Below are 57,004 nucleotides of genomic sequence, written 5' to 3'. Positions count from 1 at the left end.
TTCATCCGCTATCAGGTCAAACCGGATCAGACGGTCGCCTTCTCGACCGATTTGTTCTCCCTTCCGGCCTATACGCGCTTGATGCCGCAGATCACGTACGCATGCGCGATCAATCAAGGCATCGAATTCGTTACTGACCGGCACTGACGGCATAGATCGATTTCCCTATCAATAGAACTTCATAAGCGTATCCATAAAATCGTCGATCTATATTCCAAATCCTCATTTCGCTCGCTTCCAGCGCAATTCGTTCGCTGAACCGAGCGGCACGGCGATCGAGCTTATGGTTGGGCCATGACGCGTCGGGCACGGCATCCGCGTTTTTCCAGCGGGCCGCTCGACGCACGCCCCATCCATCCCTCGCCCATCGCCCCTATGAAAAGCGGAACGATTTCCACCGGTAACCCGGTCGCGTCGACGTCGACTTCGACGTCGACCGATCCGCAGACGGCTTCCGTTCGCGATACGTCCGAGCGGCTGCGCCGCGAAACGCCTGCTGTCAACGCGCAGTTCTCCGACTTGCGACCATGGCGTCGGACTTCGGCCCACATCGAGGAGAGAACCGATTCGGACATGAGCGGAGCTTCGTTTCACAGCACGGTTTCCGGTCCGTTCGACGCTCTCTTCGATACGATCTCCGATACGGTCACGCCAACGAATGCCGTCGTACCCCCGAACACCACCGCGTTCACGGGTCCGCTCGTGCACGAGGCGCAGACGAACGAAGCGCCGCCGCTTGCGCACACGCGGCGCGAACGGCTACTCGAGGACTACTTGGACGCGACGCGGCGGCCGCTCGATCGCGAACGCGCACTGACCGCGATCAAGCTGCGTTGCGCCGCGGAAGTTCACTGCGAGAAAAACGAATGGGCCCGCTTCATGCCCCGTCTGCACCGAAAGGGCGCCGCGCAGCGACGCTTCGAGGAGTTACTCGACGTACCGGTGGACGAGTTGCTCGCCGACGTGCAAGCGCACCCCAAGCACTATTCGCGCACACTGTTGACGGACCTGGCTCAGCATCATTTGCTCGCTTCGCTGAACATCGATGTCGCGCTATACAAGCAAGGTATCCACAACGCAGGCCTATACGAAGGGCTCCACAGCGTCGCGGGCCGACTGACCTCGGTCGCGGCCGCCGGCATCAGCGGCGGACTCTCGCTCGTTCCCGGTACCGAGCACGCATTGAAAGTGACGCAGAAGGTCGCCAAGATCGTTGCGCACGAATTGCCGCCCAATATCGTCAACCCGGCGCTCACGGGCACGCTTCGCTCGATCACGGACGTGAAGGAATCGTTCAAACGCGTGGGCGGACAGCCCGTCGTTGCGCCGCAAATCGAACGAAGCCCCGACATGGGGGCGATCGTCAGATCGCTCAAGGATCAGCGTCGCGAACTGGCCACGGCGGTTGCGCAGTTTCGGCAGGCGGCGCAATCGGACGAAGGCGCGCAAGCCGCCGTCGGCCCTCTGACCGATGCGTTCCTCGCGTTGCACGACACCGCGGATCGGCAGTACAGGCGCCGCATCGGCCTGAATCGCACGCAGACCTACAGCAAGGGCTGGGGAATGGCCGTGAACGGCGTAGCCGCAGCGGGCGCCGTGGTAACCGCTACCGTGCCCGTCGCCGGGCAGATTGCCGGCCCCGCGATATTGGCCGCCACGGTACCGCTGCAATGGGGGGCGGGCTACCTCGACGAACGGCGCAACAAGCATCGCTACAACCTGCGAGCGAACACCAAGTGGGGCGACTTCCTGACGGAAGGCGCCGCGCGCATCCATTTCAAGGATTTGAGGCCCGAGCATGTCTCGGAAGCGGCCCTTAGGCGGTCGTTCACGACGCAGCCCGAAGTGCAGATCGCGGCGGTTCGAGAGGTCTACGAAGATGCGCTCGGCGAATGGATCCACGAGCATGCCGAGCTCGAGCGAAAAATCCGCGCGCTGCAAGCGGGCGGGACGACGCCAGAGCGTACGCTGGCGCCGCATCGCACGCGGCTTGCGGAGTTGACGGAACGCATCGAGCTCGCCAAGCAGCACGCGGGCGATTTCGAGTCGCTGGATCCGGCACGCTGGGCCGCGATTCCCGCCGACAGCCTGATCGGCCGTTGCCTCGACGACTTGAAGCAACTCGAAAAAGCGAATCGCCGCGCGCGGCTTCGCAAGCCCGGAGAAAGCGCCCAGATCGTTCAGCGCTACGTCCAGGCCTTTCACGCGGGCGTGTCGACCGGTACGGCCCTGCCGATCATGGATGGCATCACGGCAACGGATTCGTCCTACACCACGGACGCGCACGGCCATCGCACCGGCCTCGATCCCTCCGCCGAAGCGGGCGCATTGAGTGCGGGCATTGCAGGCGGCGCAGTCTTCACTGCAGCCACGGGCGAGGTTCGCATGAGCAAGGCCGACAACAAGAAGCTGCTCTCGCAAACGCGCGTGAGCCCGCTGCAATCGCGGTTGCACGAAGCGCGCTGGGTGTTTCAGGCGGCCGGGCGGCGCGTCGACTTGCGTACGACGGCGGGCTATCGCCGGCATGTCCATTCGACGTGGGACGAACTGAGGCTCGTCGGCCGCGCCGTCGGCCATGGCCTCGTCAGCGGACCGGTCGGTCTGGCCAACCTCGTGCGCGCGAAGTGGTGGCCCCGCGGACAACTGCGCCAAGCCAAAACCCAGCTGCGCGACGCGCTCGACGCCATGACGCAGGCCGGAGTGCCGCGCAACGAAGCGGTGCCGCGAGCCAACACGCTGTCGGCCATGAAAGACGAGTTATACGACTACCCCGCGGTGCGCCGCCATCTAGGCGTCGATGGCACGGACAGGCCCGCTGCATAAGGCTCCGGCGGGTATCTATTTTTCTTATACGGTGGATTTATTTTTCTGCCTGGACTGACCGGGTTGGCTCCTTCGACAATCCACCCGACAAACAATGGCCGGCGATGCGCCCACACCCAGCAACCGGCGGCCATCCATCGTGGACGGAGAGTCGAGGTCATGGAAGTGAAATCGCAAGCAAACCAAGAGAACGCGGCAACCGGCGTCGGCGCCGCGCGAGAGACCACCCCAAGCGACGGCCGGTGGCAATTCTGGGTCGATCGGGGAGGCACGTTCACCGATATCGTCGCGCGCCAACCGAACGGCGAGCTCATCACACACAAGCTGCTTTCGGAAAATCCCGATCGCTATCGCGATGCGGTCGTCCAGGGCATCCGCGATTTGCTCGGCATCGAAGCGGGTGCCCCGCTGCCGCAGGACAAGATCGAAGTCGTCAAGATGGGCACGACGGTGGCGACCAATGCATTGCTCGAACGCAAAGGCGCTCGCACGCTGCTCGCGATCACGCGCGGCTTTGCGGACCAATTGCGCATCGGCTATCAGGAACGCCCCGACATCTTCGCGCGGCATATCGAGCTGCCGGCGCAAATGTACGAACGCGTGGTGGAGATCGACGAGCGGATCGATGCGCAAGGCACGGTGCTGCGCCAGCTCGACGAAGTGGCCACGCGTGCGGCGTTGAGCGCCGCGCGCGAAGCCGGCATCAGCTCGATTGCCATCGTATTGATGCACGGCTACCGCTTCCACAAGCATGAACTTCGCGTCGCCGCCATCGCCAGCGAATGCGGCTTTACGCAAATCTCCGTCAGCCATCAAGTCAGCCCGCTCATGAAGCTCGTCGGCCGTGGCGACACCACGGTCGTCGATGCCTATTTGTCGCCCGTGCTGCGCGATTACGTCGATCGCGTCACGCAGCATACGGGCTCCGTGCGGCTCATGTTCATGCAGTCGAGCGGCGGCCTCGTCGACGCTTCGCGCTTTCGCGGCAAGGACGCGATCCTGTCCGGCCCCGCGGGCGGCATCGTCGGCGCGGTCAAGACTTGCGAAGCCGTGGGCGAACAGAAGGTCATCGGCTTCGACATGGGCGGCACCTCGACCGACGTCGCGCACTACGACGGCGCGTACGAGCGCGTATTCGAAACGCAGGTTGCCGGCGTTCGCGTGCGCGCGCCGATGATGGACATCCATACGGTCGCGGCCGGCGGCGGCTCGATCTGCAGCTTCGAGAACGGACGCTTCAAGGTCGGCCCCGAATCGGCCGGCGCTTATCCGGGTCCGGCGAGCTACCGCAACGGCGGCCCGCTGACGGTGACCGATTGCAACGTCATGCTCGGCCGCGTGCAGGCGGAGCATTTCCCGCACGTGTTCGGACCGGACGGCGATTTGCCGCTCGACGTCGAAGTCGTGCGCCGGAAGTTCGCCGATCTCGCGCAACAAGTCGAACGCGAAACGGGCCGCTCGATGAGCCCGCAAGCCGTCGCCGAGGGGTTCCTCACGGTGGCCGTCGACAACATGGCGCAGGCGATCAAGACCATCTCCGTCGAACGCGGGCATGACGTATCCGACTACGCGCTGTGCGCGTTCGGCGGCGCGGGCGGCCAGCACGCCTGCGAGGTGGCCGACGCGCTCGGCATGAAACGCATCGTGCTGCATCCGTTCGCGGGCGTGCTGTCCGCATTCGGCATGGGCCTCGCGGACCTGCGCGTGCTGCGCGAACGTGCCGTCGAAACGGTACTCGAAGAAGCCGCGCTGCCCGAGTTGCGCGGGTTCTACAACGCGCTCGAAACCGAAGCGCTCGAAGAACTGGTGGCACAGCGCATCCCGAGCGATCGCACACGCGTGACGCGGGCCGTGCGGCTCAAGTACCAGAACACCGATTCCACGCTCGAAGTGCCGTTCGGCCACGAAGCCGAGATGGTGCTGGCGTTCGAAACGCTGCATCGCAAGCGCTACGGCTTCGTCATGCAGGCCAAGGCGCTCGTCGTGGAATCGGTCGTCGTCGAGGCCGTCGGCCTGACGGAGACCGATACCAACGCGCTGACCATGGTCTCGCGCCGCGCCGCGAGCGCTCCGCAAACCGATGCGCGCGCAACGATGTTCGTCGGCGGGCGCGAACTGCAGGTTCCGCTTCACGCGCGCAAGGCAATCGCGTTGGGCGACCGGCTCGAAGGCCCTGCCCTCATCACCGAGGACATTTCGACGATCGTGCTGCAACCGGGCTGGTCGGCGAGCCTGCTCGAAGACGGCACGCTGCGTCTCGAGCGCAACGATCAGGCGCAGGCCGGCGCCGCGGCAGCGACGACCGCGATCACGACCGCGCGGCATCCCGTTCATCTCGAGATCTTCAACAACATCTTCATGTCGATCGCCCAGCAAATGGGCGTGACGCTCGAGAAAACGTCGTACTCGGTCAACATGAAAGAGCGGCTCGACTTCTCGTGCGCCATCTTCGACCGGGCGGGCGGCCTCATCGCGAACGCGCCGCATATCCCGGTTCACCTCGGGTCGATGAGCGACAGCGTGCTCAGCGTCATTCGCGAGCACGGCGCGACGATGAAGCGCGGCGACGTCTTCATGCTCAACGTCCCGTACAACGGCGGCACGCACTTGCCTGACATCACCGTCGTCATGCCCGTTTATGGCGAGCGTGCCGAGCTGCTCTTTTACGTGGCCGCACGCGGGCACCACGGCGATGTCGGCGGTATCACGCCGGGTTCGATGCCGCCGAACAGCACGCGCATCGAAGAAGAAGGCGTCCTGCTCGATAACGTCAAGATCGTCGACGAGGGTACCTTCCTCGAGGGACCGGTGCGTGGGCTCTTCAACGAGGGCCCCTACCCGAGCCGCAACGTCGATCAGAACATCGCCGACCTGACCGCGCAAATCGCCGCCTGCGAGTGCGGTGCGGCCGAGCTGCTGCGTGCGGTCAAGCGCTATGGTGCCGATGTCGTGCTCGCCTACATGGGGCACGTGCAGGACAACGCCGAAGAAGCGGTCCGCAACGCCATCGCAACGCTCCATGACGGCGAATTCGCCTATGAGATGGACGACGGGGCCGCGATCCGCGTCAAGGTGACGATCGATCACGAGCGGCGTCAGGCCCGCGTGGATTTCACCGGCACGAGCGAGCAGCGCAAGACGAACTTCAACGCGCCCTGCTCGGTCTGCAAGGCCGCCGTACTCTACGTGTTCCGCACCTTGCTGACCGACGATATCCCGATGAACGAAGGCGTCTTGCGTCCGATCGAAATCGTGATTCCACAAGGGTCGATGCTGAACCCGGTGTACCCTGCCGCTGTCGTGGCCGGCAACGTGGAGGTGTCGCAATCGATCACCGATGCGCTTTACGGTGCGCTCGAGGTCATGGCTGCCTCGCAAGGCACGATGAACAACTTCACGTTCGGCGACGAATCTCATCAGTACTATGAGACGATCGCTGGCGGCTCGGGCGCGGGGCGGGCTCATCCGGGCACCTCGGTGGTGCAAACGCACATGACGAACTCGCGGATGACCGATCCGGAAGTGATCGAGTGGCGCTTCCCCGTCATCGTCGAGCAGCATGCGATTCGGTTGGGCAGCGGTGGCGCCGGGCTGCAATCGGGCGGCGACGGCGCGGTGCGCAGAATCCGCTTCCGGCGTGCGATGACGGCGAACATCCTCGCGAACCGCCGTCGCGTCCCGCCGTTCGGTCTGGCGGGTGGAGAAGCCGGTGGCGTCGGCCGCAACTGGATCGAACGCGCCAACGGCGAAATCGATCACTTCGGCGCAACGCATACGGCAACGGTCAATCCTGGCGACGTGTTCGTCATCGAAACGCCGGGAGGTGGCGGCTTCGGCCGCGCTGCATAATTCCAACAATACAAGCGCGAGTCGGGGCCTGTTCGGAGGGCGGCATTAAACGAACAGGCCCCGGTCAACGCGCCATACCGGGGCCCCGCGTGAGAACGCGCGGGACCTTGTCCATTCGCTGCTACGGAGGAGCACCCCATGCAACATGCAGTCAATCTATACCCACTTGTCGGTGTGGCTGTAATCGTTATCGGCTTTCTATTGCGTTTCAATCCCATGTTGATCGTGGCGGCATCGGCCATCGTCACCGGGCTTGCCGCGCACTTCCCCATCGACCATATCCTCGCCGCGATCGGTAGCGGCTTCGTCAAGACACGCGTGATTTCGCTGATCATTTTGCTGCCGCTCGCGGTGGTCGGTCTGCTGGAACGGCACGGGCTGCGCGAACGCGCGCAGATCTGGATCTCGGGTATTCGCGCCGCAACGCCCGGCCGTTTGCTGATCGCCTACCTGTTCGTGCGCGAAATCACGGCGGCGCTCGGGTTGACCGGGCTCGGCGGTCATGCGCAGATGGTGCGCCCGCTCATCGCACCGATGACGGAAGGCGCGGCGGAGGCTCGCCACGGCAAGCTGAGCGATGCGGTTCGCTACCGGCTGCGCGCGTTCGCAGCGGCGTGCGACAACGTCGGTCTGTTCTTCGGCGAGGACGTGTTCGTGGCCTTCGGCGCCATCGTGCTGATGGTGACGTTCCTGAAGGAGGCCGGCATCGTCGTCGAGCCGATGCACGTCGCCGTTTGGGGCATGCCGACCGCGCTGTCTGCGTTCCTGATTCAAAGTTTCCGCCTGTACCGGCTGGATCGTTGGCTCGCTCGCAATCTCGGTAGCAAGCAGCCCACCGACGCTCGTCAAGGCACCGGTTCCGAAGAAGTCGCCGCGAAGGCCCAAGGAGAAAACGCATGATCGTCTCGCTCAACGTATTCTTCTGGCTCGTCGGGATCGTGCTGTTCGTCATCGGCGGCATCATCGTCAGCGACCGCTCACATCCGAAGCGCTTCCTCGCAGGCGGCTTCTGGATCGTCTGCGGCGTGATTTTTCTGGCCGGCGACCGCTTGCCCGCCGATGTCGTCGGCGTACTCGTGATTCTGATGGCGATCGTCGCCGGTATCGGCGGCGTCACACGTGCCAAACCCCAGATGCGCCCCGAGGAAGCGCGCCGCGCCAGTGCGATCCGGCTCGGCAACAAGCTCTTCATGCCGGCGCTCACGATTCCGCTCGTCACCGTCATCGGCACGCTGCTCGCGCCGAAGCTCGTCTTCGGCGGTGTCGCGCTGATCGACCCCAAGAATGCGACGCTCGCATCGTTCGGAATCGGTTGCGTCATCGCGTTGATCTTTGCCTGTGCGCTGACGCGCGATTCGGTCGGACAGTCGGTGAAGGAAGCGCGCCGCCTCGTCGACGCCCTTTCCTGGGCCGTCGTGCTTCCGCAATTGCTCGGCATGCTGGGGCTGGTGTTTGCCGATGCCGGGATGGGCAAGGCCGTCGCGCATCTGATCACCGCCTACGTGAACCTCGATTACCGCCTGGTTGCCGTGGCCGTCTACTGCGTGGGCATGGCGCTGTTCACGGTCATCATGGGCAACGGCTTCGCGGCGTTCCCCGTCATGACCGGCGGCGTCGCCCTGCCGGTGCTGATCGGCGTTTTCCATGGCAATCCCGCACCGATTGCGGCGATCGGGATGTTCTCGGGTTATTGCGGAACGCTCTTGACGCCGATGGCGGCAAACTACAACATCGTGCCGGCCGCGCTGCTCGAGCTGCCCGATAAATACGGCGTCATTCGAGCACAGGTACCGACGGCGATCGCATTGTTGATCGTCAATATCGTGCTTTTGAATGCGTTCATGTGATGTCTGAAGCTCTATATCGAGATTGACAGCGCGCAAGGGCCGGATTGCCGAGGCAATTCCGGCCCTTCGCTCATTCGGTTTGATGGCGGAGTGCAAAGTGAATCTCAAGTTCCTCGAAACGTTCATCTGGGTCGCGAAGCTGCACAGCTTCAGCCTCGCGGCGGACAAGCTCCATTCGACGCAGGCCGCCATTTCGAGCCGCATATCGGTTCTCGAACAGGAACTCGGCTCCAAGCTCTTCAAGCGGGATCCGAAAGGTGTCACGCTCACGCGCGCCGGCGAGCGCGTGCTGCAACATGCCGAGCAGGTGAGCCGATCCATGGCCGAGCTCTATGCCTCGTTGCAAGACGAGAACCTCGCTGCCGGCACGATCCGGATTGGCGCGATGGATAGCGCGATTCATTCGTGGTTCGTCGATTTCGTCGCCGACGCGATGCACCACTACCCCAACCTCGATATCGAAGTCACGTCGGACACTGCGCTCAACCTGAACGAACAGCTGCGCCGCGGAACATTGGACCTCGTGATTCAGACCGACATGATCCGCGACGAGACGATCCGCAGTGTGGAGCTGCTCGAACTGCCGGTGTCGTGGATTGCGGCGGCCGGATCGAACATGCAGCCCATGCAAGCGGACGAAACGATGACCGCCGCGTTGCGCCGGCTCGGCGCCGAGCGTCTCATCACGTACTCACGCCACTCGCGTCCGCACCAGGATTTGCTGCGGCTCATGCAGTCATATGGCGTCGCCGAGGCGCGCGTGAGTTGCGTAAACTCCCTGGCCGCGATGATTCAATTGACGCGCACCGGGTTCGGTGTGGCGGCGATGCCCCCGGCACTCGTGGCCGACCTGCTGGAAAAAGGCGTGCTTCGCCGGCTCGATGGGCTCGAAACCCCGCCGCCGCTACCGTTCGTGATTGCCTGGCGTACGGGCACGAATCGCGCTGAAAATCTCGTCGACATCGCCGCGCAAACGGTTCGCAAGTTTGCCGAGCGAGTAGGCGAAGGTGCGGCGCGTCTCATCGTTTGATCGGCATTGCCATCGGCTCACGACGTTTCGAGGTAGTGCTCCGAGAAGAAGTGCGCGATGACTCGGAACTCGTCGAACTGCGTGGCCAGCTCGAAGCTCAGTAAGAACGCCAACGCGAAAAACGGTCCGGGCCATCGTCGTGCCATCGCAAGCACGGGTTTCGCGGCGATCGAGCGTACCGGCCGCACACTCATGACGCCGGCGAGCAGGACCCCAAGCAGCCCACCCACGATCACATCGCTCGGATAATGCAGCCCGAGATAGATGCGCGGCAACCCGATCAGCACGGCGGTATGAATGAACGCATAGATGCCGAGCCATCTCGACGCCAAAAAGATGCCCATTGAAATCGCGCACCAAAGCATCGCATGGTCGCTTGGAAATGCGCTCCATGTGCGCGGCAACAACTGATCGACTTTCGTGACGGGATACAAGCCCTGCAAAGCCGGCTCGTAGACCGGACGCAGCCGAAACGGCAGGTAATGCGCGAGCAGCCGTCCCGCGAGGAATGCAACGAAACCGCTCACGATCGCGATGACTACCAGTTCGCGGTCGCGCCGCCGAATGGCGATCTCGTCCCGCGATGTCGCGCGGTAATGTCTGAACCAGATCCACCAGAGCAACGCCACGAGCAGCGTGCCCTTGAACAAGTACATCTTCGAGATCGCGTCGACGATATGAGCGACCGATTGCGAATGCACCGTGTAATGGCTCATCGCTTCGATCAACGGACGATCGAATGCGTTCATACCTCTCCCTTTTCAAGCACGCCCTTTCCTGCCGGGTCTGGCGCAACGTCGCTAGGCTAGCGCACACATCGCGGTCGAACCGCGCGCTACCGATCATAAAATCGTCATAGGAGTCGCATGCGAGGAACATGGCTTGCTGCCGCGGGCGGCTGCTCGCGCCGGCAAACGCGGTCCTTGCGCACGCAATCGAATGCAATATGAAAGAAACGGGAAGGATAAATGAATGCGCCCGGACCATTGGGCGAGAAGCATGCTTGCCGAGGCGATCGGCTCGCTCGCTTCGGTATGCGAGCGACGGGAGAAAAATCTGAGAATGCCGCGGAAGGCGGTAATTCGGTCCTAGACCACCCCGCATAGTCGATGATTCAGCGCGGCTGGCGCGTAGTTTGAAGCACTCATTCCCAATTGCATTGGAGGCACAAATTGAAATGGAACGATGTGGCTATCCTTCTACTGGATCCGGCCGATGGAACGATCCGCGAATGCGCAAATGCCTGGAAAAAGCGCTACGGAATTTCGCGCGACCGAAGCTTCAGCGTCCCCTTTGCGCGCACTCACCGCCGCGCGGGCGAGATACTCCCGGGATACAAGCGTCTTGAAGCGGGTTCGTTGTCTTTCAGCAATCTCACGACCAAGCTGATCGTGGTCAGCCACGGCTGCCCCCAAGGGTTGTTCCTCGGCAGAACGTTGCTGGGCGCCCCGGACGTTGCGTACCAGCTGGCCGGGTGGGGTTTGACGAGCGCCGGTCTGCTGGCATTTCGCGGGTGCCTGCTCGGAAAGGCCAACTTTCTCGACAGGCTCGTCCCGTCGCTCTCGCATGCAAACATCGAAGCCGGCTGGCTCCTCGGTTACAAACGCGAAGCCATCTCCCTCGGGATCGATCCGGGTTGGCTCGAGACCCCGCGCCTGCTTATCGATACGCAGCTCAACGGGAAGCACGAAGGATGTCACCATCCGATGGCCACTGAACGCCGAGCGCCGCCACGCGTCGCGGCGCACGAGGGAATCGGCTTCTTCGACCGGCTGCTTCGTGAAGCCACCGGGGGCCGCTCCAAGCTGCCTGACGAGCAGCGCGTCAAAGTCGTTCAAGGCAACCGGGTCGTGGTGCCGCCCAACGGGTCGAGTCCACGGTACCCCGCCTACCTCGAAACGCTCGTCTGACGGCAACGGCCGGCCGCGCCCGTGGCACGCTCGGGCGTTCGCCGGCCATGCCGAATTGACGTCTCACGCGGCGGCCTGCTCGGCCATCGAGCGCGTATTGACGAGTGCCCGGCCGTCTTGCGCGAACAGATGCACATGGCGAATCGCAAAGCCTGCCGCAATGCGTTGGCCCTCCACGGCCTTGGACTCACCCGAACCCTTGAGCTGAATCGTTCGATCGTCCGCCAGACGCAGATGCAGCAGCGTTTCTCCGCCAAGATGCTCGATGACCATCACTTCACCCGCGAACGCACCCTCTGCGCCCGCCATGTCCTGTTCGAGCAGATGCTCGGGGCGAATGCCGAGCGTCAACGTTTCGCCGGCGCGCACGCCGTTAGCATCGAAAGGCAACGCCAGCGACGCGCCGCCCGGCAGTTCCACCGCGACACTGCGGCCTTCGGCGGAAACCACGCGCACATCGAGGAAATTCATCTTGGGCGAGCCGATGAAACCGGCCACGAAGCGGTTACGCGGCTGGCGATAAAGCTCGAGCGGCGAGCCGATTTGCTCGACCAGGCCATGGTTGAGCACGACGATGCGGTCCGCCATCGTCATGGCTTCGGTCTGATCGTGCGTGACGTAGATCATCGTTGCGTTCAACTGCTTGTGCAGCTTGATCAGCTCGAGCCGCATCTGCACCCGCAGCGCAGCATCGAGGTTCGAGAGCGGTTCGTCGAAAAGAAAGACCTTCGGCTCGCGCACGATGGCGCGCCCGATCGCCACGCGCTGACGCTGCCCACCCGAGAGCGCGCGCGGGCGGCGTTCGAGTAGCTGTCCGATCTGCAAAATCTCCGCCGCGCGACGCACGCGACGCTCGATCTCGTCCTTCGGTAACTTGAGCATACGCAGGCCAAACGCGATGTTCTCGTACACCGACATATGCGGATAGAGGGCGTACGACTGAAACACCATGGCGACACCACGTTGCGAGGGCTCGAGGTCCGTCACGTCCTCCTCGCCGATAAGCACGCGGCCCGAATCGACCGCCTCCAGCCCGGCGATGGTGCGAAGCAGCGTGGACTTGCCGCATCCCGAAGGCCCCACGAACACGAGAAACTCGCGGTCCGCGACTTCGATGTCGATGCCCTTCAGCACTTCCGTAGCGCCGAACGTCTTGCGGATTGCCTGCAACTGAACTGCACTCATGCGTGTCTCCCGCGGTCCAGATCCGTACCGGAATCGCCGCACCGCATCACGAACTTCGAATCGAATTCTTCTTGACAAGTGCCTCGGGTCAAAATATACATTTGTAAAACTGAAATTACAAGTGTATCGCACGAGGCGAGCACACTACATCCCAGGAGACAGGCAATGAACAAACGCTTCCTTCGGCCGAAGGCCTCGACGTTGTTGCTGGCGACCGCTTCGCTCTTCGCCGCGGCGAACACCTATGCGTGGACGCTGAAGGAAGCGGCGGCACCGTACTCGGGTACGACGATCAACGCAATCTTTCTCGATCGTCCCGGGTACAAGGCCGCGGCCCAGCTGATTCCCGAGTTCGAGAAGGAAACGGGCATCAAGGTCAAGTTCGAGACGATTCCCTACGAGAGCACGCGCGAGCGCGAAGTGCTGAACTTCGCGAGCGGCGGCGCGCAAGACGTGGTGCTTGTCGACGTGGTGTGGATCGGCGAGTTCGCGAACAACAAATGGCTCGCACCGATCAAGAAATTCACGGACGACCCGAAGCTGGCGGACCCGAATCTGAACCTGAAGGGCTTTTTCCCGATTCTGCTCGATTCGTTCGGCACCTGGAACAAGGTCACCTATGGGTTGCCGTTCGATAACTATTCCGGGCTCATGTTCTACAACAAGTGCATGCTCAAGGACGCCGGGTTCGATACGCCGCCGAAGACTTGGGATGAGCTGCTGAACACCTACGCACCCAAGCTGACCCACCCGGACAAGAACCAATACGCGTTCGCGCTGCAATCGCGCCGCGGCGAGACGCAATCGGCCGACAGCTTCATGCGCGTGCTATGGCCGAACGGCGGCTCGCTACTCGATGCGAAGTTCAAGTCCAATTTGCTTTCGCCGCAATCGCAGGCCGGCCTCGAGTACCGCCAGAAGCTGATGAAGTACATGCCGCCCGGCATCGTCGACTTCGACCACGCGGAAGCCGTCAATGCGCTCGCCCAAGGGCGCGTTGCGATGATCACCGAGTGGTCGGCGTTCTATCCCACGCTGACCGATCCGTCGAAATCGAAGATCGGCAACTGCCTGGCGATCACTACCGAACCGCGCGGTCCGGCCGGCCTGAAGCCTGCATTGGGCGGTTTTTCGCTCGCCGTCAACGCGAAGTCGAACGCGAAAAAACAGGCGGCAGCGTGGCTGTTCATTCAATGGATCACGTCCGAGCAGATGGCCAAACCGTACCTCGAAGCGGGCGGCGTGCCGGCTCGCATGGCCGTCTATCAGGACAAAGCCGTGCAGGACAAATATCCGTTCGTGAAGCCGATGGTCGAATCGTGGCAAGGCGGCGTGCCTGACTATCGTCCCCGTTTCCCCGAGTGGCCGGCCATTTCCGAAATCATCGCCGAGTGGGGCACGAAGATGATGCTGGGCCAGGTCTCCGTCAAGGACGGCGCGAAGACGATCGGCGACAAGATGGATGCGATCCTCGCCAAGGACGGCTACTACGACGGCAAAAAACCCTTGTTGAAATAAGGCCGAACCGCATGCGGCGCGCGCAACGAGCACAACGATGCCAGACCCGAGGAGCCAGACGATGAAGACGACCGTGCCAGGCACCACGGCACGAACGAGATCAGCGGCCGCGCGCTTGCGGCTGTGGCCGCGCTCGCCGGCCTTCTGGTTTCTGTTCCCGGCCATCTTCGCGCTGGCTGCGATCGGCGTCTATCCGCTGCTCGTTGCGCTCTATAACTCGTTTCATCAATACAAGCTCGCCGATGTCGAATCAGGCACCCCGTTTGTCGGACTCGACAATTACGTGGCGACGCTCACCGATCCGTCGTTCTGGCAAGCGCTCGGCCGCACCGTGCTGTTCTTATGCCTGACACTGCCGATCGAAGTGGGCATCGGCCTTTTCGCAGCGCTGATGCTGCATCGCAGCGGCCTCGCGTGGATGCGGGCCGCGGCCCGCGTGAGTCTCGTCATTCCGATGGCGACGACGTATGCCGTCGTCGGCCTGATCGGCCGGCTCATCTTCAATCGGCAATTCGGCGTCGCCAACTATTTGCTGAGCTTTTTCGGGGTGCCGCCGCTCGACTGGCTCGCCGATCCGACGCTTGCCTATGTCTCGGTGATGATCATGGACATCTGGCAGTGGGCGCCATTTTGCGCGCTGATCTTTCTCGCAGGCCTGGCGATGGTGCCCAAAGAGGCCGAGGAAGCCGCACGGCTCGAAACGCCGAGGTGGAGCATGATTCTCTGGCACCTGCAGCGGCCTTACCTGCTGCCCGGTCTCACCGCCATCATGATCCTGCGTTCCGCGGACATGCTGAAGATGTTCGATGCCGTCTTCACGATGACGCGCGGCGGACCGGGCTCAGCCACCGAATTCATCAGCGTCTACATCCAGCGCATCGGCTTCAGGCTCTTCGATCAAGGCATGGCATCGGCGCAGGCCATGCTGCTGCTGATTCTCACGATCGTTCTTTCGCGTCTTTATATCCGCTTCGTCTATCGGGAGGCCGCTTGAACACGACACCGACGACGCTCGATTCCAGCCGTGTCACGCTGCGCGCGCGTCGCGCCCGCCTCGCACGTCAGCGCGCGGGCGCCGGCCATTTTTTCGGCCTCCTGATCGTTTTTCTGTCTTCGGTATTCCCGTTCTACTGGATGGTGACCACGAGCCTGAAACACCAGGCCGATGCCCTCGCCTATCCCCCGCACTGGATCTTTACGCCGACGCTCGACCATTACATCGATGCGCTCTTTCAGCACGACGTAGCCGGCAGCCTAGTCAACTCGCTGCTCATCGCGAGCAGTACAACCGTGCTCTCGATCCTGCTCGGCACGCCGGCCGCCTATGCACTCGCGCGCTACGAATTTCGCGGCAAGGAAGACCTGTGGTTCTGGTTCATCTCGAACCGGATGGTGAGCCCGGTCGTGCTGGCGGTGCCGTTCTTTCTGATTGCGACGAAGCTCGACCTCGTCGATACGCATATCGTGCTGATCCTGCTTTACCTGACGTTCTCGCTGCCGATCGTGGTCTGGATCTGCACGGATCAATTCCGCAATATTCCCGTCGAGCTCGACGAAGCGGCACGCCTCGACGGCGCCTCGCCGTGGCGCGTGTTCTGGCGGATCAACCTGCCCCTCGCGATGCCGGGCATCGTCGTGTCGGCCATTTTCGCGTTCATCTTTTCCTGGAACGACCTGCTCTATGCGCTCGTGCTGACACGCTCCGACGCGGTGACGTCGCCCGTTGCCGCGACGAGCTATATGAGCGGATATGAGCTGCCGTGGGGCGAGATCATGGCAACCGGCACGCTCATCGTGCTGCCGATGGTCGTGTTCGCACTGCTCGTCTCGGGCCGGCTCGTGCAAGGCCTTACCATGGGCGCGGTCAAATAACGCCATTCACCTCGACGCACCGCACTGCCCATGAGTAAGACAGACACCCCCGCGCCGGCAAGCGCCGACGACGAATCGATAGACAGCGAAGAAGAGCTGCAAGCGCGCGTCGCCTGGCATTACTACGTCGGCAACCTCACGCAGCAGGAAATCGCGCAGCGCATCGGCAGCAACCGCGTGCGTGTGAACCGCCTGCTTGCCGCCAGCCGCGAATCGGGTCTCGTGCAGATCACGATCAACAGCCGCATCGCGCCGTGCGTGTCACTCGAAGCGGCGCTCGCCGCGCGTTTCGGGCTGACCGATGCAATCGTCGTGCCGACCGGTCTCACGCACGAGGCGAACATGGCCGCGCTGGGTATCGGTGCGGCCGCCTATTTTTGCAAGCAGATCGAGCCCGGGCATACGATCGGGCTTGGCTGGGGCCGCACGATTCGCGCCGTCTTGCGCGCGATGCCGCAACGGGCTTACGGACCGATCTCCGCGGTCTCCCTGCAAGGCGGCCTGTCGCACTGTCCAAGCATCAATACCTTCGATATCGTCTCGGACTTCGCGAATCTCTGCCACGCGGACGGCTACCTGTTCGCCGCGCCGATCTATGTCAGCAGCCAGAAGGCGCGCGATGTGATCCTGCAGGAGGAGACGGTACGCGAGACCTATGAGCTTGCCCGCGGCGCCGATCTCGCGCTGCTGACGGTCGGCGATCTGACCGAGTCGCTCGTCATCACTTACGGCATCAACAACCCCGACGATCTGCGCACGCTGCGCAAGGCCGGCGCCGTGGGCGACATGCTCGGCCACTTCATGGACGAGAACGGCAAGCTGATCGACCATCCATTGAACCGCCGTACCGTGGCCATTGCGCTCGACGATCTGCGCGGCATCAAGCGCGTCGTGCTCGTGAGCGGCGGCGCCAAGAAGTTTTCCGTGACGCGCGCGGCGTTGCGCGGCGGCTACGTCTCGGTCCTCGTCACCGACGAGGACTCGGCGCGACGGCTGATCGACGAACCATGAGGGCGACGACATGACAGCGCTCGACAGAAGCCGCGAGTTCGCGGGCAAGACCGTGCTCGTGACGGGTGCCGGAAAAGGTATCGGCGAAGCCACGGCCCGCCTGATGGCCGCGCGCGGCGCGCGCGTCATTGCCGCGAGCCGCACGCGCAGCGATCTCGAAGCGCTTGCCGCGGCGATCGGCTGCGAGACCGTCTGCGTCGATCTGGCCGATGCCGATGCGGCACGTGCCGCGGCGCAAGCGGCGCAGCCTGTCGATCTGCTCGTCAACAACGCCGGGATGGTAGAGCTTCAGCCGTTTCTCGATACCACCGTCGACGCGTTCGACACCACGATGGCGGTCAACGTCCGCGCGCCGATGATCGTCGCGCAGGTCTGCGCGCGCAGCATGATCGAGCGCGGTGTGCCGGGCGCGATCGTCAACGTGTCGAGCATCTCCGCGATGATCGGGCTACCGCTGCATGCGGCGTACTGCGCCTCGAAGGCCGCGCTCGACGGTCTCACGCGCGTCATGGCCGTCGAGCTCGGTGCGCATGGCATTCGCGTGAATGCGATCAACCCCGTCGTCACCCTCACCCCGATGGCTGAAAAAGCGTGGAGCGATCCCGCGAAATCCGCGCCGATGCTCGCGCGTATTCCGCTCGATCGATTCGTGCAACCCGACGAGGTCGCTCGCTCCATCGCGTATTTGCTCGGTGACGATGCCGCGATGGTGAGCGGCACTAGCCTCGCCGTGGACGGAGGCTTTCTGGCGGGATGAAGAAAGCCCGGCCAGACGCCATGCACCAAACGATGAATCAGGACTCCTAACCGTTTTGATATGCCGAGAGCAAACATCATGAGCGAATCGAATGCCCCAGATCAGATGACCGCAATCGTCTGCCATGCCCCGAAGGATTACCGCGTCGAACGGGTGGCGCGGCCGCAGCCGGGGCCCAATGAACTCGTCATCCGCATTGCCGCGTGCGGCGTGTGCGCGAGCGACTGCAAATGCTACTCGGGCGCCAAGATGTTCTGGGGCGGCCCGAGCCCCTGGGTGAAGGCGCCCGTCATTCCGGGGCACGAGTTTTTCGGTTACGTGGAGGCGTTGGGCGACGGTGCGGCCGAGCACTTCGGCGTCGCCGCGGGCGATCGCGTGATCGCCGAACAGATCGTGCCTTGCGGGAAATGCCGTTATTGCAAATCGGGCCAATACTGGATGTGCGAAATCCATAACATCTTCGGCTTTCAGCGCGAGGTGGCCGACGGCGGCATGGCCGAATATATGCGCATTCCGCCCACCGCGATCGTGCACAAGATTCCTCTTGGCATTTCGCTCGAGGACGCGGCCATCATCGAACCGCTCGCTTGCGCGATTCATACCGTCAATCGCGGCGATATCCAGCTCGACGATGTCGTCGTCATTGCCGGTGCGGGGCCGCTCGGCTTGATGATGGTGCAAGTCGCGCATTTGAAGACCCCGAAAAAGCTCGTGGTCATCGATCTCGTCGACGATCGGCTCGCGCTTGCGCGCGAATACGGGGCCGATATCACGATCAATCCGACGCGCGAAGACGCGCTCGCCATCGTTCGGTCGATCACCGATCAATACGGCTGCGATGTCTACATCGAGACGACCGGCTCGCCTTCAGGGGTTACGCAGGGCCTGGATCTGATCCGCAAGCTCGGGCGATTCGTCGAGTTTTCCGTATTCGGCGCCGATGCCAGCGTGGACTGGTCGATCATCGGCGATCGTAAGGAACTCGATGTGCGCGGCGCGCATCTGGGCCCCTACTGCTACCCCATTGCCATCGACCTGCTGGCGCGCGGGCTCGTCACATCGAAGGGTATCGTCACGCACGGTTTCGCGCTCGAAGAGTGGGACGAAGCAATCAAGGTGGCCAATTCGCTCGATTCGATCAAGGTGCTGATGCGGCCGAGGCATGGCGCGGCGGGTTGAGGTCGAGCTGGTAGATTCGGGCCGCGTTGTCATGCCAGACTGCGCGGCGCGCGCACTCGTCGAGTCCCATGTCCGCCAGCGCGGCGGCGAAGGTCGACACGAGTGCCGGGTAGGCGATGCGCAGCCCCGCCACCGGAAAGTTGCTCGCGAACATGCACCGCTCGACGCCGAACGTCTCGATCGTGTCCCGTATGATCCGCCGGTTTTCCATCTCGTTCCATCCCGAATTCCGCAATCCGAATTCCGACAACTTCACCGAGACGCGCGGGTGCGCGGCCAGCGCCGCCATGCCGCGCCGCCAACGCGCGAGGCCCCCTTCAGTTCGATCCCACGGCAATCCGGCATGTTCGAGCATCACATCGAGTGCGGGCGCGTCTGCCAATCGAGCGGCCGCTTCTTCCAGATGCCAGAACGGCACGCGCAAGTCCCACCCTAGTCCGTGGGAGCGCAGCCGTTCGAGGGCACGCGGCCATCGCGGATCGTTCAGTGTGCCCGGACCGCGGATCCTCTCGGCGGGCATGGCCGACGTGAGAGGCTTGAAGCGCACGGCGCGCACGAGCGGATAGCGAGCCTGCTCGGCGATGCGCTCGCCGGCATCGTCGGCCAGCAGGTCGACCCATGCGACAACGGCCGATGGAAGGCCGTGCCGCGCCGCGACTTCGTGCAGCCAACGCGTCTCCGCGAGCGCGTCGGCGCGTGCGCATTCCGCTTCCACGTGCACGCTTGCCACAATGGGCGCACCGCAGGCCGCGCGGCGAAACTCTTCCGCGCCGAAGTCGCGGCGCAACGCATCGTACGGGCCGAGCATGAAGTGCTCCGCGTCATACGCCTCCTGCAGCCACGGATAACTGAGGTCGCCGCCGAGTCGCCATAGATGATGGTGTGCGTCGACGATCGCATCGGGCAGACCCGGCCGTGCGTCGTCCATAGGCCGGTCAGCGGTTGCCTGCGAGCACATACGATGCGTCCGGCTCGCGCAGCGTCGGCATTTCGCCGATGAACCGCCAGCTCGTCATGTCTAGTTCGCGGACGTGATCGTCCTGGAACGAGATATAAGCCGCTCGTCGCGAAGGATGGAACGACAGCGCGGTCGGGTTCGCCGGCAGCGCGATCCGCTCGATTTCCTCGAGCTGCGTTGCGTCGAAAACCGAAACCGATCGATCTCCCGAATTGGTCAGCAGCAGGAGGTCGCGGCCATCCTGTGCGGTCGTGCGGTAGATGCGATTCGGATCGCTGCGCGTTTTCACACGGCGCCCGCAGGTCATCGTTTCGGTGTCGATTGCAACGAGCGTGTCATCGCCGCGGTTCGCGACGTAAAGCGTGCGCTCGTCGCTCGACAACGCATTGCCCTCGGGGCGCGGCCCCGGCATCACGGATCGCGGTGTAACCGTTGCATCGCGCGGATGAAACCGCGTGACCGTGTTCGACAGCAGATGGACTCCGTATGCACTGTTCGCTTCGCGCGTCAGCGTCACCAGGTGCGTCTTCACGCCGCCCGACGGCACCGCCATGTTCGGCACGTCCTGATCGCCGGGACGATCGAAGATGAGCAGCATGTCGTTTGCCTCGCTCATCGCATACAGGCGCCCCTCGCTGTCGCTCGCCATGCCGTGCGGCCGAAAGTACGGCCATAGATCGAGCATGCGCGTGAGTCTGCGCTCTCCCAGATCGATTTCGGCAATCCGGTGATCGCCCTGCTCGCCGCGCGTCCACGCGGTTTCGATCCCGAAGATGCCGACGTACGCATGGCGACCGCTCGCAGCCACTGTGAACTCGTGGGGAAAAGCCGGCAGGACGATATGCTTGAGCGCCGTTTTCGTTTCGAGATCGTAGAAGCTGAACGTATGGGCACATTTTTGCACCAGCAGCAGGATATCGTTCATGGTGAAGCCTTGTCCTCAGGTGATTGCGTCGCGGCCGCACGCATGAGCGCGGCGCCGCGGTATCGATCGTATCGGGGCCCAGACTTGCGTCACGCTTCGCAGCGCTTCGGCAGCGCCATCGAGAGCAAGCCGGCGATCGCCAGCGTCACCGCCAGGCTGTACACGCCGGCGGCCGAGCTGAGGTGCTGGGTGAGCACACCCACCGCATAGGGCCCGCAAAAACCGCCCAGATTACCCAATGCGTTGATCAGGCCGCGTGCGCCGCCCGCCGTTTCGCGGGTGCACAGCTTGGGCAGAATTGCCCAGAATACGCCCGCCGCGGCTTGGAGAAAGAACCCGCAGCCGACGAGGAACGCAAAGGAAACGGACATCGTCGATCGTGTCAGTACCGACAGCGCGAGGCAGGCCGCGAAGCCGACAAGCGGAAGCAGCACGAACAGACGCCGTTTGCCGGTCAGATCGGACAGGTACGACGTTGCGAACATGCCCACGATCATCGCGATATAAGGCAGCATCGCGAGTAGCCCCACCTTGCCCATGCCCGTATGCATAAGGTTCTTCAGCAGCGTGGGGAGCCACATCGTGTAGCCGTAGATGCCGAACTGGTAGCAGAAGTTGACCGCGATCAGCAGCCAGATCGTCGGATTGCCCATCACCTTTCGAAACGACGTCGAAGGCAACGCGCCCGCGCTCTCGGCGCTTTCGCGTTCGGCGCGCAGCGCGTCGAGAATGTATGCCTTTTCGCGCGGCGAGATCCAGCGGGCCGTCTCGGGGCCGTCGTCGGCAAACAGCAGCCAGACACCGAGGAACAGCAGCGACAGCGCGCCCGTGCTGAAGAACAGATGGCGCCAGTCGTATGTCGCCAGGAGGTAACCCGACAACGGCGCGGTGATCATGCCGGCGAGCGGCACGAACATGATGACCATGGCGTTGGCGCGTCCGCGTTCCCGATCGGGGAACCAGTTGCAGACCATCGTCAGCACGACCGGCAACATGCCGCCCTCCGCAACACCGAGCAGGAAACGTAGCGTCAGCAGCTCCCATGTGTGCGTGACGAGCCCCGTCATCCCCGAGAGCGCGGCCCAACTGACGAGCGACCATGCGATGAACTTCTTGCCCCCGCCAAGTGCCGCGCGATAGCCACCGGGGATTTGCAGGAACAGGTAGCCGAAAAAGAAGATCCCGCCGGCAAGACCGGCCATCGTCGCGTCCATGCCAAGCTCGGCGTTCATCCCGCCAGGCAGCGCGAAGGCGATGTTCACGCGGTCCATGTACGAGATGACGCAAGCGAGCAGCAGCGGCGGAATCACGCGCAGCCAGCGGCGACGCGGCATCGCGGCATCGGCTTCATAGGCCGCGTTCTCGGCAGGGTTGGCCGTGCTATCGGCCGGGTTCAACGAATTCATTGTCTGTCTCCTGTACTACGTCATGTCTTTTTGTCAGCGGCGCCGTTCGGCGCATCGATCGGCGTCAAGTACCGCAGGTCGTGGGTTCGTGGTCGCCCTCGATCAATCCACGACAGCCGATTGCCGATGCGCCGCTCCCATGCGGCATGCGATCTGAAACGCCTGCCACATCGCGCCGACATCGGCGCGGCCGCACCCAGCGATGTCGTATGCCGTGCCGTGCGCCGGCGTCGTGATGGGCACCGGCAATCCGCCTTGAACGGTGACGCCTCGGGAGAAGCCCATGAGCTTGATCGCGATCTGGCCTTGATCGTGGTACATCGTGACGATCGCGTGATATTCGCCGGCCTGTGCCTTGAGGAAGATCGTGTCCGCGGGGAACGGGCCATGAAACGGCGTCTCGGTCGGCCAACTACGCGCTTGCAATGCACGTACGGCGGGACCGATGATCTCGAGTTCCTCACGACCGCACACGCCGCCGTCGCCGCCGTGCGGATTGAATGCGGCGATGGCGACTTTCGGTGCGGCGATGCCGTTCGCGAATAAGGACCGGTAAATGAGCTCGGCCGCCTGCGTGATGCGCTCGATGCTCAGATAGCTGGCCGCGTCTTTCAGCGGGACATGCGAGGAGATACGCGCCGTCCACAGATCGCCGAGCGTATTGAACTCGCAGAAGTAGTGCCGCACACCCAGGTATTCCGCGAAGTGGTGCAACTCGTCCTCGTGGGCCAGCCCGCCTAGCTTCATCGCATGTTTGTTGAGCGGTGCAAAGCAGATCGCATCGACGACACCCGCAAGCGTCGCGTCCATGCACTGATCCAGCACTCGCAGCACCGAAGCGCCGCCGACGGCGCGCGCTTCGCCGTAAACCACTTCGGCTCGGTCGACGGTATCGATAGCGACCAATGCGGAGCGCGACGTCGAAGTGCGAAGACGTGCATCGGCAAGCGAGGCGATAGGGTCGACTTCCACTTGGACACCCGCGACGCGCTGGCCTTCCTGCCAGAGCCATCGGTCTCCAATGAGCACGATGTTCGCGCGTGAGGTCGCGTCCGGGCGCGCCAGCAGTTTCGCGATCAACTCTGGGCCGATACCGGCCGGATCGCCCAATGTCAGAGCGACGACGGGCAGATGCGCAGCGCTCGTCATGCCGCAACCTCTGATACGCTCGCCCGTGACTTCGGGGCGGGGTGTTCGATCGTCATCCGTTGATCTCCTTGAAAACTGGCCGCGTGGCGCGGAGGCGCGATTCAGGGTTGATCCTAGGTAGACGCTCTACTTCCGTAAATTGAAAACTATTGATGAATTGATAGCCACAGGTAATCAGTTGGGGCGCCATCGACGGAGGCGATTCCACCCCTCAACTGCTGAACCGCCTTCGGATGCGGCAGATAGCGCCGCTGCTCGCCGTCGAGGAATGCGCCACGCTACGCGGCGCCGCCGAGCCCAACGCCGAGCACGGGCTCGCTGCGGTGATCGATCATGCGTTCCGTCACAAGCTGACTTCATACGGCGGCATCGTGCGCCGCGATCGCGAGCGACCGGCGCCAATGGCCGGCTTCCTGGCGCAAGTAGCGCCAGAGGCGTTCGGCAATCGGGCCATGCGCGCGATCGTGGCGTCGCGCCGCGACCACCTCCTCCGTTGCGCCGGGTAAATAGCGTCCGGCGATCGACCGCAGCTTGCCCTCTTGCAGTTCGTTCTCTATCAGAAAGCGCGGCAGATGTCCCCAGCCGAGGCCTTGCAGGATGATCTCCTTTTTCATCGATTGATCGGCCACCGTACATCGATGCGCGCCTTCGATCGTGAAGTATTCCTGCTGCGGAGTATGTCGCGCCGTGTCGCGCATCACGCACTGCGTCAGCTCGCGTAGCTGCTCGGGCCGCAGCGCGCGCGGCAAAGGCTCCGGAAGCACACCGGGCGCGATGACCGGTACGAATTGCACCTTGCACAAATCGATCCATTCGATGCGGGCATCCGTCTTGTCGATGCGATGAACGATCAAGTCGGCGTCTGCGTCGAGCAGCCTTTCGATGGGACCGCCCACCGTTTCGAAATGCAGGTTGAGCCGTGTGCCCGGATAGCGGCTGAAAAATCCACCGAGCAATGCAAGCACGGCCTCGCGCGGACAGACATCGCCGATCACGATGTCGAGCTCGCTTTCCTCACCCATCGCCAATTGCGTCGCGTATTGACGCAATGTTTCGAATTCGCGCAGCAGCGGCTGCGCGCGCCGATGAAACGCTCGTCCCGCGGCGCTGAGGCGGACACGGTATCCGCTGCGATCGAACAGTGCGACATCCAGTTGGCGTTCGAGCCGCGCCACCGCGGCGAAGACGGCCGGATGCGAGCGGTTCAGTTGCGTCGCGGCGGCTTGAAAACCGCCCGCTTCAATGACCGCGTTGAAACATTGCAAATCGTGCAGTGTGAACTCGTACATGTCGATGCTGTTCCCTGATCGAAATGACATTACAAAGATGTTCCGAACTTTGTAATATCTTTTCACACTCTCCGCAACTAGGCTCTCTTCGACGGCAATGTTTGCCGCAGCGCTGCACCGTGCTCGAGACGCTGGAACGCATGCTCGGGCAGCGATCACGGTCACTTACTCGAAGGAGCTTTTACGATGGAAGAACGATCCTTTCTTACGCTCGGCGACGGCACGCGGGTCGCTTATCGCCTCGACGGCCAACCGCACTCCCCGGTGTTGGTGTTATCGAACTCGATCGGGACCGCGCTGGAGATGTGGACGGACGACGTTCCGGAGTTAGCCGAGCATTTTCGTGTGCTTCGATACGACATGCGCGGTCACGGCGCATCCGATGTGCCGGCCGGTGCCTATTCGCTGCCACGGCTCGGCCGCGACGTCGTGGAGATGATGGACAAGCTCGGGATCGAACGCGCGCATTTCCTCGGGCTTTCGCTCGGCGGATTCGTCGGCCAGTGGCTTGGCATTCATGTGCCCGAGCGCATCGATCGTCTGGTGCTGAGCAATACCTCGGCTTATTTGGGGCCTGCCGAGCAGATCGATGCGCGCATCGCGTCGGTGCGCGAGCCCGCCAATATCGCCGAGACGGCCGAGACATTCCTGCGCAACTGGTTTCCCTCATCGATGCTGAACGACCGCGAACCGGCTGTCGAAAAGTTCCGGCAGGTGCTGCTCGCGATGAATCCGCACGGCATCGCCGCCTCGTTGGCTGCGGTGCGGGATGCGGACTTGCGCAGGACCGTGGCGCTCATCGAACGGCCGACGCTCGTCATTACAGGGCGCGACGATACCGTCACCGCGGCGAGCCATGGCGAGGCGATCGCCGCAACGATTCCGGGCGCGCAGCTCGTCGCTCTGCCCACCGTACATCTGCCGAATATCGAGCGTCCACGGGAGTTCCGCGACGCGGTGCTGACTTTCCTGTTGCAGCGCTGAGGCACGGGTATTCCGGGCGTATGCCGAACCGCACGCGTCATGCGCCTAAACGATTGCTTATCGATGCGCCCAAAAAATGCTGAAAGTCTGTTGCTTCCCCCGTGTAAACCCGGGTGCGCGGCGCCTGCCTACGGCGCCGTAAATACGTACAACGGCGAGCCGCGCCGATCGCTCTCGCCGCGTACCGCGCGCGCCGAGCCCGAAACATGCATTTCGCTCAAGGACGTGTCGAGGCACCGATGCTCAAACTTTCGAATTACCGCCTGACCACCCGCATCGTGGCGGGCTTCGCGGTCATGATCGCGCTTGTTTTGCTGACGGGCGGCGCGGCCGTCTGGGCGATCATGGCCGCGTTGGCCGGGGAGCGCGACACAGTACGTGCACTGTTACCGGTGGTGGTGACCGTCTCGGTCGCATCCGTTGCGGCCGGTATGCTGCTCGGCTGGGGCATACGCCGGAGCATCCGCGTGCCGGTGGAAAACGTCGTTGCAACGGTGGGCCGGATTGCCGGCGGCGATCTGTTGACAAAAATAGAATCGCCGGGGCGCGATGAAATCGCGTGGCTCAATTACGAGTTGAACCAGATGCGTAAAAAGCTGCAGTCCACCATCGCGGAAGTCCGACTGTCCGCGGATACCGTCGCGCAGGCGTCATGCGAAATCGCGGCCGGCAACAACGATTTGAGTACACGCACGGAGCAGCAGGCTTTGAGTCTGCAACGCACGGCGCATTCGGTTGCCGCACTCACCGATGCCGTCAAGCACAACGCCGAACATGCGAAGCAGGCGAACGAACTGGTGGCGCAGGCAAGCGAGGTTGCGACACAGGGCGGCCGTACGATGCGCGACGCGGTGGCCACGATGAGCGATATCAACTCGAGTGCGACGAAGATCGGCGACATCATCAGCGTAATCGACAGCATCGCGTTTCAGACCAACATTCTGGCTTTGAATGCGGCCGTTGAAGCAGCGCGCGCGGGGGAGCAGGGCCGAGGCTTTGCCGTGGTCGCGACCGAGGTGCGCGCGCTCGCGCAACGCAGTGCCACGGCAGCGAAGGAAATCAACGAGCTCATCAGCAAATCGGTCGAGCAGATCGAATCGGGCGTGAAACTCGTCGACGTGGCCGGCCAGACGATGGAAGAGATCGTGAAGAGCGTGAAGCAAGCGGCCACGATCATGGGCGAGATCAGCTCGGCCAGTGCTGCTCAGCGCACGGGTATCGAGCAGATTCATGGGGAGATCGCTCAGATCGACAACGTCACGCAGCAAAACGCGGCGCTGGTCGAAGAGGCCTCGGCCGCTGCGGGTTCGCTGCAGGAACAGTCGCAAACGCTCGCCGAGGCGGTCAAGATTTTTCAGGTGAAAAAGGCGGGGTAGTTTTGCGCCATCGCGGCACACGAAGCGAGTTTGGAGAACGGTTCAGTGTTTCCCGGAACCGCGGAGGTACAAGAGGTCGGTGCGGAATGCAATCTGCCCCACTACCGGATCGCCGGCGCGATCTGAGCCTCCGCCGCATCAACTGGGCATTTCGGCGCGCGTTTCAAAGCAACCGGATCATCCATAGCCAGACCGTCGATATGTCGAACAGAAGTCCAGCATCGACCGTGTCCGCTATCCAGAAAAACGTCGTAATCCCAGCCGGCCGAAGGCGTGAATGTCACGGCTGGCGGCTCGCATCCAGTTGTCCCACCATACTGTCCGGCGTAACTGCTCATAGCCAGCGATAACGTAATCGGTTTCCCAGCCGGGACCACATACTCCCTGATAAGGTCCTTGTTCACGAGACCATCGCTTCGCATCCATGCGCGCGGACTCGGCGGCATGCCGATTACCACGCTTCGCGATGAATATTTCCACGAGGCAAGGAAGCCGTCCGACACCCTCACACCCGTTGTGTCGCTCCATGGTTTGTAGCAACTCCCCGGCCAGAATGAGGCGCTCCGTGCCGGGCCGTTCGCCGACAAGATTCTCACACGCGCTGATACGGTCGGATCGTAGTCCGGGGTGAGGGTGTCGACATAATGAGTCGGTTGCAAGAAGGCGCATGCAGCCAGCAGTGTCGTAGGTGTTACGAGAAAGACAATTTTTGAAATCGAACCGAACATTTTCACTCGACAGATATGAAGGTTTTCACGGGCGATCTGGACGTCGGCCTGCACGAGCATTCCCACGATTCGAGATCCACCCGCGCTTACGTTTGTGCCAAACATACGCCCATCGTTTGCACGGGGTGCCCGTACCTGGTTGACCGTTTGGCTTTGACAGATTCACCGAAATGCCATTCACGGCATCCCGGCACCGATCTCTTGCAGTTCCCTCGTTCGGGAGACACCGAATCTTCTCGCTCCCGTTTGGGAACTCGACCGCTCAACCCGTGTGCGATTCGAACTCCATCTTGCTCAGCACGCCACTCGCATTGTCGAAATAGAACGTTGCCGTCTTCGTAGTGCCTACCGGTATGCCAACGAACACGACGCCGACCGCTGCTCGCCTAACATACCGATATGTCCAGATTTCATAGCTACCAGCGGTCGACTTGGTCGATGGCGCGCCGAGTTGTTCAACAACTTGATCGCGTGTGGCAGTGCCGACTACGAATTGCTGCTTCAATGACTCCTGCGACGCATCCGAAATTTTTTGCGCGCCCTCTCCCGGGGCGACGGATACGGCACAGCTGACTAGCGAAGATGCCACCAAAACCCCGAAAGCAACTTTAATTAAAATCTTCATCTTTTAATTTCCCCGATTTAAATCATAAATAAAACATCCTGATGTGCCCGACGCTTGCTCTCAGCCTGCACCAAATACAACCATCGCTGCCGCATGACCCGTGCTCCACTTTCGCTCGTCCGGATGCAACTGCTTGTTGTAGGATCATTTCAACCCTGTTCCATCTTCGCTATAAACGTGGCGCCTCCCACAAACTTCGTCGCATCGACACTTCCGGGGCGGAGAACAGCGCATGTAAAAGGTAGGTTGAACAGCAAGCAATCATCGAGATTTATTTCAAACCACGTGGAACCCTGGAACGTCTCTATCTCCTCCTGAGTAGCACTAAACCGATATGCGATCACGGGACTTCCGGACCCCAGAAGATCACACACACGAACCACGTAAAAGCGGTCGGAGTTTTCAGCCCGAAAAGCATTCGCTAGACGACGCGCATCCTCATCAAAGAGCGCCTTGTCGTCAACCTCGCAAACGCACCAACGATGGTGAGTGACTTCCGCACTGTCAAGCAAACCATCCGCGCCCAAGATTTTCCGAACATCGACGAGAACTCCATCATCGAATTCAGTGCGCCTATTACCTCGTTCGATCCCTGCCTCTGGCACCCCTCGGAGCTTGTGGTGTACAAGCTGGTCTATCTTATTATTCATTTAGTTATACATATTACAATTTGTAACATTCCGTCAATATATCAAAACCCGACACACTTCATCTCGAAAATGTCAGACGTTTGTCGTGTCGACGCCACAGCAAGTCCTGCCCCTTATTCGGCTGGCCGGCACAGGCCACGCGCGTGCGAAAGCGCCGCGACTCGTATATGCTTCAGACACAGGCCGTACGCCGTCTTGCCGCTGCTGCGCCGGTTCGGCCAGGCCGTTGCCCCGTTTCGTCGGGCGTTTCGATCCTCGGCGAAGCGAAGGCATCACCCTCTTCAATGTTGCCAAGTCGGGTGTCATCGTGAGAGTCCGAGGCCCTTTGGTCAGGTGGGAACGTCCTCAGCCCGCGAGGTGTCTTCGCGCTGATCGCGCCCCTGCCGACGGCCGCTGCGGCAAGCTTGCGTTTCGCCGCTTCCTGTCCGTCTTCACGGTCTTGTCCAGCCGTTCCGTTCGACGTCACAACGCTACCGCCCCACGCGCATCCATCGCCGTGCACACCGACGAAGTCGCTTCGCTGCTGCCGTAGCGTCCCTCACCTTCCGTTCATCCATGTCATCTGCCTGCGTGCTTTTCGCGCGCACGGCATGGCGTCGCTCGCCCCGCGCACGATCGCGTCATATGCGAACCGTGTCGGGCCCGCGCGCGCCCGCGACGCGGCGAGAAACACCTGGCTTTTGATGACGCGCGGCGCCGCGCGCTGACGACAGTCCGCTTTTTATCGATTGCTGCGTCAACAGCGTACCGGGCCGCTATGGTCGCCGTTCATCGCGATACCGGGCGAGCCGCGCTTTTTCGGCGGGCGGGGATTGCCCGCAACACAACGAGAGAACGATCATGCATGACATCGACGAATTCTTGAAAAAGCATCACATCACCGAAATCGAAGCGATCATCCCGGACATGGCGGGCGTCGCGCGCGGCAAGATCATCCCGCGCAGCAAGTTCGAGTCCGGCGAAGCGATGCGGCTGCCGCAGGCCGTCATGATCCAGACGGTGACGGGCGACTATCCCGCCGGCAGCGCCCTCACCGGCGTCACGGACCCGGACATGGTCTGCGTCCCCGACCCGTCGACGATCCGCATCATCCCCTGGGCCGTCGATCCAACGGCCCAGGTCATTCACGACTGCGTTCACTTCGACGGCACGCCCGTCGAGATCTCGCCGCGGCGCGTGCTGCGCCGCGTGCTCGAGCGCTATGCGGCAAAAGGCTGGAAGCCCGTCGTCGCACCGGAGCTCGAGTTCTATCTCGTCGACATGAACAAGGACCCGGACTTGCCGCTTCGCCCGCCCATCGGCCGCACGGGCCGCGCGGAGACGGGCCGGCAAGCCTACTCGATCGACGCCGTCAACGAGTTCGATCCGCTGTTCGAGGACATCTACGAATATTGCGATGTCCAGGAGCTCGAGATCGATACGCTGATTCATGAAGTCGGCGCGGCGCAGATGGAAATCAATTTTTTGCACGGCGATCCGCTGAATCTCGCGGACCGCGTCTTTCTCTTCAAGCGAACGGTGCGCGAGACGGCCTTGCGACACCAGATGTACGCGACGTTCATGGCCAAACCGATGGAAGGCGAGCCGGGCTCGGCCATGCATGTGCACCAAAGCATCATCGACGAAGCGAGCGGGGACAATCTGTTCACGACCCGCGAAGGCGAGCCGGCCCCGTTCTTCTACAGCTATCTGGCCGGTCTGCAGAAATACACGCCGGCGCTGATGCCGATCTTCGCGCCGTATATCAATTCGTACCGGCGTCTGTCGCGCTTCATGGCCGCGCCGATCAATGTGCATTGGGGCTATGACAACCGAACGGTCGGCTTTCGCATCCCGCACTCCCGACCCGCGGCGCGCCGCATCGAAAACCGCATCCCGGGCGTCGATTGCAACCCCTATCTCGCCATCGCGGCGACATTGGCCGCGGGCTATCTCGGCATGACTCAAAACCTCACGCCGACCGAGCCGCTCTCGAGCGACGGCTATCGGATGCCTTATCAACTCCCGCGCAATCTCGAAGACGGGCTCACGCTGATGGGTGCCTGCGAGCCGCTCGCGGAAATCCTCGGGGAGCCGTTCGTGAAAGCCTATCTCGCACTGAAGGAAACCGAATACGACGCGTTTTTCAGGGTCATCAGTTCCTGGGAGCGCAAACATCTGCTGCTGCATGTCTGAGCGCAACGGAGGCGCTATGAATGACGAATTACAACGATCCGCGGACATCGACGTGCAAGCGAAACAGGCTCACCCGCCGGCACGCAGCACCGCCGAATACCGCGAGCTCGATGCCGCGCATCACCTTCATCCGTTCTCGGACATGGGCACGCTCAACCGCCTGGGCAGCCGAGTCATCGTGAAGGCGCAGGGCGTTTATCTCTGGGATTCGGACGGCAATCGCATCATCGACGGCATGGCGGGCCTCTGGTGTGTGAACGTCGGCTACGGGCGGCGCGAATTGGCCGAGGCCGCGTATCGGCAGATGCGGGAGCTGCCGTACTACAACACCTTCTTCAAGACGACGCACCCCCCCGTCATCGAACTTTCGGCCCTGCTCGCCGAATTGACGCCGCCGCCCTTCACGCACTTCTTCTATTGCAATAGCGGTTCGGAAGGCAACGATACGGTCCTGCGCACGGTCTACCGCTATTGGGCGACCCTAGGCCGTCCGAGCAAGAAATATGTCATCTCGCGCAGAAACAGCTACCACGGCTCGACGGTTGCCGGCGCGACACTCGGCGGGATGGATTACATGCACGAGCAGATGCCGTCGAAAGTCGAGCACATCGTCCATATCGATCAGCCCTACTACTTCGGCGAAGCGCAAGCCGATACCCCACCCGAGGCGTTCGGCCTCGCGCGTGCGCGGCAGCTCGAAGCGAAGATCCTCGAGCTTGGTGCGGAAAACGTCGCGGCCTTCATCGGCGAGCCGTTCCAAGGCGCGGGCGGCGTCATTGTCCCACCGTCGAGCTACTGGCCCGAGATCCAGCGGATCTGCCGAAAATACGACGTGCTGCTCGTGGCCGACGAGGTCATCGGCGGGTTCGGCCGCACCGGCGAGTGGTTTGCGCATCAGCACTTCGGCTTCGAGCCCGATCTGATGACACTCGCCAAAGGGCTCACGAGCGGTTATGTCCCTATGGGCGCGGTGGCGTTGACCGAGCGCATCGCCCAACCGATCATCGAGAACGGCGAGTTCAACCACGGGCTCACCTATTCCGGCCATCCCGTTGCTGCCGCTGTGGCGCTAGCCAACCTCGAGCTTTTACGCGACGAACAAATCGTCACGCGCGTGAAAACCGATACGGGGCCCTATTTCCAGGCGTGCCTACGCGAAGCGTTCGCCGGCCATCCGATCGTCGGTGAAATTGCCGGCGCCGGCCTCGTCGCAGGATTGCAGCTGGCCGAGAATCCAGCTGCCCGCCGGCGCTTCGCGCAGGGCGGCGAAACGGGCGCGCTGTGCCGGGATCTGAGCTTCGGCAGCAATCTCATCATGCGGGCCTCGGGCGACCGCATGCTGCTCTCGCCTCCGCTCGTCATCTCGCGCAGTGAGATCGACGAGCTCGTCTCGAAGGCCCGGCACGCAATCGACGCCACGGCGCTGGAGCTCGGCCTCGCCTGAGCGCACTGCGGGGCGGCACGCGAGCCACCCGGGGCGAAGCCGCTCAGGGCGTCGGGGCGTCTGCGCCCCGCCACGCTTGCGTAGCGATGAGCTTCGCCGCGCGCCGCGCCGCGTCCCACCAGACCACGCGAAGAAGCGGCGCATGCTGCGCGATGAATATCGCCTGCACCGGGTCGCTTTCGATGAAGTGCGTGCAGGCCAATTCGAGCGCCGCTTCGGCCTTGTACGCGGCAACCTGTTCGGGATGTTCGCCATGTCTCGACGGGTCGCGCATGACGAGACGCAGATGGGCGTAACCGTGGCGGGCGAGCCAATCCGCCGTGCGCGCCCGGTCGATTTCAGGCCGGCCCGTCACGATGGCCTGCGTCCGCGAGAAATCGATCTGCGGCAAATGCTCGAATGGCAATAGTGCATCGCGTTCCTCGAGTGCCGCCATCAGATCGGCATCGTATCGATGCGGCGGGACGTCGGGAAGCAGCACGCCATCGAGATCGATCGCATAGACGGCAAATTCATGGTCCTCGCCGATCGGCCCCAGCGTGCCCGCCTGTGTGTGCTGCCACCGTGCACGGTAGCGATCCGTATACGCATGCCGCTCCCAGGGAAGCAGCGCAAAATAGCCGCGACAGTCCATGCCGTAATCGGGCCGCATACGGCTCAGATCGTCGAAGACGACGGTCAGCGTCTTGACGACGAGCCCCTGCTCGCGCAGGAAGCTCACGCAATCGGCCAGCGTGTGTCCCGCGCCGGCGATGTCCTCGCAGACCAGTACCTTGCTGCCGCGCGCCGGCAGCGGCACCGACGAATCCCATACCGCGGTCCGTGTGGCCCGTTCGTACCGCAAAAAGGCTGGCACGGCGCCCGTGGCATGAGAAACGAGCGTGGCTGGCCAAGCGCCACCGCGCAAAATCCCGACGGCATGCGTGAAGCCCTCGCGGGCAAGTTCGGGTTGCAGCGAGGCGATCCAATGATCGATCTGTTCGTACGTGAGCGGCAATACCGGCTTGTCCATGACGAAGCGCGCGGAGGTCCATGACTGAAACAAGCCGACAGTCTAGCGCAGCGGCGTACGCCGGATGTGCCAGACGCGCCGCTCGCTAGCGCTATTTCGCTTCGTGCACCGGTCGCCGCTCGACGAACGCGCCGTATTCGCGTTCGAGATACGGTGCCGCATGCTCGAGCAGGAAACGTCTGAAGAGCACGCAAGTCGGCGAAAGCTGCTTCGTGCGCATATGCACGATCTGCCACGTTCGCTCGATGGGTGTACCGTTCACGTCGAGCAAGGCGAGCTCGCCCGAGCGCAGCTCCAGCTGCAACGTATGAAGCGAAATGAGGCTCACCCCCATGCCCGCGATCACGGCCTGTTTGATCGTTTCGTTGCTGCCGAGCGTGATGATCTTGGCCGGCGAAAAAAGGTGCTGCCGAAACATCTCCTCGGCCGCCATGCGCGTGCCGGAACCGGGCTCGCGCAGCAGGAACTTCTCGCCGCGCAGCTCCTGCAAATCGAACCGTCTGGCTGCGACGAGCGGATGATCGACGGGCGCGATCATGACCTGCGGGTGGAATGCGAGCGGCTCGACGGTCGTATCGAGTTCGGCCGGCGGGCGGCCCATCAGCGCGAGATCGATGGCGTTGTCCTGCAGCATCCGCAACAGCGATTCGCGGTTGCCGACCGAGAAATGCACATCGACCTTCGGATACTGACGCGAATAGAGCGCGAGCAGCTTAGGCGCGAAGTAGGTCGCGGAGCTGACGATGCCCACCGCGATCGATCCGCTGTCGGCCAGTTGCAGCGACATCATGGCGTCTTCCGCATCCTTGATCTCGCCGAGGATACGGCTCGCATGATGCGTCAGACGCTCGCCGGCTTCGGTCAGTGTCAGCCGTCGCGCGACGCGCTCGAAAAGCGCAAGCCCGATCGCGTCTTCGAGCTGCCGAATCTGCATCGAGATCGCCGGCTGCGTCAAATGCAGTTCCTCGGCCGCTCGAGCGAAGCTCACGTGACGGCTCGCGACGATGAAGATTTGCAGCTGACGCAGCGTCAGCGAGCGAATGAAGTTCACGTTTGACTGCTTCGTCGAAATGCAACGCTCGCCGCGGCGCGGCGCGAGCTCGCACCGCGAACGCCCGGGCAACCCGCGTCAGCGGCTCGCGCGGGGAGCGTCACCGGGCTTGGCGGGAGGCGGACCTCCGGGCGGCGTCAGCTTGCTCACCGCGGCCTGGAAGCTGAGCGTTTCTGTTTTCACGGGGTGAGCAAAATCGTCGTTCGGCCCCGGCACCTCGGTGCGGATCAGCGCAATCCGTCCGGGCAGTGCGTCGGCGAGTTCAAACGTATAGCGTTTGCCGGTGTAGCGTGCAAAGCGCTCCGCGTTGGGATCGTGCAAGTAAGGCTGGATGACGATCTGCCGCACCGCGACTGTCTTGCCGCCGATATGCTCCGTCGCCGATACGATCTTCGGTCCCTCGGCCAGCGCAAGACGCACCCGCTTTTGGAAATAACGCCGCTGCCCGCCTGTCAACGCCTCCATCTCCGCGATATCGCGTTCGAGGAAATAGATGACGACGGGATTGCAGGGCAGCCCGCTCGTCGGCAGCGGGTGCTCGCCGCCGCGATCGGACACCTTGGCATCGCCCTTCGCATTGCCCTTGCTCGCGACGAGCACGCGCACGACATCGGGAGGCTCGGCCTTTTCTCCGGCCGCCACCATCGCATAGTCGAGTTCCGTCTGGGCCGGCACCTCGTGCAGATGGTCGATCTCGAAGATCAAATGTTCGGCCGCGGTAATCGCGGCCGACGGCTGGGGCTCCACCGCACTCGCCTCCGCCGCCGCGAAGGCGCCGGCACACGCGAGCGCCATGCCCCCTGCAGAGGCGAGCGCGATGACCGCACGCATACGCGCCCTCATTGCGAGCCGCCCGCGCCGGACGATTGCGTCGCCTCCGCACGCTCGAGCAGTGGCACGTTATAGCTCGACAGAATTCGATCGATCTTGCCTTGATTCGCCGAAATCCACTGATCGACCTTGTCGTGCCAGGCCTTTTCGCCATAGCGGACACCCATCGAAATCTCGTAGTCGAAATGGATGCCCTTTTGCGGCGGAAACGGCACGATTCTCACTTTTTCACCCGATTGCTTGGCGAAGTAGCCGGCAATCGGGCCCCAGACGAATGCAACATCGATGTTGCCCGATGCCAGATCGTGCTCGATCATCTCGCCCGGGTACGCTTGCGGATCGCCGCTTTGAACCTGATAGGACATCGCCTGGTCGATCAAGCCGTGAGCGAGCAGCCAGTCGACTGCCGGCGTTTGCGAGAAGATGCCGAAGCGCAGCTTGTGCAGCTCGTCGGCGGGCAGCTTGAGCAGATCGTCCGGCGTTTTAACCGATGCGAACTCAGGCTTGTTCGGCACCACCATCGCATAAGTCGAGTGCAGATACGCGTGCGTCGTCGACGTCAGCTCGTACCCCTTCGGCACGCCGATGATGAGATCGCATTTGAAGCGATCGCTGTCGGCAACTTTCTCGCGCAGCGTATGCCGCACGAAACCCATGCGCTGCGGGAAATAGGTGTACTCGACCTTGTAGCCGAAATCGTGCGCCATCTCCGCTGCGATCTTGTTCTCGTAGCCCTCGCCCTTGTCGTTGGATAACGGCATGTTGTGCGGATCGGCGCAGACTCTGAGCACGCCATCCGCGCCGTCGTTGTTGGGCAGCGCGGGGCCGTCCGCACGCACGGCGGCGCTCGCGAGCGCCGCGCAGCACAGCGCGGTGGCCGACAGTACGATATGCACGGACATTGATTTGCTATGACGCATCCGGTGTCTCCGGGAAGTGACGGCGCGAGCGTTACTTGCTGTCGATGGCACTCAGATCGCCGGGGTTGATCTTCCCGTCCGAGCGCCCTTTCAGATAAGCGTACAGGTCCTGCCAATGGTCCTGCATTCTCTTGCTCGCGCTGAAATCGGGCATGCCCTTGGCAAGACGGCCGCCGAAGACGGTCCGCTTGAATTCGTTCTTGTCGATGACCTTGAGTGCGTCGATGAGGGAGGGTCCGACGAGCCCCTGCTGCTGCGGCCCGTGGCAACGCTGACAATCGAGCGCACGCCATGTCTTCCAGCCCTGCAGCGTATTCTCGTCGACCTTGTTGCCGTCCACGACCTTATACGCCACCTGCTGCGCCTGCGCCGGCTGGTTCTGGGCATAGACGACGGGCAATGCGACAACGGCGGCGGCGAGTGTCGTCGACAACAAGATGGTACGGCCTTTCATACAACGTCTCCTTCGATATAGTGATGCCCCGGGACGCTGCGTTGGCGTGCCGTCGTGGCGGGCGAGTGAAAATGTCGATACTGCTCGATGCTTGAAACCGCCGCGCGCCCGTCGCCCGCTCCTAAAAGCCGATCGGTGACGCGCGGCGTATACCGCTACAACCTACTGCTACGACACGGTACTAGGGCTCAGCTCTTTTCGCCGCCGGGCAGGGCGAACACGAACAGCGTGCCGCCGAGCGCCGTGTACTTGGCCAGTTCGCGATAACCGCCCACGGCACCGAGACCTTCGGTCGACTTCTTCAGACCCGCGGCGAGCCCGATGCCGGCCCATCCGCCGATACCCGAGTAGACGCCGACGTACTGCTTGCCGTTGTACTGGTAGGTGAAGACGTTGCCGATGATGCCCGAGGGCGTCTTGAACTTCCAAAGCTCCTTGCCCGTCTTGATGTCAACTGCCTTGAGATAGCCTTCGAGCGTGCCGTAGAACACGATATTGCCGGCCGTGGCCAATGCACCGGACCACACGGAGAACTTCTCGGGCTTGGACCAGACGATCTTGCCCTTGGACGCATCCCATGCAATGAAGTTGCCCATTGCCTTGTCGACCGTCTTGCCGGCGTTCGCGGCGCCCACGCCCGGGTCGTTCGGCCCCGGATACATCGACAGCGTCGCGCCGACATACGGCTGACCGGCCGTGTAATCGACTTCGAACGGCTCATAGTCCATGCACACGTGGTTCGTCGGTACGAGGAAGAGGCTCGTCTTCGGATCGAAGGAAGCCGGCTGTTCGTCCTTCGAGCCAAGCGCCGACGGGCAGATGTTCTTCACGTTGTGATCGGGGCCCGCTGCCTGCGTCGAATAGGCAGCGTTACGAATCGGCAAGCCGCTCTTCATATCGATACGATCGGCCCAGTTGACGGCCGGGTCGTACTTTTGCGCGACCAGCAATTGGCCCGTCTCGCGGTTCAGCGTATAGGCAAAACCGTTGCGGTCGAAGTGGACGATCGCGGGCGTCTTCTTGCCGTTGATCATGAGGTCCGACAGAATCATTTCATTGACCCCGTCGTAGTCCCACTCGTCGTGCGGAGTCATCTGATAGACCCACTTCGCCATGCCGGTGTTCAGGTCACGCGCGAAGATGGTCATCGACCACTTGTTGTCGCCCGGTCGCTGCGTCGGGTTCCAGGTGCCCGGGTTGCCCGAGCCGTAGTAGACGAGGTTCAGCTTCGGATCCCACGCATACCAGCCCCACGTCGTGCCGCCGCCGATCTTCCATTGATCGCCCTTCCAGGTCTTGAGCGAAGAGTCCTTGCCAACGGGCATCATTTTGCCGTCGGTATAGGTCATCGTTTTGTCGGGGTCGAGCAGGATCTCGTTGTCGGGGCCCGTGCTGTACGCCGTCCAGGCCGGCTTGCCCGTCTTGATGTCGTACGCGATGACGCGCCCGCGCACGCCGAACTCGCCGCCCGAGATGCCCGTCAGCACCTTGTCGCCGAAGACATGCGGCGCGTTGGTGTTGGTTTCGCCCTTCTTGGGATCGCCATTCTTCACCGTCCAGACGACATCGCCTGTTTTCGCGTTGAGTGCGACGAGCGTCGTATCGGCCTGCTGGAGGAAGATCTTGCCGTCGCCATAAGCCAGGCCGCGATTCACGGTGTCGCAACACATCACCGATACGACCTGATCTTCCTGCTTCGGCTGATACTGCCAAAGAAACGTTTGGTCCTTGAGGCTGATCGCCGTCACGTTGTTCGGAAACGGCGTATGGATATACATCGTGTCGCCGATCACGAGCGGCGAGCCCTCATGGCCGCGCAACACGCCCGTCGACATCGTCCATACCACCTGCAGGTTCTTGACGTTGCCGGCGTTGATTTGATTGAGTGTGCTGTAACGGTGATTGTCGTACCCGCCCGACTGGGAAGCCCAGTTCGCGGAGTTCTTGATTGCCGAGTCAAGCTCTGAATCCGCGTTCGCTGCGAGTGTGGTAAAGCCCGCCGATGCGAGAATCGCGAGCCCAAGAACCGTGGTGCGTAAGTTCATGTCTCCTCCAGAATTGTCTTGCAGTTCAACTCACGAATGACCCACGCTACTCATCGCATCGGGCGCGCCCTCTCGAATGCGGGTAACGATCCAACGCTTGTGTCCCGCTTCGGCGGCGGGCTTCATGGCGTATCGCGCTCCAACGCATAATCCATGCCGATGCGCGTCACAGCACGCACGGCCGGCACACCCGAGGTCGTCCCGACGCCCATCGCATGGCCCTCGGCCGCAACCGGACACGCGCGCGGATGGGTGCCGAACGTCGCCCGGCACGGATAGAGGGGCGCCCGGCCGCAACGGTTCGTGCGGCACGCTGCACGCGGAGCGAGACATACTGTGTCAAAACCGCGATAGCGCAACGGCTGGCGCGGCACAATGCCGTTCGCCTTTCGGCGGGATGGGGGTTTTCCTTTAGCCGACGGCCGCTTTCGCGCTTTATGCTGTTTGAGTTCCCGGTGTGTTTCCGCAGTGTTTCTGCGCTTTTTGTATAGTCGAGGTCGAACGGACTTTTTCCGCATGGAGACAACGACCATGAGCCAATCCGAACACGTCTATTCCGACGACGAGATCCGCGCACGTCTCGCCGGTCCGCTCGAGCACTGGTATCTCGAAGACGGGTGGCTGCGGCGCAAGTACAAGACCGAGAGCTGGAAAGGCACGCTGATGGTCGTCGCGACGATCGGTCACTTGGCCGAGGCCGCATGGCATCACCCGGATCTCACGGTTTCCTATGCGTTCGTCATCGTCAAGCTGAAGACGCACACCGCGAAGGGCATCACCGACAAGGACTTCGCGCTTGCGCGCAAGATCGAGGAGGTCGTGCAATGGCAACCCGGCCGCGAAGGCGGGCCGCTCGAAGGCACACCATCCAACGATCAGCGCTTTCGCTACATCAAATACGACGCACCCAAAGACGCGCCGCAAAGCTGAATGCCCCTGACGCGCGCGCCGCGCAATCCGTGACAGTGTGCGTCTGGGCCGGCACAAACCGCTGAGCGGGCCGCGGATGACGCGCTGTCACGCCGAAAGCGGCAGTGCCGCCGCCCCGCGCGTCGGCGCGCTCGATCGGGCATGGTACGTCTCGTGCTTGGCAACGTCTCGCGCATGTGGCGCTGGCTCGAGCCGGCGCTTTCACCGGACCGCCACGCCATCACGAGGACCACGCGATGCCGCTTCATTTTCGCCGCACGTCGGCGCCCAGCACGGTGACCATCGACGCCCCGGCCCGGCTTCATCTCGGCTTTCTGGATCCGAGCGGATCGCTCGGTCGTGTGTTCGGCAGTCTCGGGCTCGTAATCGACGGGGCCGGCACCGAGCTCGAAGCGCGTCTGGCTGAAACGGATTCCATCGCGGGCACGATGACCGACAGCGAACGCGCCCGCATCGGCTGGTGTCTCGAACGGCTGCATGCGGCATACGGCCCGACGCCCGTCGCGTTCAACGTCCTGCGCACACCGCGAGCGCATAGCGGCCTGGGCTCGGGCACCCAGCTCGCACTGACGATCGGCGCAGCCTACGCGCGGCTCACGGGGCTCACGACCACCACCGCCGAGCTCGCCCACTTGCTCGGCCGCGGCGGGCGCTCGGGCATCGGCATCCTCGGTTTCGATTCGGGCGGCCTGCTGCTCGACGGCGGCGCGCCGCGCGATCGCCGTGGCGCAGGCGTGCCGCCTCTCGTCGCGCGCCAGCCTTTTCCCGATGCGTGGCGCGTCATGCTCGTCACGGACACCTCGCGCGAAGGCCTCTCTGGCGAAGCGGAACGGCGCGGGCTTGCGGCGCTTGCGCCGTTTCCGCAGCAGTTGGCGGCTCACCTTTGCCATCTTGCGCTGATGCGGATTCTGCCCGGGGCAGCCGATGGCGATTTCGATGCCTTCGCGCACGGCATCACCGAAATGCAACAGATCATCGGCGAGTACTTCGCGCCGGTGCAAGGCGGCGTATTCGCCAGCCCCGATGTCGAAGCCGCGTTGCGCGCGGCGGCGGCCGGGCGGCCCGCCGGCATCGGCCAGACCTCGTGGGGCCCGACGGGGTTTGCCTTTTTGCCAAGCGCGCTGGAGGCCGACGCGGCGCTCCTCGCGGCGCGCGCCGCGGTTCGCGACAAGCCCCATATCGAATGCGCGGTGTGCGCCGCGCGCAATCGCGGCGCGGTGATCCGCGTTGCGGGTGCGCGCGAAGCGCGCGTCGACGCCGCATGAGCCCCGGAGCATTCGGCGCCGCTGCATCCCCTGCCGCCCCAACCACACGACCTGCGAGTTGTTGCCATGTCAGAAGCCACTGAAAGGCCTTACATCCTCCATATGCTCACGGCCACGCCGCAGATGAGCCCGTTCGATGTCAACATGGCGGCCGACGCCGGCTACCAGGTGATCGTGCCGTATTGCGGGGTCGACGCAAGCATGGTCACCAATCTCACGCAGGACGCCATTTTTTCGCGGGGGCCGAAAGGCGTGTCGCGTACGGGCATTTTCATCGGCGGACGCGACGTGATGCTCGCGGCGGATATGCTCGAGATCGCGCGCAAGGCCATGGTGCCGCCGTTCGAGGTTTCGGTGTTCGCCGATCCGAGCGGCTCGTACACGACCGCCGCGGCGCTCGTCGCACTCGTCGAGCGCCATATGAAGCGCGCGCATGGTATGGAACTCGGCGGCAAGCGCGTGTTGATCCTCGGCGGTACCGGCGCCGTCGGCCGGGTCGCGGCCGCGATGGCGGCCTCGCTGGGCGCGGACGTGACCATCGCCAGTCACGGCTCGCTCGCGCGCGCGAGGCAGGTCAGCGATGAGGTCAACCAACGCTTCGGCATTACGACGACGGCTGTCAGCACCGCCGGCGAAGACGATCTGCACGCCGCGCTCGCCGATACGGAGATCCTGATGGCCTGCGCGACGGCAGGCATCCAGGTGGCCAGTGCCGCGGATCTCGCGCATGCGAGGCGTCTGCTCGTCGCGGCCGACGTGAACGCCGTGCCGCCCGAAGGCATCGCCGGCGTCAACGTCATGAACGACGGCAAGCCCATCGGGCCGTCCGGCGATGCGGGCCCGGTCGGCATCGGCGCGCTTGCGATCGGCAACGTCAAGTACCAGGTCGAGCACCGGCTGTTCGTTCAGATGCGCACGAGCAGCAAGCCCGTCTATCTGGGCTTTCCGCAAGCCTTCGACGAAGCGCGCGCCGTCGCCGCAGGTCTCGGTTGACCGGCAGGCCATGCCCGCATCGAGGCCGTCCGCGCCCTTGCCGCCCATGACACAGCTCGCGCCTTCACGCAGCGCACCGCTCATTGCGGTCGCGGGGCTGTCGGCACGCATGCTCGCCCAGTCCGCGCATCGAGCGGGGCTGCGGGCAGCCGCGCTCGACATCTTCGGCGATCGCGATACCCGCGCGGCCTCGGCGCTGTGGTTCGACGTCGCGGGCGACGGGCTCGCGATCGATCCCGATCGCCTCGTCGATGCGCTGCGCCGCATCGCCCGGCTGCCTCGCGTGGCAGGCTGGATTGCGGGCAGCGGGACCGAACCTTTCGTCGACGAACTCGCAGGGCTTGCGGGACTGCCCGCGCTCATCGGTAACGGTCCCGAGGCGCGCCGCGCCGTGCGCGAGCCACGGCGGTTTTTCGCGCTGCTCGACTCGCTCGGCGTGCCGCACCCGGCCGTCTCATTCGAGCGCCCCGATGGGCCCGCCGCCGACTGGCTCGTCAAACGGGCCGACGGCTGCGGCGGCACACATATCGTCCCTGCCGGAGCAGCAGGCGCCGTTGCGTCGCCGGCCAGCTACTTTCAGCGCAGGACGCGAGGCAAACCCTGCTCGGCGCTGTTCGTCGCCGCGCACGGCACGGCCTCGGTGCTCGGATTTGCCGAAGAATTGAACGCCTCTATCGACGGATTGCCGTTCGTGCATACGGGCGCCATCGGGCCAATCGAGTTGCCGCCCCGTCTCGGCGCCCAGCTGCGCGAGGCCATCGGCGAAATCTGCCGGCACACGGGCCTCGTCGGCATCAACAGCTGCGATTTTCTGCTCGACGACGATGGGTTCTCGCTGCTCGAAATCAATGCGCGGCCGTCGGCGACGATGTCGCTGTACGAAGCCGTCTGGGGGCAATACTGGCCCCTGGGCTTGCTGGAGTGCCACCTCGCGGCCTGCATGCGTGGGCGGCTGCCATCCGTACCGCCCGGCCCCGCCGGGCAGTGCGCGGGTCAGCAGGTCTTGTTCGCCCCCTACGCATTCAACGCATCGCAAACACTGAGCGATGCCTGTCTCGCCGACCCCGGTTGCCGCGATATCCCCATGCCCGGTACGCACATCGCAGCCGGGCAGCCGCTTTGCATGGTCGTCGCCCGCGCGCCGACACGCCAGGCCGTCATGCATGCGCTCGACCAGGCGCACGCACGCGTTCTCGACCGAATCGACCTACCTTCCCGCGAGTTCCGCCATGTCCTCACCGCATCCCAAGCCTGAGCGCGAAGCACCCCTCAGCGTCAACGCGCTCAGCGAGCGCCATGTCGCAGCGCTGCTAGACAACGCCGGACAGCTTGGCGTCGCGCTGACGCGGACCGACGCCGGGACCGTACTCGCCGACGCGGGCGTACATGCGCCGGGCGGCATCGAGGCCGGGCTGCTCGTCGCACGCATCTGCATGGGCGGGCTCGGCACGGTCGGCCTGCGGGCCAGCTTCGACGCGGCCCCGCTTTGGCCCACGTCGATCGAAGTCCATACGTCCTCGCCCGTGCTGGCCTGCCTGGCCAGCCAGTATGCGGGCTGGAGCCTCGCGGCCACGAAAGAGCAGACGGGCGGCAAGAAATTCTTCTCGCTCGGCTCCGGTCCCGCACGCGCGCTGGCGGGCAAGGAGCCGCTGTTCGGCGAGCTCGGCTACCGCGACGCGCACACGCGCGGCGCGCTCGTACTCGAAGTCGATCGTCTGCCGCCGCAAATCATCATCGACAAAGTGCTCGGCGACTGCGGCCTCGCTCCCGATGCGCTGACGATCGTCGTCACGCCGACGCACTCGTTGGCCGGCACCGTGCAGGTCGTGGCCCGTGTCGTCGAAGTCGCGCTGCACAAAACACATGTGCTCGGCGTGGCGCTCGACGAAGTCGTGGAGGGCTCGGGCTGCGCGCCGCTGCCGCCCCCCTCGCCCGATGGCATCGAGGCCATGGGCCGCACCAACGACGCCATTCTGTACGGCGGCCGCGTGCATCTGACGGTGCGCCACGACGCAGCGGCGAAAAAGCTCGCCGTCGAGTTGCCCAGTGCAAACTCGCGCGATTACGGGCGACCGTTCGCCGAGATATTCACGTCGTTCAACTACGATTTTTATCAGATCGATCCCGCGCTGTTCGCACCGGCGGAAGTGTGGGTCAGCAGTCTGGAAAGCGGCGCGACCTGGCACGGGGGCGGGGTCAACGCCTCGCTCTTGCATCAACAGTGGAACGGCGCCGTCGATGACAGCCTCCCGGATCGAACATGAGCTCACTCGATCCCTCTTTGCACGCAATGCGCGGCACGCCTGCGGCAACGGGCCTGCGCATCGCGATCATGACCGACGAGACGGGTTGGCACACCGGCCGGCTCAAGAAAGCCTTCCGCGCGCGCGGCGTCGAGGCCCGCTGCGTCGATCTCGCCGATTGCCGCATCGATACGACCTGGCAGCCGCACGGCCTCGCGATACCGGGGTTTGGACACGGCCTGCCCGACGCGGTCTTCGTACGCGGGATCGCGGGCGGCACGTTCGAGCAGGTGACGCTGCGGCTCGGCGTCCTGCACGCGCTGCGCGAGTTGGGCGTGCCGGTCTACAACGATGCGCGCGCGATCGAGCGCAGCGTCGACAAATCGATGACGAGCTTTTTGCTGCATCGCCACGGCGTGCCGACACCGCCGACATGGGCGAGCGAGTCGACCGCTTTCGCGCAGCGGCTGCTGATGCGGGAAACCGCCGCGGGGCGCGCGCTCGTCATCAAGCCCTTGTTCGGCTCGCAAGGGCAGGGACTGCAGCGGCTCGGCCCCGTGCGCGGCCTACGGCCGGCCGCGCGCAAGACGAGCGGCACGTCGGCCGCCGGTGCGACGTTGCCGCGGCTCGCGCCGTATCGGCACGTCGCCTATCTTCAGCGGTATGTGGAAGGCGGCAGCCCCGGTTTCGATTGGCGGGTGCTCGTGATCGGTTCGCGCGCCGTGGCGGCAATGCGCCGCGTGGGCGGCAACGGCTGGATTCACAACTTCGCGCAAGGTGCCCGCTGCGAGCCGGCCGAGCTCGACGAGGCACTCGTCAGGACCGCGGTAAGCGCAAGCGCGGCACTGGGGCTCGATTACGGCGGCGTCGATCTGATGCCGAATCCCGACGACCCGAACCGCCCGCTCGTGCTCGAAGTCAATGGCGTCGCGGCCTGGCGCGGGCTGCAATCGGTCACGTCCGTCGATATCGCCGGGGCGCTCGCCGACGATCTGCTCGAACGCAAGCTCGGCCTGACACAAGGCGCGGCGGCCGCCGATGGCTCGCGCGTGATCGATCTGCCCAAACGCCATGCGTGAACACGCGCCCCGCCGCACGGCTCCTCTGGCCGCGCCCGATGCGTTTTTGGCGGCCTGCCGGCTCGATGTCGAGGTCGCCAAACCGGGCAACGTCAGCGAACAAAGCGCAGGACACGGCATGGTGGCCGCGCAGTTCATCTCGAGCGCACGCGCGGCGGTCGCGCCGCTTTTCACACCCGGCGCGCCCGTGGGCACCCGCCTGATCGAAGCCGTCCGCGTTACGCGCGCGGCCGTCGACTGCAATACGAATCTGGGTATCGTGCTGCTCGTCGCACCGCTGGCCGCGGCGCTCGACGGCTTCGATGCTCCGCCCGACGCGCGCGATTGGCACTCAGCCACGCAGCGCGTGCTTCAGACACTCGATATCGACGATGCCCGCGCCGCGTTTCGAGCCATCGCCCTCGCCAATCCGGGGGGGCTCGGCGACGCACCCGAGCAATCGGTCCATGCGCCGCCCACCGTCGGGCTGCGCGCGGCGATGGCGCTCGCGGCCGGGCGCGACAGCATTGCGCGCCAGTATGCCGACGGCTTCGCCGACGTCTTTGCCTGCTGCGCGGCAATTGCGCCGCAGGTTCGCGAAGGACAACTCGAAACCGCCACGCTGGAAGCCTTTTTTTCGTTCCTCGGCGGCTGGCCCGATTCGCACATTATGCGCAAGCACGGCGCTGCGCTGGCGCAGAGTGTCACGGACACGGCGCGCGAGGTGCATGCGCGGTGGCGCGATCTCGTGACGAGTCGCGCGCCGCTCGCGGCCGGGACCGTGCTGGCCCGGTGGGACGCCGAACTGAAGGCGCGCGGACTGAACCCCGGTACGAGCGCGGACCTGACGGTCGCGACGCTGTTCGTCGCCCTCGCCGCCGCGCACGCCTGAGCCGCTCGTCGTGCCCGCGCCGTTCTCGCACGCAGCTACTGGCATGAAACCTGTTAGGTACAGCCACCGTGCATCGGTAGTCCACCGCGCGCCCAGCATGCGCCCTCGCGTGAACGGCGCGCCGCACGTATCGCCTGAGGGCGCCAATCAGAAAGTTGATGTCCATCCATCGGAGGAACAGCATGGCCAAAATTAATCGCGTCCTGGTAGGGGAATCGCTCGTCGGGGACGGCAACGAGGTCGCGCATATCGACTTAATCATGGGGCCGCGCGGCTCCGCCGCCGAAACCGCGTTTTGCACCGCACTGACGAACAACAAGGACGGTTTCACCTCGCTTTTGGCCGTCGTCGCGCCGAACCTCGCCACGAAGCCGAACACGGTGTTGTTCAATAAAGTCACGATCAAGGGCGCCAAGCAGGCCGTGCAGATGTTCGGGCCGGCTCAGCACGCGGTCGCGATGGCGGTGGCCGATTCGGTCGAAGACGGCACGATTCCGAAGGATGAAGCGGACGACATCTTCATCTGCGTCGGGGTCTTCATTCACTGGGAAGCCAACGACGACCAGAAAATCCACGACTACAACTACCAGGCGACCCGCGAGTCCATTCAGCGCGCCGTGGCGGGCACGCCGAGCGCGGCGACCGTCGTCGAGCAAAAGGGCAAGGTCCATCACCCGTTCTCGCCGAGCTGAAACGCTGAGCAACCCTGCCGCGCGAGGCGTTCGGCCGCGCGCGGCAGCGTCGTCGACGCCACACGCGAATGGGCGTATCGTTGACTTGCCCCACCCCGGGACGATCGAATCAGAGGCGACCAACATGTTCAACAGTGCTCGCATGATGCTTGCCTGCGGCGCGCTTGCGTCGGCGTTCGCCGGCCAGGCATGGGCGGCCGGTGACGGCGCCCCGGCCGCCGCGGGCGCGGCTCGCGCAGGCTACGACTATCCCACGCAAGGTCGCGTCGAATATGTGCTGACGTGCCTCGACGAGAACGGCCACGATTTCGCGAACGTTTACAAGTGCTCCTGCGTCATCGACAAGATGGCGGCAGTCCTACCCTACGATGAATTCGTGGGCCAGCAGACGTTTGCCCGCTATGCCACGCTCGGCGGAGAGGGCGGAGCGGAATTCCGCGTCGACCATGCCAAGGACGAATCGAAGTCTTTTCGGACATTGAAAACGAACGCCTATCGGGCTTGCGGTCTGACGGGTCCCCTCACGGCCAAGAAATAGGCGGCGCGCGCAACCGGGCTGGCCGCATGGATGCGCGCCCGTCAGCGGCGGTGGCACCGGGTCGGCGGTTCGTCTAATTCGGCTGGCTCGGAACCAGGCCGGCGCCGAGCGACGCCCAGGTGAACGCGGCGTTGCCCTCGGCGGGGCGTCGGCGCTCGATGACCACTCCCACGGCCTTCACATCGTCGAACTTCGCCGGCTTGGCGATCGCCACCCGGACCCAATACGCGCCGAAGTCGCGAATCAGGCACAGCGCCACCTTCTCGGCCAAGGCCTCGAGCAGCTTTACGCCGTGCGTCGCCAGCAGTTCGTGAAGCGCCGCGCGCACGGCCGCGTAATTGATCGTGTCTTCTATGCGATCGGTCACACAGGCCTTCAGCGAGGGGACGCCGATCGTCAGATTCATGCGTACGGCTTGTGGCAAGTGCAACTCGCTGGTATCGATGCCAATCACCGTCTCGCCGACGAAGTCCTCGATGAAAACGATATCAAGCGCGGGGGCCGCCTGCCGTTCGGACGGCATGCCGGCTTGCTGGCCTGCTGGCAAAGCGGTGGAACTCAAACGGGTGGCATCGATTCGATCCATGGTGCGCTCCGCCGCGCGACGGCAAATGACTAGACGAAAGAGGGACAGCAAGCGCTCGCGCATAACAAGCTGTACCGGCTTTGCGACAACGGCGCGCCATTCGGGGCGCCGCAACCGCATCCACTCAGTAAAGCAAGAAGCACGCTAGGGGATACCCACATAATGCGACTTCTTGTTGAACGCACGCGCCATCGAGGGTAAAGTTTTTCGAGTGCTGGAATGCTTATTCCAGCTTATGAGCCGTCGCGCACCCGGGCATCAGAATCCGCGGCGCAAAGGGGACAACGTTAAATGAGAGCGGCACTTACGAAAGCGGCTGGAAACGCCGCGCGAGGTGTGCGCCGTGGAGACAACCCCATGTCATTGCCCGCTGACAGCAGCTCGCACGTTCGTGAAGTGCTGAATGTCGTCAACCACCACCTGCCGTCCCGGCCGATGAGCGAGCCCGTCGCTCAATCGTGGGCTCGCTGCGTCAACGAGTTCAAGCTGGATCCGGGCCGCTTCGTCACGCCTCCGGTGCTGACCGATTACGAGCTCGCCGCGCGCCGCGAGGCCGTCGGTGATTTGATCGCGTGCGCCAAACTCGAGATGACGACGCTCTATCAGCAACTGGCGGATCCGGAGCTCGCCGTCGTCCTCGTCGATGCCGATGGCGTCATCGTGCATCAGGTGTCCTCGGTCCCATTCGCCGAAGCTGTCGCCGCCGACGGGTTCAGAATCGGCGCCCTCTGGAGCGAGCGCGAGGCCGGGACCAACGGGATGGGGACCTGCATTGCCGAGCGCGACTGTATCGCCGTGTGCCAGCACGAACACTTCTATACCCGCTATACGTCGCTCACTTGCACGGCCGCCCCGATCTTCGACGATCGCGGGGAAATAGCCGGCGTGCTCGATGTGACGAGCCGCTCGAAGCTCTTGCAGCAGCATTCGCTCGTACTGGTCGGCATGTCGCGCCAGATGATCGAAAACCGGCTGCTGAGCGCGCGTTTTCGTCATGTGAACATGATTCAGTTTCATAGCCGGCCGGAATTCGTCGGAACGCTGCATGGGGGCAAGCTTGCCGTCGACGACGAGGGCACCGTCCTCGCCGCCAATCGCAGCGCGGCGTTTCAGCTGGGCTGCCGCTCGCTCGACGAGTTGCGCGGCAAGCGCATCGACGAAGCGTTCAACGCGTCGCTCGAAGATATGATCGCGCGCAGCATCCGCGGCTCGTTTCATCCGATCACCGTCTACAGCGCAAGCGGCACGAATCGCTTTTTCCTCGTCGCGCAAACGCCTCAAACGACGCTCGCACGCGCAACGAGCATCGTCTCTGCGGAACCGGCCGCTCGCCGTCCGGTGCGCGATGCGGGCCCGGCGCCGAGCCGGCTGGACAAGATCTCGCATCTCGAATTCGGCGACCCGCGCATGGCCTCGCAGATCCAGCTCGCCGCACGCGTGATCCAGCGCAAGATTCCGATTGTCGTGCGCGGGCAGACCGGCACCGGCAAGGAAGTCTTTGCGCAAGCGCTCCATAGCATCAGCCCGCTCGCCAATGGGCCCTTCGTGCCAGTGAACTGCGCGTCGCTGCCCGAGAATCTGATCGAGAGCGAGCTTTTCGGCTATCGTGCCGGCGCGTTTACCGGCGCGCAGCGCGAAGGGCGCCGAGGCAAGATCGTGCAAGCCAACGGCGGCACGCTGTTTCTCGATGAAATCGGCGATATGCCGCTCGCGTTGCAGGCGCGTTTGCTGCGTGTCATCGAAGAGCACGAGGTGACGCCGCTCGGCGCCGAAACGACGGTGAAGGTCGAATTCCAGCTGATCAGCGCGAGCCACCGCAATTTGCTCGAGCTCGTGCAAAGCGGCCAATTCCGCGAAGACCTCTACTATCGGCTCAAAGGCATCGAGATCAACCTGCCGTCGCTGGCCGAACGGGCCGACAAGCTGGCGCTGATCCATCACCTGCTCGAATCCGAAACCGACGACCCGCCGGAGCTGACGGCCGAGGCACAGCGTGCGCTGCTCGGCTATGGCTGGCCTGGCAATATCCGGCAATTGCGTCACGTGTTGCAAATGGCCATTGCGCTATCGGACGGTCAGGCGATCCAGTGCGCGCATCTGCCGGCGGAGGTTCTGCAAGGCCAGGCGGCGAGCGTACCGCCGGCTGCGCCCGTGGCGCCGGCCTCGCGTGCGCCCGAGGCACCCGGGTTGCCCCATCTTGCCGAGGATGCCGATATCTCGTCGCTCAACGCGATCCAGATCAAGGAGCGCGAAACGGTGCTTTCGATGCTCGACGAGCATCGCTGGAACGTCAGCAATGTGGCGAAGGCGCTCGGCATCAGCCGCAATACGCTCTATCGCAAGATGCACCGCCTTCACATTCGCCTGTCGCACGACGGCGCCCCGATTCCACTCGACGCATGACCCAAACGAGCGTCCGTCACCTCACTCAATTCAAACCGGATGCCCGATTCGCGTGGTGCGTGACCGGCTCGGGCCACATGCTCGTAGAATCGCTCGCGCTTGCGCTGCAGTTGCCGCGCACCGATCTGTTCCTGTCGCGGGCTGCCGAGGAAGTGCTGCCGCTTTACGGTTGGCCGCTCGAACGCCTGCGCGAACACTTTCGCGTGCTGCGCGACAACAGCGCGAGCGGCGTGCCCGTCGGCATGCTTTATCACGGCATGTACCATACGGTGATCATCGCGCCGGCCACGAGCAATACCGTCGCCAAATGCGCATTCGGCATCTCCGATACGCTACCCACCAACATGTACGCGCAAGCCGGCAAACAGTGCATTTCGAGCATCGTCTATGCGTGCGATACGGAGCCGACCGTCGTCACGCAAAGCCCTGACGAATGGGTCGAACTGCGACCGCGTGCGATCGAGCTGGAAAACGTCGAGCGCTTGAAGCGCTTCGAGTACACGACGCTCGTCACTTCACCCGACGAATTGAGAACGGCACTCGACGGCCGGCTCGCCGCGCTCGATCTCGCATGGACCACATCCTCTTCCTGACCGGCCGTCTCGCCGAGCCCAGCTTGCGGCGCGTGCTGGACGGCATGGCACCCGCGCCTTTCACCTGGGAGGTGCGCGAGCTCGGGCTACAGGTCGCCGCGCTCATGACGGCCGACATGATCCGGCGGCGACTCCCCTCGCCTGTCGCTGCTGCACGTGTGATCGTGCCGGGCCGCTGCCGCGGCGATCTGCAGGCGCTGTCGGAACACTATGGCATTCCGGTGGAGCGCGGCCCCGAAGAAGTCAAAGACCTGCCCCAGTTTTTTGGACGCGAGGCGCGGCCCGTCGACCTGTCGCGCTACGACACGGAAATCTTTGCGGAAATCGTCGATGCGCCGCGGCTCGACATCGACGGTATCGTCGCTCGGGCACGCGAGTATGCAGCGCAAGGCGCCGATGTGATCGATGTCGGCTGCCTGCCCGAAACCGCGTTTCCTCACCTGGAAGAGGCGGTACTTGCGTTGAAACGCCAAGGGTTTCGCGTCAGCGTCGATTCGATGCGTACCGAGGAGCTCTTGCGCGGGGGGCGCGCGGGCGCCGATTATCTGATGAGCTTGAACGTCGATACGCTATGGGTTGCCGATGAGGTCGCGTCGACACCCATTCTCGTCGCGCGCGAACCCGGCGATCCCGCATCGCTCGATGCGGCCATCGATGCGATGCGCGCTCGCGGGCGCGCGTTCCTCGCGGATCCGATTCTCGATCCGATTCCGTTCGGACTCGCCGCATCGATCGCGCGTTACGTCGGCTTGCGCGAGCGTTATCCCGATGTCTCGATCATGATGGGCGTCGGCAATGTGACCGAGTTGACCGAGGCCGATACGAGCGGAATCAATGCGGTGTTGCTCGGCATGGCTGCCGAGCTGCATGTATCGGCGATCCTGACGACCTCGGTCAGCCGGCACGCGCGGCGGGCGGTGCGCGAAGCCGATGTCGCGCGGCGTGTCATGCATGCGGCGCGCGAGGCGCAGGTGTTGCCGAAGGGCCTGGGCGGCGAGCTGGCGACGGTTCACGAAAAGCATCCTTTTCCTTATGGCGCGGCCGAAATCGACGAGTTCGCGCGTGGTGTACGCGATCCGAACTTCCGGGTGCAGGTGGCCGAGGACGGACTCCATGTTTATAACCGCGCCGGCCATTGGCGCGGTGTCGACCCGTTCGCGATTTATCCCGAACTCGATTTCGGTACGGATGCGGGGCACGCGTTCTACATGGGCGTGCAGCTTGCGCGTGCGGAGGTCGCGTGGCAGTTGGGCAAGCGGTTCAATCAGGACGAGGCGCTCGATTGGGGCTGCGCGGTGGACCGGGCCGAGGAGGATCTCGCCGCATGGTGCGCCCCGGGCGCGACGATGAAGAAGTGAGATTGCCGCCAAATCAGTCGCCACGGGATTCGCCACGATTTCCCTTCGTGCGTCGCATCCCTCTTGGTTTCGGGGGCTAGCCGGTGCTTGCGCCCGCCTGGCGCGCGCGCGGCATCGATGAAGTCGCCGCCTCTGTGACAAGCTCCGTCGAGGGCGTCGCCCGTGCGAACAACTCCTGAAGCAACGCGGGACCGATAGCAGCGCGATGCACCTTGGCCTCGGTATGGCCCCACGCGCGCATCGCTTCCTCCCAGTTGCGCCCGAGCTTCTTTTGTTTCGCCGTCTTCAAGTGAACTGCCGTAAAGGCGCCGAACTCCATCGCGGACAACGTCTGGCTCGCCACCGGCTTCGACGTATGCAAATGCACGAACCAAGGCGCAGCATGCTGACCATCGGAAAGCCGTTTAGGCTGGATAGCGATCTCGAACAACGTACCTGATTCGCCGGTATCGCCAGCGGACGGTAGCCGGACCGGCGCACCCACACTGGCGATTTCTTCGCTGCTCAACAGCCGGCTCAGGTGTTTCGCTCGGGGCAAGGGATCTTGCTTCAGTGCATCGGCTTCGAACGTCTTTATGTTTTGCTCGAGCAGCTTCAGCGCGTCCAGACGATCCGTCAGTTGTGCGATCCGCTCGTCGTCATCGCGCTCGCTCAGCGATGCTTGCACTTGACGCACACGGTCGCTTTCGCCGAACCAGTCTCGTGCCGACACTGTGAGGTAATCGACAACTTGCACGGCGTCGTAGCGGGCGTCGTTCAGCAGCTTCTCGGCCGTACTCGTGTCTTTACCCACTGTACGCGCAACCGCGATGACGTCCGCATCCAGTCGCTTCGCCGTCGCATGATCGACCGGGCAGCGTTTCAACAGTGCGTCGGCGTTCCGTTGCGCCGGCGTGCGCAGGTCAACGGGCGCGGCTGGCGGTGCCGGCGCGGTATCGGACGGAGCGGCCGCGCGCTTGCCCGGCTTGCGGCGCTTGGGCTTCAGCCTCGAGGATGCCGCGGGGGCCGGCGATGCACCTACCGGCGCCGTGAGCATGGCGTTTCGCGGGGCGCTGCTCGAAGGGACGGTTTCGCATAAATCCAGCACGCACGCCTTGTACGCAGCGACCACGTCAGCCGTGTCGAGCATAGCGCGCCAGATTTCGCCAGCGTCATTCTGTTCGATACCGGCATCGTCCATTTCGATACTGGCGGCGACATCGAGACACAGCTTCAACCCGACCCGATCGTATTGATCGACGAATTCCTCGAGCAACGCCTTGTGCCTGTTCAGCGCTTCCGGGGGCACGCCGCCGCCGCGGGGTGCGCCCAACACCGCATCACAGACTGCCTCGTTCAACGCCGTAAAGGCTGCACTGACTTCGTCGCCCCGATAGCGCGAGGCGTCCCTCAGTTCATCCACACGCGAGGCGACGTCTGTCAGTCCTCGCTCTTCGGCCAACTGCGCCAATCGTTCGCTGTGGATGGCGATGAGCACGCCGCGCACGGACTGCGTCGCGCTCGCGCACAATGACTGTTGAGAGACGGCGACCGGCAGCGAGCTTTTGAGCTTTTCCCTGAGTTTTCTCGGCGCCTCCGGGGCTCTCGTGCGTTGCACCATGTCGTCCATCGCCGCACGATAGAGGCTCAGTTCATTCAATATCCCGACCCATTCGCCGAGATCCTGTTTCTCGCCGCGCCACGCAACCCGCAAGACGGCGGAAACCGCGGGGTCCGCCTGCAACCCCAGGTCCTGCTGCCACCTCGCGTCCAGCATGGCTTCGCGGCCCGCGAAGCCCGACGCCGCCGCCGCCGACAACATCATCCACAGCACGTTCTCATGTTCGACGGCGTCGACCGCGCGCACCCTGCTTTGTATTCTCAAAGCAGAGAGCGCGCGGAGCCCTTCGCGGGCGGATTCCATGACGGTGCGCGCAACCTTCACCTTCTGCTCGGGGCTGAGCCTGCGCCTTGGATCCACATCCGCTTCATCCCCATGCTCCGCGACAAGCATCTGCTTCCAGGCCCGGCCGCGGTCCAACGCGCGATTCAGGACATCGCCCGGATCGGCAGTTGCAGACGTCGTGCTGGACCGAGGCAACATGGCGTTGCGCGGCGGCCCGCCCCGCGGTTCGACGGGTGGCCGGGAGCTCGACGCTCGGGGAGCTAGCGCCGCGAACTGCGCGGACTGTGAGGCCGGGTGCGCACTCGCCGGCGGGCTTGCCCCTTCGGCCGCGCCCGTCGGGGCAGGCGCACAATCCGTTGCCGAATGGGTCGGCCCGACCGATTTTCCAATGCCGCCTTCGCTGACGCGTCCGCCCGTCATGATATTCCTTCGATGCTGTCCGTCGCGCTGCCCGGGCGGAAGACACCACCCTCATGAAAAAATGTGGGGGGCCATCTCCGACTCGGTGCGCCCCGAAACAGCGCACTATGTCAATGTGCACTGCGAGACACGACGATCAACAGCGAAAGAATGACGCCTTACGCGAAAGCGGCCCGACGGACGATAAGGCAGCCCACGAGGCAACAACACCCCGTAGGGCTGCCGCCGCGGCAGTCCCACGCGTCCGGGCCGCCCGACGCCGGACACGCAAGACTTGACGCCGCGGCAAGCAGTCAGTGATAGCGCTTGGCCATTGCATCGAGCGGCAGCGGTTTGATGCGCGCCGCCTGCCCCGCGCAGCCGAACGCTTCGAAACGCTGGACGCAAATGTCCTTCGCCGCCGCCGTCGCCGCCTTCAGCGCGGCGCGCGGATCGAACTCGGAGCGCGACTGCGCAAACGACCTGCGCATCGCGCCCGTCATCGCCAGCCGAATGTCCGTATCGATGTTGACCTTGCGCACACCATGCGCGATGCCTCGGCGAATCTCCTCGACGGGCACGCCGAACGTCGCCGGAATCTCGCCACCGTAGTCGCGGATCGTTTGAAGCCACTCCTGCGGCACCGACGACGAGCCGTGCATCACGAGATGCGTGTTCGGAATGCGCGCGTGAATTTCGGCGATCCGATCGATCGCGAGAATGTCGCCCGTCGGCTCGCGCGTGAACTTGTAGGCACCGTGCGAGGTGCCAATGGCTATCGCCAGCGCATCGACGCCCGTCGCCTCGACGAACGCGCGCGCCTCCTCGGGATCGGTCAGCAATTCATCGCGCGAGAGCTTGCCCTCGGCGCCCACGCCATCCTCCTCGCCCGCCTGCCCCGTTTCCAACGAACCGAGGCAGCCCAGTTCGCCCTCCACCGAGACGCCCACCGCATGCGCCGCATCGACCACCCGCCGGCTCACGTCGACGTTGTACGTGTACTGCGCAGGCGTTTTCTGATCCGGCATGAGCGAGCCGTCCATCATCACCGAAGTGAAGCCGGAGCGGATCGCCTGCTGGCAAACCGACGGGCTCGCGCCATGATCCTGATGCAGCACGACCGGAATGTCAGGATGCGCCTCCACAGCAGCCAACACGAGATGTCGCAAATAAGCCTCGCCCGCATATTTGCGCGCGCCGGCCGACGCCTGCAGGATGACCGGGCTCGCCGTCGCCTCCGCGGCTTGCATGATCGCGTGGATCTGCTCCATGTTGTTGACGTTGAACGCCGGCACGCCGTAGCCGTGCTCGGCCGCGTGATCGAGCAATTGGCGCAATGCGATGAATGCCATGATCGGGCTCCTTCCCAAAGTTAAGAATCGATCGAAACCGTCAGCAGCTAGCGCCACGCGCGTGCGACGCGGCACGACATGCCGCGTCGACAACCGCTTGCGTCGTCAAATTGAAATGCGCGAAAAGATCGGCCGCCGGCGCGGACTCGCCGAAGCTGTCGATACCGACCGTCTCGCCGTCGAGCCCGACGTACTGACGCCAGAACGCCGTGACGCCCGCTTCCACCGCGACGCGCGGTACCTCGCGCGGCAGCACGCTATCGCGGTACGACGCGGGCTGCCGGTCGAACACTGTGGTGGACGGCATCGATACGACGCGCGCGGCAATGCCTTGCGCCGCGAGCGGCTCGATGGCCGCCAGCGCAAGCGCCACTTCGGAGCCCGTCGCAATCAGCACCACACGTCGGCTCGCCTGCCGCGCCTGGCCGGCTCCCGGCCCGGCTTCGGCGTCGCCGGTGCCCGCCCCTTCGAGCCAGTCTCGCAATACGTAACCGCCTCGCTCGATGTCGTCGATCTGCGCCTCGGTCCTCGTCACGAACGGGAGCGTCTGGCGGCTCAACAACAGACACGACGGTCCTTGCCGCTCGATCGAAGCCACCCACGCCTGTGCCGTTTCCACGGTGTCGCAGGGCCGCCACACGTCGAGTCCGGGAATGAGTCGCAGGCTTGCCGCGTGCTCGACGGATTGATGCGTCGGTCCGTCCTCGCCCAGACCGATCGAATCGTGCGTGAAAACGAAGATCGAGCGCGTCTTCATCAACGCGGCCATGCGCAAGGCGTTGCGCGCGTAATCCGAGAACGTGAGGAACGTGCC

50 protein-coding genes and 1 pseudogene (2 of these 51 running past the window's edge) are annotated in these 57,004 nt (G+C 63.8%); 31 read left to right on the top strand and 20 right to left on the bottom strand.

From position 1 onward, the window contains the following. Positions 1–147, top strand: partial view of a VirK family protein gene (locus ACO1XS_RS05395; RefSeq protein ID WP_331568442.1) — the final stretch only. 300 nt of this gene lie to the left of the window's left edge; only the last 147 of its 447 coding nucleotides appear in the window; its start codon lies off the left edge, out of view; its stop codon occupies positions 145–147. 134 nt (positions 148–281) lie between these two features. Here ACO1XS_RS05395 and ACO1XS_RS05390 read toward each other — a convergent pair whose 3' ends face one another. Next, the gene (locus ACO1XS_RS05390; RefSeq protein WP_486390168.1) at positions 282–575 is read right to left on the bottom strand and encodes a hypothetical protein; all 294 of its coding nucleotides are present in this window, start codon (positions 573–575) and stop codon (positions 282–284) included. On the opposite strand from ACO1XS_RS05390, the gene ACO1XS_RS05385 reads away from it, so the two are divergent. The 5 genes from ACO1XS_RS05385 (at position 574) to ACO1XS_RS05365 (ending at position 9,549) form a co-directional block, all read left to right on the top strand. Further along, positions 574–2,823, top strand: coding sequence for a hypothetical protein (locus ACO1XS_RS05385; RefSeq protein ID WP_486390167.1), 2,250 nt, complete (start codon positions 574–576; stop codon positions 2,821–2,823). The genes ACO1XS_RS05390 and ACO1XS_RS05385 overlap by 2 nt on opposite strands. Before the next feature lie 159 nt (positions 2,824–2,982). Continuing rightward, positions 2,983–6,672 carry a hydantoinase B/oxoprolinase family protein gene (locus ACO1XS_RS05380; RefSeq protein ID WP_486390166.1) on the top strand — a complete coding sequence of 1,230 codons (3,690 nt, stop codon included), beginning with the start codon at positions 2,983–2,985 and terminating at the stop codon, positions 6,670–6,672. Between the two features lie 138 nt (positions 6,673–6,810). Then, complete coding sequence (locus ACO1XS_RS05375) at positions 6,811–7,572, top strand: DUF969 domain-containing protein (RefSeq protein ID WP_331568438.1); 762 nt, start codon at positions 6,811–6,813, stop codon at positions 7,570–7,572. Beyond that, positions 7,569–8,519, top strand: a complete 951-nt coding sequence (locus ACO1XS_RS05370; protein ID WP_331568437.1) for a DUF979 domain-containing protein — start codon at positions 7,569–7,571, stop codon at positions 8,517–8,519. The genes ACO1XS_RS05375 and ACO1XS_RS05370 overlap by 4 nt, the downstream gene beginning before the upstream one ends. A 97-nt stretch (positions 8,520–8,616) precedes the next feature. Continuing rightward, positions 8,617–9,549 (top strand): LysR family transcriptional regulator, encoded by a 933-nt coding sequence (locus ACO1XS_RS05365; protein ID WP_481581546.1) that lies wholly within the window; start codon positions 8,617–8,619, stop codon positions 9,547–9,549. Positions 9,550–9,566: 17 nt separating this feature from the next. On the opposite strand, the gene ACO1XS_RS05360 is transcribed toward ACO1XS_RS05365, so the two are convergent. Further along, entirely contained in the window at positions 9,567–10,298 is a 732-nt protein-coding gene (locus ACO1XS_RS05360; RefSeq protein WP_486390165.1) for a phosphatase PAP2 family protein, read from the bottom strand. 423 nt (positions 10,299–10,721) lie between these two features. Here ACO1XS_RS05360 and ACO1XS_RS05355 point away from each other — a divergent pair, with 423 nt between their 5' ends. Beyond that, positions 10,722–11,459, top strand: a complete 738-nt coding sequence (locus tag ACO1XS_RS05355; RefSeq protein ID WP_486390164.1) for a hypothetical protein — start codon at positions 10,722–10,724, stop codon at positions 11,457–11,459. Positions 11,460–11,522: 63 nt separating this feature from the next. On the opposite strand, the gene ACO1XS_RS05350 is transcribed toward ACO1XS_RS05355, so the two are convergent. Continuing rightward, positions 11,523–12,644: an ABC transporter ATP-binding protein gene (locus tag ACO1XS_RS05350; RefSeq protein ID WP_331567827.1), complete on the bottom strand. Its 1,122-nt coding sequence runs from the start codon at positions 12,642–12,644 to the stop codon at positions 11,523–11,525. 165 nt (positions 12,645–12,809) lie between these two features. On the opposite strand from ACO1XS_RS05350, the gene ACO1XS_RS05345 reads away from it, so the two are divergent. The 6 genes from ACO1XS_RS05345 (at position 12,810) to ACO1XS_RS05320 (ending at position 18,981) form a co-directional block, all read left to right on the top strand. Further along, positions 12,810–14,162 carry an ABC transporter substrate-binding protein gene (locus ACO1XS_RS05345; RefSeq protein ID WP_486390163.1) on the top strand — a complete coding sequence of 451 codons (1,353 nt, stop codon included), beginning with the start codon at positions 12,810–12,812 and terminating at the stop codon, positions 14,160–14,162. A gap of 61 nt (positions 14,163–14,223) precedes the next feature. Then, entirely contained in the window at positions 14,224–15,156 is a 933-nt protein-coding gene (locus tag ACO1XS_RS05340; protein WP_486390162.1) for a carbohydrate ABC transporter permease, read from the top strand. Next, positions 15,153–16,034, top strand: a complete 882-nt coding sequence (locus tag ACO1XS_RS05335) for a carbohydrate ABC transporter permease (RefSeq protein ID WP_440559554.1) — start codon at positions 15,153–15,155, stop codon at positions 16,032–16,034. Before ACO1XS_RS05340 ends, ACO1XS_RS05335 begins: the two co-directional genes overlap by 4 nt. A gap of 30 nt (positions 16,035–16,064) precedes the next feature. After that, positions 16,065–17,045, top strand: a complete 981-nt coding sequence (locus ACO1XS_RS05330) for a sugar-binding transcriptional regulator (protein WP_481581553.1) — start codon at positions 16,065–16,067, stop codon at positions 17,043–17,045. A 10-nt stretch (positions 17,046–17,055) separates the two neighbouring features. Further along, complete coding sequence (locus tag ACO1XS_RS05325) at positions 17,056–17,802, top strand: SDR family oxidoreductase (protein ID WP_486390161.1); 747 nt, start codon at positions 17,056–17,058, stop codon at positions 17,800–17,802. A gap of 78 nt (positions 17,803–17,880) precedes the next feature. Beyond that, positions 17,881–18,981, top strand: coding sequence for an alcohol dehydrogenase catalytic domain-containing protein (locus tag ACO1XS_RS05320; RefSeq protein WP_486390160.1), 1,101 nt, complete (start codon positions 17,881–17,883; stop codon positions 18,979–18,981). Here the strand turns inward: ACO1XS_RS05320 and ACO1XS_RS05315 are convergent. From ACO1XS_RS05315 to ACO1XS_RS05300, 4 genes are all read right to left on the bottom strand, one after another. Then, positions 18,941–19,939 (bottom strand): amidohydrolase family protein, encoded by a 999-nt coding sequence (locus tag ACO1XS_RS05315; RefSeq protein WP_331567834.1) that lies wholly within the window; start codon positions 19,937–19,939, stop codon positions 18,941–18,943. The two genes, ACO1XS_RS05320 and ACO1XS_RS05315, sit on opposite strands and share 41 nt — an antisense overlap. Continuing rightward, complete coding sequence (locus ACO1XS_RS05310; RefSeq protein ID WP_486390159.1) at positions 19,917–20,864, bottom strand: YncE family protein; 948 nt, start codon at positions 20,862–20,864, stop codon at positions 19,917–19,919. Before ACO1XS_RS05310 ends, ACO1XS_RS05315 begins: the two co-directional genes overlap by 23 nt. Before the next feature lie 89 nt (positions 20,865–20,953). Continuing rightward, entirely contained in the window at positions 20,954–22,270 is a 1,317-nt protein-coding gene (locus tag ACO1XS_RS05305) for an MFS transporter (protein WP_486390158.1), read from the bottom strand. A gap of 102 nt (positions 22,271–22,372) precedes the next feature. Continuing rightward, positions 22,373–23,419 (bottom strand): 4-hydroxythreonine-4-phosphate dehydrogenase PdxA, encoded by a 1,047-nt coding sequence (locus tag ACO1XS_RS05300; protein ID WP_486390157.1) that lies wholly within the window; start codon positions 23,417–23,419, stop codon positions 22,373–22,375. Positions 23,420–23,592: 173 nt separating this feature from the next. Between ACO1XS_RS05300 and ACO1XS_RS05295 the strand changes: the two are divergent. Then, positions 23,593–23,715, top strand: a pseudogene (locus tag ACO1XS_RS05295) (LysR family transcriptional regulator); the annotation flags it as partial. A 60-nt stretch (positions 23,716–23,775) separates the two neighbouring features. On the opposite strand, the gene ACO1XS_RS05290 reads toward ACO1XS_RS05295, so the two are convergent. After that, positions 23,776–24,708, bottom strand: coding sequence for a LysR family transcriptional regulator (locus tag ACO1XS_RS05290; protein WP_331567840.1), 933 nt, complete (start codon positions 24,706–24,708; stop codon positions 23,776–23,778). Positions 24,709–24,894: 186 nt separating this feature from the next. Between ACO1XS_RS05290 and ACO1XS_RS05285 the strand changes: the two genes are divergently transcribed. Both ACO1XS_RS05285 and ACO1XS_RS05280 read left to right on the top strand, forming a co-directional pair. Continuing rightward, positions 24,895–25,692 carry an alpha/beta fold hydrolase gene (locus tag ACO1XS_RS05285; RefSeq protein ID WP_486390156.1) on the top strand — a complete coding sequence of 266 codons (798 nt, stop codon included), beginning with the start codon at positions 24,895–24,897 and terminating at the stop codon, positions 25,690–25,692. 206 nt (positions 25,693–25,898) lie between these two features. Beyond that, complete coding sequence (locus ACO1XS_RS05280; RefSeq protein WP_486390155.1) at positions 25,899–27,068, top strand: methyl-accepting chemotaxis protein; 1,170 nt, start codon at positions 25,899–25,901, stop codon at positions 27,066–27,068. 101 nt (positions 27,069–27,169) lie between these two features. Here the strand turns inward: ACO1XS_RS05280 and ACO1XS_RS05275 are convergent, their stop codons facing one another. After that, the gene (locus ACO1XS_RS05275; protein ID WP_486390154.1) at positions 27,170–27,856 is read right to left on the bottom strand and encodes a hypothetical protein; all 687 of its coding nucleotides are present in this window, start codon (positions 27,854–27,856) and stop codon (positions 27,170–27,172) included. 202 nt (positions 27,857–28,058) lie between these two features. After that, complete coding sequence (locus tag ACO1XS_RS05270; protein ID WP_486390153.1) at positions 28,059–28,421, bottom strand: hypothetical protein; 363 nt, start codon at positions 28,419–28,421, stop codon at positions 28,059–28,061. Between the two features lie 957 nt (positions 28,422–29,378). Between ACO1XS_RS05270 and ACO1XS_RS05265 the strand changes: the two genes are divergently transcribed. From ACO1XS_RS05265 to ACO1XS_RS05255, 3 genes are all read left to right on the top strand, one after another. Continuing rightward, positions 29,379–29,603 carry a hypothetical protein gene (locus ACO1XS_RS05265; protein WP_331565917.1) on the top strand — a complete coding sequence of 75 codons (225 nt, stop codon included), beginning with the start codon at positions 29,379–29,381 and terminating at the stop codon, positions 29,601–29,603. A 308-nt stretch (positions 29,604–29,911) separates the two neighbouring features. Then, positions 29,912–31,246: a glutamine synthetase family protein gene (locus ACO1XS_RS05260; protein WP_331565919.1), complete on the top strand. Its 1,335-nt coding sequence runs from the start codon at positions 29,912–29,914 to the stop codon at positions 31,244–31,246. Positions 31,247–31,262: 16 nt separating this feature from the next. Then, positions 31,263–32,690 carry an aspartate aminotransferase family protein gene (locus tag ACO1XS_RS05255; RefSeq protein ID WP_331565921.1) on the top strand — a complete coding sequence of 476 codons (1,428 nt, stop codon included), beginning with the start codon at positions 31,263–31,265 and terminating at the stop codon, positions 32,688–32,690. A 43-nt stretch (positions 32,691–32,733) separates the two neighbouring features. On the opposite strand, the gene ACO1XS_RS05250 is transcribed toward ACO1XS_RS05255, so the two are convergent. From ACO1XS_RS05250 to ACO1XS_RS05225, 6 genes are all read right to left on the bottom strand, one after another. Further along, positions 32,734–33,702 carry a phosphoribosyltransferase gene (locus ACO1XS_RS05250; RefSeq protein WP_331565923.1) on the bottom strand — a complete coding sequence of 323 codons (969 nt, stop codon included), beginning with the start codon at positions 33,700–33,702 and terminating at the stop codon, positions 32,734–32,736. A 91-nt stretch (positions 33,703–33,793) separates the two neighbouring features. After that, entirely contained in the window at positions 33,794–34,753 is a 960-nt protein-coding gene (locus tag ACO1XS_RS05245; RefSeq protein ID WP_331565925.1) for a LysR family transcriptional regulator, read from the bottom strand. Between the two features lie 78 nt (positions 34,754–34,831). Continuing rightward, the gene (locus tag ACO1XS_RS05240) at positions 34,832–35,584 is read right to left on the bottom strand and encodes a hypothetical protein (protein ID WP_331565927.1); all 753 of its coding nucleotides are present in this window, start codon (positions 35,582–35,584) and stop codon (positions 34,832–34,834) included. A gap of 8 nt (positions 35,585–35,592) precedes the next feature. Next, positions 35,593–36,504 carry a substrate-binding domain-containing protein gene (locus ACO1XS_RS05235; protein ID WP_331565929.1) on the bottom strand — a complete coding sequence of 304 codons (912 nt, stop codon included), beginning with the start codon at positions 36,502–36,504 and terminating at the stop codon, positions 35,593–35,595. Between the two features lie 31 nt (positions 36,505–36,535). Next, positions 36,536–36,958, bottom strand: a complete 423-nt coding sequence (locus tag ACO1XS_RS05230) for a c-type cytochrome (protein WP_331565931.1) — start codon at positions 36,956–36,958, stop codon at positions 36,536–36,538. 188 nt (positions 36,959–37,146) lie between these two features. Then, a complete protein-coding gene (locus ACO1XS_RS05225; protein WP_331565933.1) occupies positions 37,147–39,003 on the bottom strand; it encodes a methanol/ethanol family PQQ-dependent dehydrogenase in 1,857 nt (618 codons plus the stop codon). A 531-nt stretch (positions 39,004–39,534) separates the two neighbouring features. Between ACO1XS_RS05225 and ACO1XS_RS05220 the strand changes: the two genes are divergently transcribed. The 9 genes from ACO1XS_RS05220 (at position 39,535) to ACO1XS_RS05180 (ending at position 47,614) form a co-directional block, all read left to right on the top strand. Then, positions 39,535–39,933, top strand: coding sequence for a 4a-hydroxytetrahydrobiopterin dehydratase (locus ACO1XS_RS05220; protein ID WP_331565935.1), 399 nt, complete (start codon positions 39,535–39,537; stop codon positions 39,931–39,933). Between the two features lie 236 nt (positions 39,934–40,169). Further along, complete coding sequence (locus ACO1XS_RS05215) at positions 40,170–41,198, top strand: beta-ribofuranosylaminobenzene 5'-phosphate synthase family protein (RefSeq protein ID WP_331565937.1); 1,029 nt, start codon at positions 40,170–40,172, stop codon at positions 41,196–41,198. 66 nt (positions 41,199–41,264) lie between these two features. Next, the gene (locus ACO1XS_RS05210) at positions 41,265–42,191 is read left to right on the top strand and encodes an NAD(P)-dependent methylenetetrahydromethanopterin dehydrogenase (RefSeq protein ID WP_331565939.1); all 927 of its coding nucleotides are present in this window, start codon (positions 41,265–41,267) and stop codon (positions 42,189–42,191) included. A gap of 46 nt (positions 42,192–42,237) precedes the next feature. After that, complete coding sequence (locus ACO1XS_RS05205) at positions 42,238–43,446, top strand: ATP-grasp domain-containing protein (protein WP_486390152.1); 1,209 nt, start codon at positions 42,238–42,240, stop codon at positions 43,444–43,446. Beyond that, positions 43,421–44,455, top strand: a complete 1,035-nt coding sequence (gene mch, locus ACO1XS_RS05200; RefSeq protein ID WP_331565943.1) for a methenyltetrahydromethanopterin cyclohydrolase — start codon at positions 43,421–43,423, stop codon at positions 44,453–44,455. The genes ACO1XS_RS05205 and mch overlap by 26 nt, the downstream gene beginning before the upstream one ends. Further along, a complete protein-coding gene (locus tag ACO1XS_RS05195; RefSeq protein ID WP_486390151.1) occupies positions 44,452–45,513 on the top strand; it encodes an ATP-grasp domain-containing protein in 1,062 nt (353 codons plus the stop codon). Before mch ends, ACO1XS_RS05195 begins: the two co-directional genes overlap by 4 nt. Beyond that, positions 45,506–46,384, top strand: a complete 879-nt coding sequence (locus ACO1XS_RS05190; RefSeq protein ID WP_486390150.1) for a triphosphoribosyl-dephospho-CoA synthase — start codon at positions 45,506–45,508, stop codon at positions 46,382–46,384. The genes ACO1XS_RS05195 and ACO1XS_RS05190 overlap by 8 nt, the downstream gene beginning before the upstream one ends. Positions 46,385–46,566: 182 nt before the next feature. Then, positions 46,567–47,076 (top strand): formaldehyde-activating enzyme, encoded by a 510-nt coding sequence (gene fae, locus ACO1XS_RS05185; RefSeq protein ID WP_331565949.1) that lies wholly within the window; start codon positions 46,567–46,569, stop codon positions 47,074–47,076. Between the two features lie 124 nt (positions 47,077–47,200). Then, the gene (locus ACO1XS_RS05180) at positions 47,201–47,614 is read left to right on the top strand and encodes a hypothetical protein (RefSeq protein ID WP_414720132.1); all 414 of its coding nucleotides are present in this window, start codon (positions 47,201–47,203) and stop codon (positions 47,612–47,614) included. Positions 47,615–47,687: 73 nt separating this feature from the next. On the opposite strand, the gene ACO1XS_RS05175 is transcribed toward ACO1XS_RS05180, so the two are convergent. Next, complete coding sequence (locus tag ACO1XS_RS05175; RefSeq protein ID WP_481581596.1) at positions 47,688–48,200, bottom strand: dihydroneopterin aldolase; 513 nt, start codon at positions 48,198–48,200, stop codon at positions 47,688–47,690. Between the two features lie 357 nt (positions 48,201–48,557). Here ACO1XS_RS05175 and ACO1XS_RS05170 point away from each other — a divergent pair, with 357 nt between their 5' ends. Genes ACO1XS_RS05170 through ACO1XS_RS05160 form a run of 3 tightly spaced genes read left to right on the top strand, consistent with a single transcriptional unit; the run spans position 48,558 to position 52,554 of the window. Then, positions 48,558–50,603, top strand: a complete 2,046-nt coding sequence (locus ACO1XS_RS05170; RefSeq protein ID WP_331565953.1) for a sigma-54-dependent Fis family transcriptional regulator — start codon at positions 48,558–48,560, stop codon at positions 50,601–50,603. Next, complete coding sequence (locus ACO1XS_RS05165) at positions 50,600–51,196, top strand: flavoprotein (RefSeq protein ID WP_331565955.1); 597 nt, start codon at positions 50,600–50,602, stop codon at positions 51,194–51,196. Before ACO1XS_RS05170 ends, ACO1XS_RS05165 begins: the two co-directional genes overlap by 4 nt. After that, on the top strand, positions 51,175–52,554 hold the full coding sequence (locus tag ACO1XS_RS05160; RefSeq protein ID WP_331565957.1) for a DUF6513 domain-containing protein: 1,380 nt from the start codon (positions 51,175–51,177) through the stop codon (positions 52,552–52,554). Before ACO1XS_RS05165 ends, ACO1XS_RS05160 begins: the two co-directional genes overlap by 22 nt. Before the next feature lie 76 nt (positions 52,555–52,630). Here the strand turns inward: ACO1XS_RS05160 and ACO1XS_RS05155 are convergent, their stop codons facing one another. From ACO1XS_RS05155 to tkt, 3 genes are all read right to left on the bottom strand, one after another. After that, positions 52,631–54,637: a type III secretion system effector XopP gene (locus tag ACO1XS_RS05155; protein ID WP_486390149.1), complete on the bottom strand. Its 2,007-nt coding sequence runs from the start codon at positions 54,635–54,637 to the stop codon at positions 52,631–52,633. Positions 54,638–55,152: 515 nt separating this feature from the next. Further along, positions 55,153–56,190, bottom strand: a complete 1,038-nt coding sequence (gene fba / locus ACO1XS_RS05150) for a class II fructose-bisphosphate aldolase (RefSeq protein WP_331565961.1) — start codon at positions 56,188–56,190, stop codon at positions 55,153–55,155. A 40-nt stretch (positions 56,191–56,230) separates the two neighbouring features. After that, positions 56,231–57,004, bottom strand: partial view of a transketolase gene (gene tkt / locus ACO1XS_RS05145; RefSeq protein WP_486390148.1) — the end only. It continues 1,335 nt past the right edge of the window; 774 of the gene's 2,109 nt are visible here — the last part of the coding sequence; the start codon falls outside the window, past its right edge — the gene reads right to left on this strand; its stop codon occupies positions 56,231–56,233.

The sequence above is a fragment of the Trinickia sp. genome (assembly GCF_057351765.1).
Note: the sequence above shows the minus strand (reverse complement) of the source record. Positions and strands in the feature narration are given on the sequence as shown.

Excerpts from the sequence above, each read along its gene's own strand:
- ACO1XS_RS05385 (WP_486390167.1), top strand. The coding sequence starts at position 574 with ATGAGCGGAGCTTCGTTTCACAGCACGGTTTCCGGTCCGTTCGACGCT.
- ACO1XS_RS05390 (WP_486390168.1), bottom strand. The coding sequence starts at position 575 with ATGTCCGAATCGGTTCTCTCCTCGATGTGGGCCGAAGTCCGACGCCAT.
- ACO1XS_RS05380 (WP_486390166.1), top strand. The coding sequence starts at position 2,983 with ATGGAAGTGAAATCGCAAGCAAACCAAGAGAACGCGGCAACCGGCGTC.
- ACO1XS_RS05375 (WP_331568438.1), top strand. The coding sequence starts at position 6,811 with ATGCAACATGCAGTCAATCTATACCCACTTGTCGGTGTGGCTGTAATC.
- ACO1XS_RS05370 (WP_331568437.1), top strand. The coding sequence starts at position 7,569 with ATGATCGTCTCGCTCAACGTATTCTTCTGGCTCGTCGGGATCGTGCTG.
- ACO1XS_RS05360 (WP_486390165.1), bottom strand. The coding sequence starts at position 10,298 with ATGAACGCATTCGATCGTCCGTTGATCGAAGCGATGAGCCATTACACG.
- ACO1XS_RS05350 (WP_331567827.1), bottom strand. The coding sequence starts at position 12,644 with ATGAGTGCAGTTCAGTTGCAGGCAATCCGCAAGACGTTCGGCGCTACG.
- ACO1XS_RS05345 (WP_486390163.1), top strand. The coding sequence starts at position 12,810 with ATGAACAAACGCTTCCTTCGGCCGAAGGCCTCGACGTTGTTGCTGGCG.
- ACO1XS_RS05340 (WP_486390162.1), top strand. The coding sequence starts at position 14,224 with ATGAAGACGACCGTGCCAGGCACCACGGCACGAACGAGATCAGCGGCC.
- ACO1XS_RS05330 (WP_481581553.1), top strand. The coding sequence starts at position 16,065 with ATGAGTAAGACAGACACCCCCGCGCCGGCAAGCGCCGACGACGAATCG.
- ACO1XS_RS05325 (WP_486390161.1), top strand. The coding sequence starts at position 17,056 with ATGACAGCGCTCGACAGAAGCCGCGAGTTCGCGGGCAAGACCGTGCTC.
- ACO1XS_RS05320 (WP_486390160.1), top strand. The coding sequence starts at position 17,881 with ATGAGCGAATCGAATGCCCCAGATCAGATGACCGCAATCGTCTGCCAT.
- ACO1XS_RS05315 (WP_331567834.1), bottom strand. The coding sequence starts at position 19,939 with ATGTGCTCGCAGGCAACCGCTGACCGGCCTATGGACGACGCACGGCCG.
- ACO1XS_RS05310 (WP_486390159.1), bottom strand. The coding sequence starts at position 20,864 with ATGAACGATATCCTGCTGCTGGTGCAAAAATGTGCCCATACGTTCAGC.
- ACO1XS_RS05305 (WP_486390158.1), bottom strand. The coding sequence starts at position 22,270 with ATGAATTCGTTGAACCCGGCCGATAGCACGGCCAACCCTGCCGAGAAC.
- ACO1XS_RS05300 (WP_486390157.1), bottom strand. The coding sequence starts at position 23,419 with ATGACGAGCGCTGCGCATCTGCCCGTCGTCGCTCTGACATTGGGCGAT.
- ACO1XS_RS05290 (WP_331567840.1), bottom strand. The coding sequence starts at position 24,708 with ATGTACGAGTTCACACTGCACGATTTGCAATGTTTCAACGCGGTCATT.
- ACO1XS_RS05285 (WP_486390156.1), top strand. The coding sequence starts at position 24,895 with ATGGAAGAACGATCCTTTCTTACGCTCGGCGACGGCACGCGGGTCGCT.
- ACO1XS_RS05280 (WP_486390155.1), top strand. The coding sequence starts at position 25,899 with ATGCATTTCGCTCAAGGACGTGTCGAGGCACCGATGCTCAAACTTTCG.
- ACO1XS_RS05275 (WP_486390154.1), bottom strand. The coding sequence starts at position 27,856 with ATGCTCGTGCAGGCCGACGTCCAGATCGCCCGTGAAAACCTTCATATC.
- ACO1XS_RS05270 (WP_486390153.1), bottom strand. The coding sequence starts at position 28,421 with ATGAAGATTTTAATTAAAGTTGCTTTCGGGGTTTTGGTGGCATCTTCG.
- ACO1XS_RS05260 (WP_331565919.1), top strand. The coding sequence starts at position 29,912 with ATGCATGACATCGACGAATTCTTGAAAAAGCATCACATCACCGAAATC.
- ACO1XS_RS05255 (WP_331565921.1), top strand. The coding sequence starts at position 31,263 with ATGAATGACGAATTACAACGATCCGCGGACATCGACGTGCAAGCGAAA.
- ACO1XS_RS05250 (WP_331565923.1), bottom strand. The coding sequence starts at position 33,702 with ATGGACAAGCCGGTATTGCCGCTCACGTACGAACAGATCGATCATTGG.
- ACO1XS_RS05240 (WP_331565927.1), bottom strand. The coding sequence starts at position 35,584 with ATGCGTGCGGTCATCGCGCTCGCCTCTGCAGGGGGCATGGCGCTCGCG.
- ACO1XS_RS05235 (WP_331565929.1), bottom strand. The coding sequence starts at position 36,504 with ATGCGTCATAGCAAATCAATGTCCGTGCATATCGTACTGTCGGCCACC.
- ACO1XS_RS05230 (WP_331565931.1), bottom strand. The coding sequence starts at position 36,958 with ATGAAAGGCCGTACCATCTTGTTGTCGACGACACTCGCCGCCGCCGTT.
- ACO1XS_RS05225 (WP_331565933.1), bottom strand. The coding sequence starts at position 39,003 with ATGAACTTACGCACCACGGTTCTTGGGCTCGCGATTCTCGCATCGGCG.
- ACO1XS_RS05220 (WP_331565935.1), top strand. The coding sequence starts at position 39,535 with ATGAGCCAATCCGAACACGTCTATTCCGACGACGAGATCCGCGCACGT.
- ACO1XS_RS05215 (WP_331565937.1), top strand. The coding sequence starts at position 40,170 with ATGCCGCTTCATTTTCGCCGCACGTCGGCGCCCAGCACGGTGACCATC.
- ACO1XS_RS05210 (WP_331565939.1), top strand. The coding sequence starts at position 41,265 with ATGTCAGAAGCCACTGAAAGGCCTTACATCCTCCATATGCTCACGGCC.
- ACO1XS_RS05205 (WP_486390152.1), top strand. The coding sequence starts at position 42,238 with ATGACACAGCTCGCGCCTTCACGCAGCGCACCGCTCATTGCGGTCGCG.
- mch (WP_331565943.1), top strand. The coding sequence starts at position 43,421 with ATGTCCTCACCGCATCCCAAGCCTGAGCGCGAAGCACCCCTCAGCGTC.
- ACO1XS_RS05195 (WP_486390151.1), top strand. The coding sequence starts at position 44,452 with ATGAGCTCACTCGATCCCTCTTTGCACGCAATGCGCGGCACGCCTGCG.
- ACO1XS_RS05190 (WP_486390150.1), top strand. The coding sequence starts at position 45,506 with ATGCGTGAACACGCGCCCCGCCGCACGGCTCCTCTGGCCGCGCCCGAT.
- fae (WP_331565949.1), top strand. The coding sequence starts at position 46,567 with ATGGCCAAAATTAATCGCGTCCTGGTAGGGGAATCGCTCGTCGGGGAC.
- ACO1XS_RS05180 (WP_414720132.1), top strand. The coding sequence starts at position 47,201 with ATGTTCAACAGTGCTCGCATGATGCTTGCCTGCGGCGCGCTTGCGTCG.
- ACO1XS_RS05175 (WP_481581596.1), bottom strand. The coding sequence starts at position 48,200 with ATGGATCGAATCGATGCCACCCGTTTGAGTTCCACCGCTTTGCCAGCA.
- ACO1XS_RS05170 (WP_331565953.1), top strand. The coding sequence starts at position 48,558 with ATGTCATTGCCCGCTGACAGCAGCTCGCACGTTCGTGAAGTGCTGAAT.
- ACO1XS_RS05165 (WP_331565955.1), top strand. The coding sequence starts at position 50,600 with ATGACCCAAACGAGCGTCCGTCACCTCACTCAATTCAAACCGGATGCC.
- ACO1XS_RS05160 (WP_331565957.1), top strand. The coding sequence starts at position 51,175 with ATGGACCACATCCTCTTCCTGACCGGCCGTCTCGCCGAGCCCAGCTTG.
- ACO1XS_RS05155 (WP_486390149.1), bottom strand. The coding sequence starts at position 54,637 with ATGTTGCCTCGGTCCAGCACGACGTCTGCAACTGCCGATCCGGGCGAT.
- fba (WP_331565961.1), bottom strand. The coding sequence starts at position 56,190 with ATGGCATTCATCGCATTGCGCCAATTGCTCGATCACGCGGCCGAGCAC.